Here is a 54,238-nt window from a genome sequence, read left to right as displayed (position 1 = left end):
CCTTCCTCGCCTCGCCCGCCGCCAGCTACATCAACGGCATCAACCTCCCCGTCGACGGCGGCCGCACGCAGTCGCTGTGATGTGGTCTTTGCCACATTGCTTGACAATCCCCCCCCCCTAATCAGACTCCGCCGCCCTTTGGCAATCAGGCCAAAGCAAACAGGAGAAGTGAGAATGAAGAAGAACAATCTCGCCAAGTGGACCGTCGCGATCGCATTGGCCTTGTCAGCCGGTACGGCCTTGGCTGCCCAGGTTTGTGTCGGCCGATTCAACTCCAATCACCAGCTCGTAGGATTCTGGTGTTGCGATACTGTCCGCATCGGCAATTGCGGCTACGTTGAATTTTGAACGATAGCGGGACCTCATGGTCCCGCTTCTTTTCGGAGCCATTCATGAGTCGATCCCACAGTCTGTTTCTAGTTTCATGCATGGCACTCGCCAAGGCCTCCACTGCTGCAGCCGGAACCGACCCCGGCATTTCGCTGAAACCAAAGGTCCTGCGTCAAATGATGCAGGCGACCACCGAACCCAAGGCGACCATCGACGCGCGCACACCCATGGCTGCAGGCATGGAGGGGGCGATCCCTTTTCCAGCCGCAATCGCATTCGCTGCGGATGGCTGCTTCGCTGGCTACTTCAGCCAAGAACGCCTGGAAGAATTGCAGTTTGAGTGCATTCAGGGCACCGATACGCTCGATCTGCGCAAGATCGACGCCGCAACGTTCGCACAGGCAAAAGGCAGGCGCGTGGTGCTCGAACTCATTCCATCCTTTGCAAAGCCTTGCGCGCCGTGCGCGGCCGCGCCCGAGGCCCTTCGCTCGCTTCTGCGCAAGCGCAAGCTCGACGTGAAGATCGCGCTCGCGGATATCGGCTACTGATGCCACGGACTCGTCTGCTGGCGAGTTCTCTGGCAATCCTGTCCGGGGTTGCGCTGGCCGGGGTGCTGGTGGCGTTCGCGCTGGCGCGGCTGGCGGCGCACCCGAGTGTGCCGGGCACGCAGCCGCGCGCGGACTTCGTCACACTGGTTCCGGTCGGCATCGGCTCCGAGTTCAGCGACGGTGGTCACATCAGTTACGACTCGCTCGCACACTGGTTCCCCGCTCCGAGCCAGGCAGTCACCGCAATCGCGACACAGCGACAAGTCGTGCGCGGTGACGGCAGCGGCGAGCGCGTCGCCATGGGCTTCTTCGGCGGCCCGCTGTTCGAGGGCCTCGGGGTTGAGGTGGAAGGGCACATTCCAGCGCAACCGAGCCTGGAAGCTTCGCTCGCCGGACCGCGGCCGGCGCAGCCGGAACTGCTGGTGCGGCGCTCGCTCGCGCTGCGCTGGTTCGGTTCCACACGCGCCGCACTCGGTCAACGGGTCGAAATCGATACCCTGGTCGCGCCGATGACTGGCGAACGCGTCACGTTCGCCATCGCCGGCGTGTTCGACGATGACTTCGCCGGCCCGTCGGCAGCGACCCAAGCCGATGTCTGGATTCCGCTGAGCACCTGGCCGGAAATGATGATGCCGGCACAGCAGCGGCAACTCATGCGCTCGTTGCCCACCGAGTTCATCGGCGCGCTGACCGGGGATGGCGTGGTGGCGATGCAGTCGCGACTACATGCGGCCATGCAAGCCAGTGGCAGCGCACGCGATCTGCGCCTGCTGGCGATGCCCGGACTCGGACTGGAGGGCAGCACCCGCCTCGTGTACGCACGTTGGGCCCGCACCCTGCAGCTGTTTGCCGGTGGTCTCGGCGCGATGTTGCTCGCGTTCGCGTTCGCGATGCGCTGGCTGGATCTGGCGAACCGGGAATCTGAGGACCGCACCCGCGCCGCACTCGGCGAGCGCGCTAGCCACTGGTGGCGGCGCAACCTGCGCATTTCCGCGCAGCAAGTGGCCGGCACGCTGGTATCGACCGCGACCGCGCTGCTGTTCGTGCACTTCGCATCCGGGTCCGCCGGCGAGGGGCCGCTCGCGACCGCCATCGACGGCATTGCCGGTGCGCCCATTTCCTGGTTCGTCGTCGGCGTGTTTGTACTGCTGCTCGCGCTGGCGCCCCTGGCGGCGCAGCGATTGCAGCGGCGACTGGGCCAAGGCGGCGCGTACGCGCATCCGCCATTGGCTGTCGCGCGCATGCTGATCGTGCTCGCGATTTCCGCGGTGGCGGCACTGGCGGCCGCCTCTGCGCTCGGAGTGCTGCAACTGGAGCACTTGCGCGAGCGCGATCTCGGCTTCGACGCCAAGCGGCTCTCGATCACAGAGCGCTCCTCCGCCTTATCCGACAGCGCTCTCTCGCGCATGACCGACGGCCGCGCGGCGACACCGCTGCTCGCCGATCTGGCGCAACTCGGCATTGCCGCTGCCAACGCCGGCCCAGTGCAACATCCGTCTCTGATCCAGGGTAGCCTGGCCCGCGACGGCGGCACGGGCGAAGTGCAGCTCCTCACGGTGAACTTCGTCTCCGCGAACTACTTCGATGTGATCGGCCTGCGCGCCGAAAGCCACTGCGGTGCCTTTGCCGCATTCGCGCCGACGCAAGCCATCGCCAACCGCGCCTTCCTGCGCAAGTTCGACCTGCACCCGGGGCAACCCATGCCGACGCTGACGCTGTCGCTGCCCGGCGGCGAGTCGGCGATCACCCTGTGCGGCAGCGTCGCCGACGGTCAGTTCGATGATGTCCGTGCCGATCCGCGACCGACCCTCTACATGCCGCTGCAACGCCTGGGTGACCTGGGGGTGTTGATCGCATCCACCCGATCGTCCGGCAACGGCGGTGATGCGCTCGCGTCGGTGCTCGATCGCCATGCACACGACATCGAGTGGCAGCCCTGGCAAACGCTCACCGCCCGGATCGAGACGCAGCTTCAGGACGAACGCATGCTCAGCCAATCCGGGTTGCTGGCGCTCACACTCGCGCTGGCACTCGGCATCGCTGTCTGCGCCGCAACGGTGATGACCGCCGCCGCCATGCACGCGCGCCAGCTCGCCATCCGCGCCGCCCTCGGCGCGTCGCGTCGGCGCCTGCTGCTGCATCTGTTTGTCCCATCGAGCACCACGACCCAAGGCATATTTGCCGCCGTGGCTGCGGGTTCGGCATGGCTCGCGCTGCGGCAACTGGACGCATCCGGCAGCGACGCCTGGCTCTCGCTCGCGGGCGCGGCAGCGGCGGCGATGACCGCCGTCCTCGCCGCCATGATCTTCGTCGCCCGCGCGGTCCGAGAAGAACGACTGCGCGACTGGCTGGCCGATCGCCAATGACTTCGAGGCTGGCGGAGGTGCGACAATCCGCACCCCGTGCCCGCCTCCAGGGACCGGCCACGACCAAGCGCGCTGCGGAGCCACGATGGACGAACTCGACGACTTGCTGGAACGCAATCGCCACTGGGCCGAGTCGGTCAAACTGGGCGATCCGGATTTCTTCCGGCAGCTGTCGCAGCAGCAGAATCCGCGCTATCTGTGGATCGGCTGTTCCGACTCACGGGTTCCGGCGAATCAGATTCTGGGCCTGCTGCCGGGCGAGATTTTCGTGCATCGCAATGTCGCCAACGTCGTCGTGCATGCCGATCTGAATTGCCTCTCGGTGCTGCAATTCGCGATCGACGTGCTCCAGGTCGAGCACATCATGCTGGTGGGACACTACGGCTGCGGCGGCGTGCGCGCGGTGCTCGACGGTGTCCGCCTCGGCCTGGTCGACAATTGGTTGCGCCATGTCGGGGCCGTGCTGCAAAAACACCGCGACGTCATCGGGGAGATCGACACTGCTGCAATGCAGCACGCGCGGCTGTGCGAACTCAACGTGATCGAGCAGGTGGTCAACATCTGCCAGACCACGATGGTGCAGGACGCCTGGGAGCGCGGCCAGAAACTGGCCGTGCATGGGCTGGTCTACTCGCTGTTCGATGGTCGCCTGCGCGACCTCGGCATCACCACGGCGCAGCATGGCGCGCTGACCGACGCCTACGTGCGCGCGCTCGCCCAACTCGGCGCCGCCCGCTCCGACTACTGACCCGAACGGCTCAGGTTGCGGCCAGTCCCGCTCGTGACGACTGATCTTCCTGCACGCGGCCGCGCTTGTGCACGATCATCATCGCCAATTCCAGCGACTGCTCGTAGTTCAGGCGCGGATCGACGCTGGATTTGTAGGCGCGTTCCAGATCGATTTCGGTCAGATCGCGCGCGCCGCCCATGCATTCGGTGACATTTTCGCCGGTCAATTCCAGATGCACGCCGCCAAGCCGCGTTCCGGCGGCAGCATGGATATCGAAGCCCTGCTCAAGCTCGTCGCGGATGTTCTCGAAGCGGCGCGTCTTGTAGCCATTCGCCGTGCTCTCGGTGTTGCCGTGCATCGGGTCGGCGCACCACAGCACATTCTTGCCCTCGCGACGCACTGCCTCCAGCAGTGGCGGTAGTGCGGCGGCAATCTTGGCCGCGCCCATGCGGTGGATCAGGGTCAGCTTGCCCGGCTCGTTGAGCGGGTTCAGGAAGTCGATCACCGCCAGCAACTGATCCGCGCTCACGCCTGGCCCCACTTTCAGCCCGACCGGATTCTGGATGCCGCGGCAGTACTGCGCATGCGCGCCATCGAGTGCCGCGGTCCGCATGCCGATCCACGGAAAATGCGTCGACAGGTTGAACCAGCCGGGATTGCGCGGCACCTGGCGCGTCACGGCTTCTTCGTAGTGCAGCAACAATGCCTCGTGCGACGTAAAAAAATCGACGCGAGTGAAGCTGCCGATCGGTTCTCCTGCCAGCGTCTCCATGAAGCGCACCGACTCGCCGATGGCTTCGACCATGCGCCGATATTCGCGCTGCAGCGGCGAGTACTCGACCCAGCCAAGATCCCAGTACTCGGGATGGTGCAGGTCGGCGAAGCCGCCGTCGATCAGCGCGCGCACGAAATTCATCGTCATCGCCGAGTGCGCATGTGCGCGCAGCAAGCGCTCCGGGTCCGGGATGCGCGCCTGCGCGCTGAACTCCGGCGCATTGACGATATCGCCGCGATAGCTCGGTAGCGATACCCCGTTGCGTTCCTCCAGATCGGTGGAACGCGGCTTCGCGTACTGACCGGCGAAGCGGCCGATACGCACTACCGGCAGCTTGAGGCCGTGCACCAAGGCCACACTCATCTGTAGCAGCACCTTGAGGCGATTGGTGATCGTGGTCGAATCACACTCACTGAAACTCTCGGCGCAATCCCCCCCCTGCAGCAGGAAACGCCTGCCTTCGGCGGCCTCTGCCAGGTGTCGCTTCAGGGTCAGGATCTCGAGCGAGGTGACGAGCGGCGGCAAGCGGCGAAGTTGCGCCATGCAACGCTCCAGATGCTCGGCATCCGGATACGTCGGCTGTTGCGCGGCGGGTCGTTCGCGCCACTGCGCGGGGGTCCAGGTGGTCATGCGTCGTGATGTCCTGACAGAGCCGCACTCAACGGACGCGGCGAAAACCGTAGTAGAGCGCCGCAATGAAGAAGGCGATGAAACAGAACAGCACCCAGTTCGGCATGGACAGCCCGAGAAAGGTCCAGTCGATGACGCCACAGTCCTGGTCGCGGATGAAGATGGTCTTCAATACCTTCAACGCATCAAAGTATTCAAGCGCATACTGCAGCGACGGGGCGCAGCCATCGAGCTCTTCTGGCGACAGACTCTGCAGGTACACATGCCGTCCCGCGATGTAGATGCCAAGCGCAGCCCACAGCGCAGTCAGCGCGCCGTACACGCGCCAACCCCAGGCCTTGGGTGCATGCAGGGCGGCGATCAATGCGGTCAGCCCCACGGCGCACACGAAAACGCGTTGCACCATGCACAACATGCACGGCTCAAGGCCCTGCACGTACTGCGCGTAGAAGGCATAGCCCATCAGCCCGGTGCAGATCAGGAAGGCCGCGAGGAATGCGGACCGATTACTCCAGGCGAGCAGATTGAGACTCATGGAATTTCCTCATGTACTGATGCCGAAAGACGAAAAGGCCCCGGTCTTTCGACCGAGGCCTCTGCTCAGAAGTTCACCGCGGCGAGAGCTTACGCTTCGGCGGTGGCTTCGACTTGCGGACGGTCGACCAGTTCCACGTAGGCCATCGGGGCGGCATCTCCAGCGCGGAAGCCGCACTTGAGGATGCGCAGATAGCCACCCTTGCGTTCGCGGTAACGCGGACCAAGCTCGGTGAACAGCACGCCGACCGCAGCCTTGTCGCGCAGGCGATCAAAGGCCAGGCGGCGATTGGCGACGCCGTCGATCTTGGCGAGCGTGATCAGCGGCTCGGCAACACGACGGAGTTCCTTGGCCTTCGGCAGGGTGGTCTTGATCAGGCCATGCACGAACAGCGAGCTGGCCATGTTCTTGAACATGGCTTCGCGGTGCGAACTGGTGCGATTGAACTTGCGACCGGATTTGAGGTGGCGCATAAATAATTTCCTTTGTGCCTCAGCCCAGCATGCCGTGTTGCACGCCGGCCGGGGGCCAGTTTTCGAGCTTCATGCCGAGCGAGAGACCGCGGGCGGCGAGCACTTCCTTGATTTCGGTGAGCGACTTCTTGCCGAGATTCGGCGTCTTCAGCAGCTCGACCTCGGTGCGCTGCACCAGGTCTCCGATGTAGTAGATGCTCTCGGCCTTCAGGCAGTTCGCCGACCGGACGGTGAGTTCGAGGTCGTCGATCGGACGCATCAGCAGCGGATCGATGCCGGTTGCGGCCGGTTTCGCGGCGGCGCTCTCGCGACGCGTGAAGTCGCCGAACACCGACAGTTGATCGGCGAGGATGTCGGCAGCGCGGCGCACTGCTTCTTCCGCTTCGATGGTGCCGTTGGTCTCGATATCGAGCACGAGCTTGTCGAGGTCGGTGCGCTGCTCAACGCGGGCGTTGTCGACTTCGAAGGCGACACGACGAATCGGGCTGAAACTCGCATCGAGTTGCAGGCGGCCGATCGGACGCGACTCCTCGTCTGGGCGACGACGCGACAGCGCCGGCTGGTAGCCGACGCCGCGCGCGATGCGCAGGCGCATGTTGATCTGCGTGTCCTTGGTCAGGTGGCAGATCACGTGATCGGGATTGATGATCTCGACGCTATGGTCCACCTTGATGTCACCGGCAGTGACGACACCCGGGCCCTTCTTGACCAGGGTGAGCAAGGTCTCGTCGTGACCGTGCATGCGCAGGGCCACATCCTTCAGGTTCAACAGGACTTCGATCACGTCCTCCTGCAGCCCTTCCAGAGTGGTGTACTCGTGCAGGACGTTGTCGATCTCGACTTCGGTGATGGCGCAGCCCGGAATCGACGAGAGCAGCACGCGCCGAAGCGCGTTGCCGAGCGTGTGGCCGAACCCGCGCTCGAGCGGTTCGACAGCGACGCGCGCGCGGTTGGGCGCGAGTCGCTCGGCGGTGATGCCGCGGGCGCGCATGACGCTTGTGGCGTTTGCAACCATGGTGATTGGGCTCTCCGGTTACTTCGAGTACAACTCGACAATGAGGTTCTCGTTGATGTCCGACGGCAAGTCCGCGCGGTCAGGCGCAACCTTGAACGTACCGGCCATCTTCTTCGCATCCACTTCGACCCATCCCGGCGTCAGATCCATCTCCTGGGACAGGGTCAGCGCTTCCTGGATACGCAACTGCTTGCGTGCGCCTTCGGCCACGGCGACTTCGTCGCCCGGCTTCACCTGGTAGGAGGCGAGATTGACCTTCTTGCCGTTGACGGTGATCGACTTGTGTGCGACCAGTTGTCGGGCACCGGCACGCGTCACCGCGAAACCCATGCGGAAAACGACGTTGTCGAGGCGGCTTTCGAGCAGGCGCAGCAAGTTTTCGCCGGTTGCACCCTTGAGATTCGAAGCCTTCGCGTAATACAGGCGGAATTGCCGTTCGAGCAGACCGTAGATGCGCTTCACCTTCTGCTTCTCGCGAAGCTGGACGGCGTAGTCGGACATCTTGCCCTTCTTGGCAGCACCGTGCTGGCCGGGCTTCTGTTCGAGCTTGCACTTCGAGTCCAGCGCGCGCGCCGGGCTCTTGAGACTGAGATCGGCGCCTTCACGACGCGCGAGCTTGCAGGTAGGACCGATATAACGAGCCATGGCTATTCTTCCTTAGACGCGACGCTTCTTCGGCGGACGGCAGCCGTTGTGCGGGATCGGCGTGATGTCGATGATGTTCGACACCTTGTAGCCGAGGGCATTGAGAGCACGAACCGCGGACTCGCGGCCCGGGCCGGGGCCCTTGATACGCACTTCGACGGACTTCAGCCCGTAGTCGAGCGCCGCACGACCGGCCTTCTCGGCAGCCACCTGCGCAGCGAAAGGGGTCGACTTGCGCGAACCGCGAAAGCCGGCGCCGCCCGAAGTCGCCCACGACAGGGCGTTGCCCTGCCGATCGGTGATCGTAATGATGGTGTTGTTGAACGAAGCCTGGACATGCGCGATACCGTCGGTAACGACGCGCTTGACCTTCTTCCTGGGCTTGACAGCCCCTTGAGTCTTGGCATTCATGATGAAGGTTTCCCGGCTCGATTACTTCTTGATCGCCCTGCGCGGACCCTTGCGCGTACGCGCATTGGTTCGCGTTCGCTGTCCGCGCACCGGCAGACCACGACGATGGCGCAGGCCACGGTAGCAACCGAGATCCTGCAGGCGCTTGATGCTGATGCCGACCTCCCGGCGCACGCCGCCCCCGCCCGTGAACTTCGTGATCTCCTGACGCAGACGCTCGACTTGGGCGTCCGTCAGATCCTTGACCTTGGTGGCCAGGTCGACACCCGCCGCCACACAAACCTTCTTCGAACGGGATCGTCCGATCCCGAAAATGCTCTGCAACCCGATCCACGCATGCTTGTGGACCGGAATATTCACACCGGCGATACGCGCCATCGCGTCTTCTCCAAAACTGTTAGCGCAGCGAACCAAACATTGTACACACTAAATCGCGCTCCGGCATCACCGTCGCGACCCGCACATCCTGCGCAGTTGCCTCAGCGGACGGATCCACTGCGACCATAATTCTTCAAGTTCGTCTTCTTCAGCAGGCTCTCGTACTGAGACGACACCAGGTGCGCCTGAATCTGCGCGGTGAAATCCATCACCACGACCACCACGATCAGCAGCGAGGTTCCGCCGAAATAGAACGGCACATTCCAGCCGGTCTGCAGGATCGTCGGCAACAGACAAACCGCCACCAGATACAACGCTCCGATCCCGGTGAGTCGCGTCATCACGCCATCGACGTAATCCGCTGTCGACTTGCCGGGACGAATGCCGGGGATCAGCGCGCCGGACTTCTTCAGGTTCTCTGCAGTCTCAGCCGAGTTGAACACCATCGCCGTGTAGAAGAAGGCGAACACGATGATCAGGGTGGCGAAGGTCACCAGATAAAGCGGCTCGCCCGGCATCAGCAAGTTGGAAACCCGCCGCAGGAACGTGGACAACTGGGCCAGCCAGCCTTCGCCACTAATGTTGCCACCCATGGCCGCGATCGTCGCCGGGAACATGATGAAGGACGAGGCAAAGATGGCCGGAATCACGCCCGACATGTTGATCTTGAGCGGCAGATGCGAACTCTGGTTGTTGTAAGCGCGCGAACCGCCCATGCGCCTTGCGTAGTTCACGGTGATGCGCCGTTGACCTCGCTCCATGAACACGACGAACAAGATCGTCGCGACGACCACGACAAGAATGCCGATCCCGATGAACACGTTGATCTCGCCCGAGGCCAGCTTCTGCAAGGAAATGCCCACCGCGCTCGGCAGTCCGGCGACGATGCCCGCGAAAATAATCAGGGATATGCCGTTGCCCACACCGCGCTCGGTGATCTGTTCGCCGAGCCACATCAGGAACATGGTCCCGGCAGTCAGTCCGATGACCGCGCTGATGATGAACGATGGACCCGGGTTCACGACGACGGGGAAGCCTCCTGCCGACGTGGTCTGGCTCTGCAATGCCACCGCCACGCCGAAGGCCTGGAACGCCGCCAAGCCGACCGCGCCGTATCGCGTCAATTGCGAAAGCCGACGACGTCCTGCCTCTCCTTCTTTTCGCCACGCCTGCATCGACGGCACCATCGTCGCCATCAGCTGGATAATGATCGATGCCGAGATGTAGGGGACAACATTCAGCGCGAATACCGACAGGCGCTCAAGCGCACCGCCGGAGAACATGTTGAACATGTCGAGGATGGTGCCACCCTGGCTCTCCATCAGCTGCGTCATCGCCTGCGGATTGACACCCGGCACCGGCACAAAGGTGCCGAGACGAAAAACGATCAACGCCAGCACGACGAAGATCAGGCGATCGCGAAGCTCGGTCATGCGACCAAGATTCGCGAGCGGATTCTGTGCAGGTGCCGAAGGATTCGCCACGCCTTACTCCATCTTGCCGCCGGCCGCTTCGATCGCAGCCTTGGCCCCGGCCGTGGCGAGCAAGCCCCTCAGCGTGTAGGCACGCTTGACCTCGCCCTTGGCGACCACCTTGCAGCGCTTGGCGGCCGAATCGATCAGGTTGGCTGCAACTAACGCTGCCAAGTCCACCATGGTGTCCTTAAGTGCATCGAGTTGATACAGCCGGACTTCCGCGGTGTCGGCCTTCAGCTTGGAGCGGAAACCGACCTTCGGCAAACGGCGCTGCAACGGCATCTGGCCGCCTTCGAAGCCCGGCTTGATCTTGCCCTTGCCGGTGCGCGCGTACGAACCCTTGTGGCCACGACCCGCGGTCTTGCCGAGACCAGAACCGATACCGCGGCCGACGCGAGTGCGCGCCGTACGCGCGCCAGCAGCGGGCTTGATGGTATTGAGACGCATGAGTTTTCTCCTGTGCTTCGCGGCGATCAGTTTTCGACGCGGACGAGGTAGTTGACCTTGTTGATCAGGCCACGCACCTGCGGTGAGTCCTTGAGGGTACGAACGCTGTTGAGCTTGCCAAGACCAAGCGCCTTCACGCTCAGGCGATGGATCGCTGGGCAACTGTTCGGGCTCTTGACGAGACGGACGGTAACCGTCGATTCGGTTGGCTTAGTCATGGTTCGGCACCAGGTCTTCGAGTTTCTTGCCGCGCTTCGCGGCGATATCGGCCGGCGACTGGATCGCCTGAAGGCCCCTGATCGTGGCGCGCACCAGATTGATCGGATTGCGCGAACCGACGGCCTTGGCCAGCACGTTGCGCACGCCGACAACTTCGAACACCGCACGCATTGCACCACCAGCGATTACGCCAGTACCTTCCGATGCCGGCTGCATGAACACGCGCGCCGCACCGTGGTTTGCCTTTACCGCGTACTGCAGCGTGCCATTCTTGAGTGACACCTTGACCATCGCCTTGCGCGCGCGGTCCATCGCCTTCGCGATCGCGGCCGGCACTTCGCGCGCCTTGCCGTACCCGAGACCGACGCGGCCCTCGCCATCACCGACGACGGTCAGCGCGGTAAAACTCATCTGGCGGCCACCCTTGACGGTCTTGGCCACGCGATTGACGGCGATCAGCTTCTCCTGGAGGCCATCGCCCTGTTCACGATCGTTGTTGCTCATATCTCACCTGTGGCTCGCCGCACACGAAGCGCGGCGGCATGATTTGCGGCTGGGCCGCTTGGAGTTGTGGGTAAAACCTCGTGCCTAGAACTTCAGACCGCCCTCGCGGGCAGCATCGGCGAGCGCAGCCACGCGGCCGTGATACAGGAATCCGGAACGATCGAATGCGACCGTCTCGACGCCGGCCGCCTTCGCGCGTTCCGCGATGGCCTTGCCGACGGCAGCTGCAGCCGCCTTGTTCTTGGTGCCCTTGAGTCCGGCGATCACCTCGTCCTGCAACGTATTCGCCGAAGCCAGCACTTCGCCTTGGGCCGAAAAGACCTGGGCGTAGAGATGCTGGCTCGAGCGATGCACGGACAGGCGCGCAACAGCGAGCGTACGGATGTGTGCGCGCGTCTTCTTGGCGCGGCGCAGACGGGAAAGGTTCTTTTCCATGGTGGGTATCCTCAGTCAGCCCGCGATTACGCTTTCTTCGCTTCTTTCAGCGTGATCTTCTCGCCGGCGTAGCGAACGCCCTTGCCCTTGTAGGGCTCCGGCGGACGGAAGGCGCGAATCTTCGCAGCGGCTTGGCCAACGACCTGCTTGTCCGCGCCCTTAATGACGATTTCCGTCTGGGTCGGCGTCTCGATCGTGACCCCGACCGGCGGCGTGAACAACACCGGATGCGAGAACCCGAGCGAAAGGTTCAGATCCTTGCCCTGCATCGCAGCGCGATAGCCGACACCAACCAGCTCAAGCTTTCGCTCGAAGCCATTGGCCACACCGGAAACCATGTTGTTCAGCAATGCACGCAAGGTCCCGGCCATCGCCATTTGCTCGGCGGTGGCACCGAGGGTGACCGTGCCGCCCTCGATCTTGACCTCGATGTCCAGCGGACGCGCTGTCGTCAACGTGCCCTTGGGCCCCTTGACCGTGACCACTTCACCGGAAACATTGCATTCGACGCCCTTGATCAGGGAAATCGGCTTCTTGGCAACTCGTGACATGGGGTTCTCTCCTTAAGCCACGAGGCAGATCACTTCGCCGCCCAAGCCCTTCGCGCGAGCCTGCGCGTCGGTCATGATGCCGGACGACGTGGAAACAATGGACACGCCGAGACCGTTCAGGACCCGCGGCAGACCGTCCTTGCCGCGATACTGGCGCAGACCGGGCTTGCTGACGCGCTGCAGGCGATCAATCGCCGGCTTGCCAAGGTAATAGCGCAGCGCGATCTCGATCTCTTTCTTGTTGCCATCAAGGTCGCGCACGGCGACGTCGTTGATGTAGCCCTCGTCTTTGAGGACTTTGGCGATTGCCAACTTGACCTTTGAAGCCGGCATCTTCACCGACACCTTGCCGATCGCGAGACCGTTGCGGATGCGGGTGAACATGTCGGCGATAGGATCAGTCATGCTCATGGGATGAATCTCCGTGAGTTAGCACCGATATCCGGTACCGATTGTGGATGGGACTTACCAGCTGGCCTTGCGCAAACCCGGAACGTCGCCACGCATGGTGGCTTCGCGCAGCTTGTTGCGACCAAGACCGAACTTGCTGTACACGCCGCGCGAACGCCCGGACAGCTCGCAGCGGTTGCGCTGACGGCACGGACTGGCATCACGCGGCAACTTCTGCAGTTGCTTGATCGCTTCCATGCGATCCTCGAACGAGACCTTGGGGTCAACCGACTGACGCTTCAGCTCGGCTCGCTTCGCAGCGTATTTCTTGACGGTCTTGGCGCGCTTGATGTCGCGATTGACCATGGACGTCTTTGCCATGAAGGACTCTCGGTTCGGTTTAGTTGCGGAACGGGAACTTGAAGCCTTCGAGCAGCGCCTTGGCTTCGGCATCGGACTTCGCGGTCGTGGTGATCGCGATATCCATGCCGCGCAGCGCGTCGATGGCATCGAAGTTGATTTCCGGGAAAATGATCTGTTCCTTGATGCCGAAGTTGTAGTTGCCCCGGCCGTCGAAGGAACGTCCGCTGACGCCACGGAAGTCGCGAACGCGCGGCAACGCGATGGTGATCAGGCGATCGAGGAACTCGAACATGCGCGCGCGGCGCAACGTCACCTTGGCGCCAATCGGCCAGCCGTCGCGGATCTTGAAGGTCGCAACGGAGACGCGAGCCTTGGTCGCCACGGGCTTCTGCCCGGCGATCTTGGTCATGTCGTCGAGCGCGTTGTCGAGTACCTTCTTGTTCGCCGCGGCCTCGCCCACGCCCATGTTCAGCGTGACCTTGACCAGACGCGGCACCTGCATCGGGTTCTTGTAGCCGAAACGCTCCATCAACTGCGGAACGACGACATCTTTGTAATGTTGTTCAAAACGGGTAGCCATGGTGATTCCTTATGCGTCCACCATTTCACCGGACTTGCGAAAAACACGGACCTTGCGCGGCTTGTCGCCTGCAGTGGCCGGTGCCAGCGTCTTGAAGCCGACGCGTTCGCCCTTTCCGGTGACGGTGTTCAGGAGCATCACGTTCGAGACGTGAATCGGTGCTTCGCGTTCCACGATGCCGCCAGGCTGGTTCGCCTGGGGGTTCGGCTTGGTGTGGCGCTTGATCAGGTTCATGTTCTGCACCACGACCTTGTCTTCGACAACGCGCAGCACTTCACCCTTGGAACCCTTGTTCTTGCCGGCGATCACGAGAACTTGGTCGCCCTTCTTGATGCGTTTCATTGGCTAGTCCCTCAGAGCACTTCGGGCGCCAGCGAGACGATCTTCATGAATCGCTCACCGCGCAATTCGCGGGTCACGGGTCCGAAGATGCGCGTGCCGATCGGCTCGAGCTTGTTGTTGAGCAGAACTGCGGCATTGCCATCGAAGCGAATCAGCGAGCCGTCCGGACGGCGCACACCCTTACGGGTACGCACGACCAAGGCGTCATAAACCTCACCCTTCTTGACCTTGCCGCGCGGAATGGCCTCCTTGATCGACACCTTGATGATGTCGCCAATGCCGGCATAACGACGCTTTGAGCCGCCGAGCACCTTGATACACATCAGTTCGCGTGCGCCACTGTTATCGGCGGCCGCGAGATGGGATTGCATCTGAATCATGGTGTCTGGCTCCTCAGCCCGCGCTCTCAACGACTTCGACGACGCGCCAGTTCTTGGTCTTCGACATCGGCGCGCACTCTGCAATTCGCACCTTGTCGCCTTCCTGGCACTTGCCGCTCTCGTCGTGAGCATGCACCTTGGTCGTACGACGCAGTGCCTTCCCGTACAGCGAGTGCGACTGGAGGCGTTCGATCACCACCGTCACGGTCTTCTGCATCTTGTTGCTGACGACGCGACCTTCGATCGTGCGCAGCGCTTTGTTGGTATCAGTCATGACGGTTGTCTCACTTCTTCTCGCCGAGCACGGTCTTGGTGCGCGCGATTTCTCGACGCACGCGCTTGATCTCGTGCGGATGCGCGAGCTGACCGGTACCGCGCTGCATGCGCAGGTTGAACTGTTCCTTGCGCAGCTCACCGACGTGCGCTTGCAGGTCGGCGGCTGACTTGTCGCGAAGCTTCTTGTTATCCATTAGCGCACCGTACGCGTCACGAAGGTGGTCTGAATGGAAAGCTTCGCCGCGGCCAGACGGAACGCTTCGCGCGCCGTTGCCTCGGGTACACCCTCCATCTCGTAAAGGACACGACCGGGTGCGACGACCGCCACCCAGAACTCCACGCTGCCCTTGCCGCTACCCATGCGGACTTCAACCGGCTTGCGCGTGATCGGCTTGTCCGGGAACACTCGGATCCAGAGCTTGCCGCCGCGCTTGACGAAGCGGGAGATTGTACGACGCCCGGCCTCGATTTGGCGAGCGGTAAGGTGACCATGGGTGATCGCCTTCAGACCATATTCACCGAAGCTTACGTTCGCTCCATTGTGTGAGAGCCCGCGATTGCGGCCCTTGAATACCTTGCGGTACTTGGTTCGAGATGGTTGCAGCATGACTTATGCTCCTCGGCCCGGGCGATCGCCACGGTCGCCACGATCCTGACGATCGCCACGCTCACGGCTCGGACGCTCGGAACGATCATTGCGTTCGTTCTTGTCGGCGTTGGCGGCGTCCGCCGTCGCGGCGGCGAGATCGAAGATGTCGCCCTTGTAGATCCAGACCTTGATGCCGATGATGCCGTAGGTGGTCTTGGCCTGGGCGAATCCATAATCGATATCGGCGCGCAGCGTATGCAGCGGCACACGACCCTCGCGGTACCACTCGGTGCGGGCGATTTCCGCACCATTCAAGCGGCCAGCAACATTGACCTTGATGCCCAGAGCACCAAGGCGCATCGCATTACCAACGGAGCGCTTCATTGCGCGGCGGAACATGATGCGACGCTCAAGCTGTTGCGCAATCGACTCGGCCACCAACTGGGCATCAAGTTCGGGCTTGCGGACTTCCGACACGTTGATGTGCGTCGGAACGCCCATCATGTCGGATACATCCTTGCGCAGCTTCTCGATGTCCTCGCCTTTCTTGCCGATCACGACACCCGGACGCGCCGTGTGGATGGTGACGCGGGCGGTCTTGCCGGGCGCTCGATCTGGATGCGCGAGATCCCGGCAGCAGCCAGGCGCTCACGCAGCATTTCGCGTACTTTCAGGTCGGCAGCAAGGTACGAGGCGAAGTCTTTCTTGCCCGAATACCAGGTCGAATTCCAGTCCTTGGAGATTCCAAGGCGGATGCCGGTGGGATGAACTTTGTGACCCATCGTCGTCCTCGCTTACTTGCCGGAACCCACGACCACAGTGATGTGGCTCGTGCGTTTGATAATGCGCGTACCGCGGCCCTTTGCTCGGGCATGCATGCGCTTCATGGTCGGGCCTTCGTCGACGAAGATCTGGGTGACCTTCAGTTCGTCGATATCGGCGCCCTGGTTGTTTTCTGCGTTCGCGATGGCGGACTGCAACACCTTCCTGACGATTTCCGCAGCCTTCTTGGTGCTGAAGGTCAGGATATTGGCGGCGCGGCCAACCGGCAGCCCGCGCACCTGGTCGGCGACCAGGCGTGCCTTCTGCGGCGAGATGCGGGCGGTACGGTGAATGGCTTTGGCTTCCATGGTCATCGCTCCTTATTTGCCCGACTTCTTGTCGCCGCCGTGGCCCTTGAAGGTGCGGGTCACTGCGAACTCGCCGAGCTTGTGCCCGACCATGTTCTCGTTGACCAGCACCGGCACATGCGCCTTGCCGTTGTGCACGGCAATCGTCAGGCCGACCATTTCCGGCAGGATCATCGAGCGGCGCGACCAGGTCTTGATCGGTCGCTTGCTGCTGGTGGCGACAGCGGTATCAACCTTCTTCGCCAGGTGCAGGTCCACGAAGGGACCCTTCTTGAGTGAACGTGGCATAGTCGATTAACCCCTGCGGTCGCGAACGATGGAACCTTGCGTGCGCTTGTTCTTGCGCGTCTTGTAACCCTTGCTCGGCTGGCCCCAGGGCGAAACCGGATGCGGATTGCCCTGGCCAGCACGCGCCTCACCGCCACCGTGCGGGTGGTCAACCGGATTCATCGCCGCGCCACGAACGGTGGGGCGAATGCCGCGCCAGCGCTGCGCACCGGCCTTGCCGATCTTGCGCAGACTGTGCTCGTTGTTGCCGACCTCGCCGATCGTCGCGCGGCAGTCGGACGGGACCTTGCGCATTTCGCCGGAACGCAGACGCAAGGTCGCATAGCCCTGATCGCGCGCAATCAACTGGGCGCCCGCTCCGGCACTACGTGCGATCTGCGCGCCCTTGCCGGGACGCATCTCGATGCAATGCACGGTAGTACCCACCGGAACGTTGATCAACGGCATCGAATTGCCGACCTTGATCGGCGCGTCCTTGCCGGCAATCAGTTGGTCGCCGACCTTCAGCCCCTTGGGCGAAATGATGTAACGGCGTTCACCATCGACGTAGCAGACGAGCGCAATGTGCGCGGTGCGGTTCGGATCATACTCGACGCGTTCGACGCGACAGGCGATGCCTTCCTTGTCACGCTTGAAGTCGATGATGCGGTAGTTCTGCTTGTGTCCACCGCCCTGGTGCCGGGTAGTGATGCGACCGTGGTTGTTGCGGCCGCCGGTTTTGCCCTGCGACTCGGTCAGCGCAGCCAGCGGCCCGCCCTTGTGCAGACCCTGCGTCGAGACACGCACCATCTGGCGGCGTCCGGGCGAAGTCGGCTTGAATGTAATCAGTGCCATGTGTGCTTACCTCAGGCCTTGGCCACGATGTCGATCGTCTGGCCTTCTGCAAGGCTGACGTACGCCTTGCGGAAACCGCCGCGACCGCCGAGTCGACCCTTGAACGCCTTGGCCTTGCCCTTGACGTTCAGGACGTTGACCGCCTTGACATTGACCTTGAACAGTTCCTCTACAGCCATCTTGACGTCGGCCTTGGTTGCGGTGGACGCGACCTCGAAGACGTACTGGTTGGCGCTGTCCTGGATGCGTGCACTCTTCTCGGAGACGAGCGGCGCGCGCAACACCTGCAACAATCGTTCGTTGCTCATGCCAGCCACTCCTCGATCTTCTTGACGGTATCGACGGTCATCACGACGTTGTCGGCGTAGACCAGATCCACCGGGTTCAAACCGGCCACATCCACGACGCCGACATACGGCAGGTTCTGCGAGGCAAGAAATAGATTCTGGCTGCCACTCTCGGTGACGATCAGCGTCTTTCCACCACCGATCGCAACAATCTTGGCGTGCAGCTGCTGGGTTTTGGGCGCTTCGATATCGAAGCTCTCGACCACCTTGAGACGGCCGCTTCGCGCCAGTTCCGAGAGGATCGCGGCCATGGCGCCGCGGTACATCTTGCGGTTCACCTTTTGCTCGAAGCTGCGCGGACGCGCGGCAAAAGTAACGCCACCGCCGACAAAAATCGGAGCGCGGTAGTCGCCGTGACGGGCGCCACCACCTTTCTGCTTCTTGAACTTCTTGGTGGTGCCGGAGAGGTCGGCGCGTGACTTCTGCGCCTTGGTGCCAGATCGACCGGCCGCACGGAACGCGTTCACCACCTGGTGCACCAGGTCTTCGCTGTAGGCACGTCCGAAAATCGCGTCGGACACGCTCAGTGGCTGCTTGCTGTCAATAATGCTCAATTCCATGATCGCGTTCCTCACTTCGCCGCTTTGGCTGCGGGACGCACGATCACGTCGCCGCCCGGTGCACCCGGCACAGCGCCACGGATCGCTATCAGGCCGCGCTCCGCATCGATGCGCACCACTTCGAGATTCATCGAAGTCTGATTGACGGCACCCATGTGACCGGACATCTTCTTGCCTGGAAACACGCGACCAGGCGTCTGGCGCTGACCGATGGAGCCCGGAGAACGATGCGACAACGAGTTACCGTGGGTCGCGTCGCCCATCGTGAAATGGTGGCGCTTGATCGTGCCCTGGAAGCCTTTGCCCTTGGTCACGCCGGCAACATCGACCGCCTGCCCGACCTTAAACAGTTCGTCCGCCTTGAGTTCGCCGCCGACGGCGAAACCGCCGATCTGCGCGTCGTCCACACGGAACTCCCAGAGACCCCGACCGGCCTCAACCTTGGCCTTGGCGTAGTGCCCGGCCAGCGGCCTGGTGACAAGCGCTGCGCGCTTCCTGCCGGCCGTAACCTGGATCGCCGAATAGCCATCCGTTTCCTTGGTCTTCACCTGCGTGATGCGGTTCGGCGATGCCTCGATCAGCGTCACCGGTACCGACACACCGTCTTCAGTGAAGACCCGCGTCATGCCGCATTTGCGGCCTACCAAACCGATACTCATGTTCCTGTCCTAATTGCGGCGCTTTAATACAACTTGATCTGGACATCCACGCCGGCGGCGAGGTCAAGTTTCATCAGCGCGTCTACGGTCTTGTCGTTGGGATCGACAATATCCAGAACGCGTTTGTGGGTACGGGTCTCGTACTGGTCACGCGCGTCCTTGTCCACGTGCGGCGAGACCAGCACGGTGTAACGCTCGATCTTCGTCGGAAGCGGAATCGGACCGTGCACTTGCGCGCCGGTACGCTTCGCGGTTTCGACAATTTCGCTCGCGGACTTGTCGATCAAGCGATGATCGAAAGCCTTAAGACGAATTCGGATTTTCTGGTCTGCCATTGCCGTGTCCTTCTTGTTGACGGGCCGCGGGGCGCGCACACCCCGCGACGCTCGTGATGTTTCAATCGTTGCTCAGACGAGGATCTTCGCCACCACGCCGGCGCCGACGGTGCGGCCACCTTCGCGGATCGCAAAGCGCAGACCTTCTTCCATCGCGATCGGGTGAATCAGCGTCACCACCATCTTGGTGTTGTCGCCCGGCATCACCATCTCGACACCCTCCGGCAACTCGCAGGCGCCAGTCACGTCGGTCGTGCGGAAGTAAAACTGCGGGCGGTAGCCGCGGAAGAACGGCGTGTGACGTCCGCCCTCTTCCTTCGACAGCACGTACACTTCGGCTTCGAACTTGGTGTGCGGCGTAATCGTGCCCGGCTTGCAGATGACCTGACCGCGCTCGATGTCCTCGCGCTTCGTGCCGCGCAGCAACAGACCCGCGTTGTCACCCGCCTGACCCTGATCCAGCAGCTTGCGGAACATCTCGACGCCGGTCACCGTCGTCTTCGTCGTCGGACGGATTCCGACCACTTCGATTTCCTCGCCCACCTTGACCACACCACGCTCGATGCGTCCGGTCACCACCGTGCCGCGACCCGAAATCGAGAACACGTCTTCGACCGGCATCAGGAACGGCTTGTCCACGTCGCGCTTCGGCTCCGGAATGTAGCTGTCCAGCGCTTCCACCAGCTTGATGATCGCCGGCACGCCGATTTCGCTCTGATCACCTTCCAGCGCCTTCAGCGCCGATCCCTTGATGATCGGCGTGTCGTCGCCCGGGAAGTTGTACTTCGAAGCAGGTCGCGCACTTCCATCTCGACCAGTTCCAGCAACTCAGGCGTCGTCCACCATGTCCGCCTTGTTCAGGAACACCACGATGTACGGCACGCCCACCTGGCGCGCCAGCAGAATGTGCTCGCGCGTCTGCGGCATCGGTCCGTCCGCCGCCGAACACACCAGGATCGCACCGTCCATCTGCGCTGCTCCCGTGATCATGTTCTTCACGTAGTCCGCATGCCCAGGGCAGTCCACGTGCGCGTAGTGGCGCTTCGGCGACTCGTATTCCACGTGCGCCGTCGAGATCGTGATCCCGCGCGCCTTCTCTTCCGGCGCCGCGTCGATCTGGTCGTACGCCTTGAACTCGCCACCAAAACGCTCCGCACCGATCTTCGTCAGCGCCGCTGTCAGCGTCGTCTTGCCGTGATCCACGTGACCAATCGTCCCCACGTTCACGTGCGGCTTGGTGCGTTCGAATTTACCCTTTGCCATGACTGCAAACCCTTGAATGAATAGTCGGAAAACTGGAGTGGATCAGGCGTTCTTCTTGATCACCGCTTCAGCGATGTTGTTCGGCGCTTCGGCGTAGTGATCGAACTCCATGGTGAATGTGGCTCGACCCTGCGACATCGAGCGCATCGCGGTTGCGTAACCAAACATCTCGCCCAGCGGCACCATCGCATTGATGACCTTGCCCGATGGCGTGTCGTCCGATCCTTGCAGGATGCCGCGACGGCGACTCAGATCGCCCATCACGTCGCCCATGTAGTCTTCCGGCGTCACCACCTCGACCTTCATGATCGGCTCCAGCAGCGCCGGGTTGGCCTTGTGGAAGGCCTCCTTGAACGCCATCGAACCCGCGACCTTGAATGCCATTTCGTTCGAGTCGACATCGTGATACGAACCGTCGACCGCCTTGATCTTCACGTCGACCACCGGGAAACCGGCGAGAACGCCGTTCTTGATCGCTTCCTGGATGCCCTTGTCCGCGGCAGTGACGTATTCCTTCGGGACGACGCCACCGACGATGGCGTTCTCGAAAAGATAACCACCGCCGCGCTCCATCGGCTCCATCTCGATCACGATGTGACCGTATTGACCGCGGCCACCGGACTGGCGCACGAACTTGCCTTCCTGTCGTACTGCCTTGCGGATTGCTTCACGATACGCAACCTGCGGCTTGCCGACATTGGCCTCGACGTTGAACTCGCGCTTCATGCGGTCAACGAGGATTTCAAGATGCAACTCGCCCATGCCCGAGATGATCGTCTGCGCCGACTCCTCGTCGGTGCGAACGCGGAACGATGGGTCTTCCTGCGCCAATCGACCGAGCGCGATACCCATGCGTTCCTGGTCCGACTTGGTCTTGGGTTCCACCGCCATCGAGATCACCGGCTCCGGGAAGATCATCCGCTCCAGCGTGATCACATGATCCTGAGAACAGAGCGTGTCGCCCGTGGTGACATCCTTGAGACCGACCGCGGCGGCGATATCGCCGGCCAGGACTTCCTTGATCTCGTCGCGCTGATTCGCGTGCATCTGCAAGATGCGACCTATACGTTCTTTCTTGCTCTTGACCGGATTGTAGACATGGTCGCCCGCATTGAGCGTGCCCGAGTAGACGCGGAAAAAGGTCAGCGAGCCTACGTAAGGATCGGTCATGATCTTGAACGCGAGCGCCGAGAACGGCTCCTTGTCGCCGGAAGTGCGGCTCGCTTCCCTGTCATTTTCATCCATCCCCTGGACCGGCGGACGATCCGACGGTGCCGGAAGGAAGTGGATGACCGCATCCAGCATGGCCTGGACGCCCTTGTTCTTGAACGCCGTGCGGCAGAACATCGGAATGATGTCGCAGGTCAGCGTGCGCGCGCGAATGCCGCTCATGATCTCTGCCTCGGAGAGGTCACCCTCTTCGAGATACTTGTTCATCAGCTCTTCGGAGGACTCGGCGGCGGCCTCGACCATAAACTCGCGCGCCTTCTTGGCGTCAGCCACAAGCGCAGCAGGAATCTCCCCGTAGGTGAATGTCGTTCCCTGGTTGGCCATATCCCAGATGATGGCCTTCATTTTCATCAGATCGACCACGCCCTCGAAGCCTTCCTCAGCGCCGATCGGCAACTGCATCGGGACTGGATAGGCATTCAGCCGGGTCTTCAGCTGATCGACGACCTTGTAGAAGTTCGCGCCGGTGCGATCCATCTTGTTGACGAATGCAAGCCGCGGCACGGAGTACTTGTTGGCCTGGCGCCAGACGGTCTCTGACTGCGGCTGCACACCGCCAACCGCACACAACACGAACACAGCGCCGTCGAGCACGCGCAGCGAGCGCTCCACCTCGATGGTGAAGTCGACGTGTCCAGGTGTGTCGATGATATTGAAGCGATGCTCCTGGAAAGACTTGTCCATGCCCTTCCAGAAGCAGGTCGTGGCCGCGGACGTGATGGTGATGCCGCGCTCCTGTTCCTGCTCCATCCAGTCCATCGTCGCGGCGCCGTCATGGACTTCGCCGATCTTGTGGTTGACGCCGGTGTAGAACAGGATGCGCTCGGTCGTGGTGGTCTTGCCGGCATCGATGTGGGCCATGATGCCGAAATTGCGGTAACGCTCGATGGGCGTGATGCGCGCCATGATCAGATTCCTGTCCGGTTACCAGCGGTAATGCGCGAAAGCCTTGTTGGCTTCGGCCATGCGATGCGTTTCTTCACGCTTCTTGACGGCACCACCACGGCTCTCGGCGGCGTCGACGAGCTCGCCGGCGAGCTTGCGTGGCATCGATGTCTCGCCACGCTTGCGCGCCGCATCGATGGTCCAGCGCATGGCCAGCGCCAGACGGCGCGACGGACGTACTTCGACCGGCACCTGATAGGTGGCACCGCCGACACGACGCGACTTCACTTCGACCGCGGGAGCGACGTTGCTCAGCGCCTTGTCGACGAGCGCGATGGCGTCCGCGTTCTTTTCACCAATCACGTCGAGCGCGCCGTACACGATGCCTTCGGCCGTCGACTTCTTGCCGCTCTTCATGATCATGTTGATGAAACGCGCGATCGTCTCGCTCCCGTGCTTTGGATCGGGGAGCAAGCTGCGCTGCGGAGTGGAGCCTTTACGCGACATAGGAATTCAACCCAGACTGGAAATTAGGATTTCGGGCGCTTGGCGCCGTACTTCGAACGACTCTGGCGACGCTTGGCGACGCCGGCGGCATCGAGCGAACCGCGTACCGTGTGGTAGCGAACGCCCGGCAGGTCCTTGACTCGACCACCGCGGATCAGAACGACCGAGTGCTCCTGCAGGTTGTGACCTTCGCCACCGATGTAGCTGATGACTTCAAAGCCGTTGGTCAGTCGCACCTTGGCGACTTTGCGCAGCGCCGAGTTCGGCTTCTTCGGGGTCGTGGTGTACACGCGGGTGCAGACGCCGCGGCGTTGCGGGCAGCTGGCCAGGGCCGGCGATGCGCTCTTGTAGGTCTTCGGACGGCGCGCAGTGCGCACCAACTGGTTGATCGTCGCCATGTGAAAGAGTCCTGAGAAACGAAAGACAGGCCGGCACCAGCCGACCTGTCAGCTTTGAGACTTTAACAGCCGGTTCACCCGACTGTCAACGACACAACAACCTTCCCTGGCCGCGAACACGAGGCGCTTCATGCGCCTCATTTCGTATGTAGAACGAGCCTTCAGGCCTCGTCTGAACCGCCATCTTCCGCGAGAGGCTCCGCGAACGTCACGCTGGACGCACCTCGGAACGAATCCAGCTCAGCCTGGGTAAGCCCGGAGTTCGCCGCACGTCGCTTCGCGTGGTAGGCCAACCCGGTACCGGCGGGAATCAAGCGGCCAACGATAACGTTTTCCTTCAGGCCACGCAAGGTGTCACGCGTCCCGCGCACTGCTGCCTCGGTCAGAACGCGGGTTGTCTCCTGGAAGGAGGCGGCCGAGATGAACGACTCGGTTGCCAGCGAAGCCTTGGTGATGCCGAGCAGGACCGGGTCGTAGCTCGCGACTCGTTCATTGCGTACACGCACCCGCGCGTTCTCGTCGAGCACGCGCACGCGATCAGTCTGCTCACCGCGCATGTATCGAGTATCGCCGCCGTCCGAAATCTCGACCTTTCGCAGCATTTGACGAATGATCGTTTCGATGTGCTTGTCGTTGATCTTCACGCCCTGCAGACGGTACACGTCCTGAATTTCTCGGGTCAGGTATTCGGCCAACGGCTCCACGCCCTTCAGCCGCAGAATGTCCTGCGGATTCGGTTCGCCGTCGACAACAGTCTCACCCTTCTCGATGTGCTCGCCCTCGAAAACGATCACCTGGCGCCACTTCGGGATCAATTCCTCGTGGGTGTCGCCATCCTTGTCGGTAATGATCAGCCGCTGCTTGCCTTTGGTGTCCTTGCCGAAACTGATGATGCCAGTGCGCTCGGCGAGAATCGCCGGCTCCTTCGGCTTGCGCGCCTCGAACAAGTCTGCCACGCGCGGCAAACCGCCGGTGATGTCGCGGGTCTTCGATGTTTCCTGCGGGATTCGGGCAACCACGTCACCCACGCCGACCTGGGCACCATCCTGCAACGACACGATCGCACCTGGCGGCAGGAAGTACTGCGCCGGGATATCGGTACCAGGCAGTTTGAGCTCCTTGCCCTTCTTGTCTTCGAGGCGAACCATCGGCCGCAGGTCCTTCGCCGCCGAGCCACGACGCTTCGGATCAGTCACGACTGCAGACTGCAGTCCGGTCAGCTCGTCGATCTGCTCCTGAACGGTGATGCCGTCCACGAAGTCGCTGAAGCGCAGGGTGCCGGCAACTTCCGAAACAATTGGATGGGTATGCGGATCCCAGTTCGCAACGGTCTGGCCAGCCTTGACCGGAGCGCCGTCTTTGACCGAGATGGTCGCGCCGTACGGCACTCGATAGCGCTCACGCTCGCGACCGTGAGCATCCATCACCGACAGCTCGCCAGAACGCGACACCGCCACCAGGTGACCGGCGGCATGTTGCACGGTCTTGACGTTGTTGAACTTGAGCGAGCCATTGGTCTTCACCTGCACGCTATCCACCGCGGCCGCACGCGACGCAGCCCCACCGATATGGAAGGTACGCATGGTCAGCTGCGTGCCGGGCTCACCGATGGACTGCGCGGCGATGACGCCAACCGCTTCGCCGATGTTCACCAGATGACCGCGGGCAAGATCGCGCCCGTAGCAACTCGAGCAGACGCCATGTCGCGACTCGCAGGTGATCGTCGAGCGCACCTTGACCGACTGGACTCCCGCAGTTTCGAGCTGCTCGACAGCCCTCTCGTCCAACAGCGCATTGCGCTCGACGATCGGTTTGTCTTCGTTGCCCGGCGCGTAGACATCCTCGGCGACGACGCGACCGAGCACGCGATCGCGCAGTGGTTCGACCACATCGCCACCTTCGACGATGGCGGTCATGGTGAAGCCGGCGTAGGTGCCGCAATCGGGCTCGGTGATGACCACATCCTGTGCAACATCGACGAGGCGCCGCGTCAGATAACCCGAGTTGGCGGTCTTCAACGCGGTATCCGCCAGTCCTTTGCGAGCACCATGGGTCGAGATGAAGTACTGCAACACGTCCAGGCCTTCGCGAAAGTTGGCCTTGATCGGCGTCTCGATGATCGAGCCGTCCGGTCGCGCCATCAGTCCACGCATGCCTGCGAGCTGACGAATCTGTGCGGCGCTGCCGCGCGCACCGGAGTCGGCCATGATGAAGATCGAGTTCATCGACTTCTGCTCGACCATATCGCCCTTGGCATTCTTCACCTTGTCGGTGCCGATACCCTTCATCATCGCTTGCGCGACGCGCTCGTTGGTACGCGACCAGATGTCGACTACCTTGTTGTAGCGCTCGCCTGCTGTCACCAGGCCAGAAGCGAATTGCTCCTGGATGTCCTTCACTTCCTTATCGGCCTCGCCCACGATCTGCGCCTTCTCCGGCGGGATCGTCATGTCGTCGATGCCGATCGACACTCCGGCGCGGGTCGCATAAGCGAATCCCGTGTACATCAGCTGGTCAGCAAAAACGACTGTTTCCTTGAGCCCGAGGGTACGGTAGGAGGCATTGATCAGCCGCGAGATCGCCTTCTTGGTCAGGTCCTGATTAATCACTGCGAACGGCATGCCCTGCGGCAATATTTCGGCCAGCAAGGCGCGACCCACCGTGGTCTCGACAATCGAGTGCTTGCCGGAGCGATCGCCTTCGGGATCGGGCAGACGCACCTTGATCTTGGCGTGCAGCGCGGCCGCGCGGTTGTCGTAAGCGCGTTTAACTTCGCTGATATTCGCGAAGATCATGCCCTCGCCCTTCGCATTCACGAGTTCACGGGTCATGTAGTACAGACCGAGAACGACGTCCTGGGTCGGAACGATGATTGGCTCACCGTTGGCCGGGCTGAGGATGTTGTTGGAAGACATCATCAGCGCACGCGCTTCCAACTGGGCTTCGATCGACAGCGGCACGTGCACCGCCATCTGGTCACCGTCGAAGTCGGCGTTGAATGCCGTACAGACCAGCGGGTGCAACTGGATCGCCTTGCCTTCGATCAGCACCGGCTCGAACGCCTGGATGCCGAGACGGTGCAGAGTCGGTGCGCGGTTCAGCATCACCGGATGCTCGCGGATCACCTCTTCAAGGATGTCCCACACCTCTGCAGACTCTCGCTCGACCAACTTCTTGGCCGCCTTGATCGTCGTCGCCAGACCGCGCAACTGCAGCTTCGAGAAAATGAACGGTTTGAACAGTTCCAGCGCCATCTTCTTCGGCAGGCCGCACTCGTGCAGCTTGAGCTTGGGACCAACCACGATGACCGAACGCCCCGAATAATCAACGCGCTTGCCGAGCAGGTTCTGGCGGAACCGTCCCTGCTTGCCCTTGATCATGTCGGCCAGCGACTTGAGCGGACGCTTGTTGGTTCCGGTGATGGCGCGACCGCGACGGCCGTTGTCCATCAGCGCATCCACCGATTCCTGCAACATGCGCTTTTCGTTGCGCACGATGATGTCCGGCGCATTGAGTTCGAGCAGTCGCTTCAGGCGGTTGTTGCGGTTGATGACGCGACGATAAAGGTCATTGAGATCCGATGTCGCGAAACGACCACCGTCGAGGGGCACCAGCGGACGCAGGTCCGGCGGCAGCACCGGCAACACCGTCATCACCATCCACTCTGGGCGGTTACCAGAATCGATGAAGCTCTCCATCAGCTTGATGCGCTTGGAATAACGCTTGAGCTTGGTCTCGGACGAGGTGCTGCCCATTTCCTCGCGCAGACGCACAAGCTCGGCGTTCAGGTCGATCGTCTTCAGCAACTCGTGCACGGCTTCGGCGCCCATGCGGGCGTCGAACTCGTCGCCGTGTTCCTCGACCGACTGCAGGAACTGTTCTTCCGACAGGATCTGACCACGATCAAGCGGGGTCAGACCCGGGTCGACCACGACATAGGCTTCGAAGTACAGGATGCGTTCGATGTCACGCAAGGTCATGTCCAGCATCAGGCCGATGCGCGACGGCAACGACTTGAGGAACCAGATGTGCGCGGTTGGCGAGGCCAACTCGATGTGGCCCATGCGCTCGCGACGCACCTTGGCCAAAGTCACTTCGGTGCCGCACTTCTCGCAGACCACGCCACGGTGCTTCATGCGCTTGTACTTGCCGCAGAGGCATTCGTAATCTTTGATCGGTCCGAAGATCGCGGCGCAGAACAGGCCGTCGCGCTCGGGCTTGAACGTGCGGTAGTTGATGGTCTCCGGCTTCTTCACCTCGCCGAACGACCAGGATCGGATCAGGTCGGGCGAAGACAGCCCGATGCGGATCGAGTCGAAGTCGAGCGACTGGCGCTGCTGGTTGAACAAGTTGAGCAAATCTTTCATGGCATCAATCTCCTAAAGCTCACTGGCCTTCCAGCTCGATATTGATCGCAAGCGAACGGATTTCCTTCACCAACACATTGAAGGACTCCGGCATGCCCGCGGTCATCTCGTGATTGCCGTCGACAATGTTCTTGTACATCTGGTTGCGGCCGCCGACGTCGTCGGATTTGACCGTGAGCATCTCCTGCAGCGTGTAGGCTGCACCGTAGGCTTCCAGCGCCCAGACTTCCATTTCGCCGAAGCGCTGACCGCCGAACTGGGCCTTGCCGCCCAGCGGCTGCTGGGTGACGAGCGAGTACGGACCGGTCGAACGCGCGTGGATTTTGTCGTCGACGAGATGGTTGAGCTTGAGCATGTACATGTAGCCGACGGTAACCTGACGATCGAAGGCCTCACCGGTACGCCCGTCGAACAGCGTCGTCTGGCCCGACTCGGGCAGCTCCGCCAGCCGCAGCATCGCCTTGATTTCGGACTCCGCTGCCCCGTCGAACACCGGGGTCGCCATCGGCACGCCTTCGGTCAACTTGCGCGACAGCGAAAGAATCTCGGCATCGCTCAGTGAGGAGAGTTTTTCGCGCTCGCCATGCGTCTTCTTATCGTGGTTGTAGATGGTGTCGAGGAACTTGCGGAGTTCCGCAGCCTTCTCGTTCGCCTCGATCATGCGGCGGATCTTTTCGCCCAGTCCCTTGGCCGCCCAACCCAGATGCGTCTCTAGGATCTGGCCGATATTCATGCGCGAAGGCACGCCAAGCGGATTGAGCACGATGTCGACCGGACGGCCGTCGGCCATGAACGGCATGTCCTCGACCGGCACGATGGTCGAGACCACACCCTTGTTGCCGTGGCGGCCGGCCATCTTGTCGCCAGGCTGGATGCGACGCTTCACCGCCAGGTAGACCTTGACCATCTTGAGCACGCCGGGGGCGAGGTCGTCGCCGGCAGTGATCTTGCCCTTCTTCTCGGTGAAGCGCTTGTCGAACTCGGCTCGATGCCGAGCGATCTGCTCCTGCGCCTTTTCGATGTACTCGGCAGCGTCCTCGTCCTTCATGCGGATCTGGAACCACTCGTCCTTCTTCAGTCCGTCGAGGAAGTCGTTCGTGAGTTCCGCACCCTTCTTCAAGCCCTGCGGTCCACCGTTGGCGACGCGCCCCACGATCTGCATCCGCAGTCGGGCGTAAATGGCTCCTTCCAGGATGCGGAACTGGTCATCAAAGTCCTTCTTGACGCGCTTGATCTCCATTTCCTCGATCTGGCGCGCGCGCTTGTCCTTTTCGATGCCGTCACGGGTGAACACCTGGACGTCGATGACGGTGCCGTCCATGCCCGGCGGCACGCGCAGCGAGCTGTCCTTCACGTCGGAGGCCTTCTCACCAAAGATCGCGCGCAGCAGCTTTTCTTCCGGCGTCAGCTGGCTCTCGCCCTTGGGCGTGACCTTGCCGACCAGGATATCGCCGGCCTTGACCTCGGCGCCGATGTAGACGATGCCGCTCTGATCGAGACGCGTCAGCGCCTGCTCCGAGACGTTCGGAATGTCGGCGGTGATCTCTTCCGGACCGAGCTTGGTGTCGCGCGCGACGCAGGCCAGTTCCTCGATGTGGATCGTGGTGTAGCGGTCCTCTTGGACGACGCGCTCCGACAGCAGGATCGAGTCTTCGAAGTTGTAGCCATTCCACGGCATGAACGCGACCAGCATGTTCTGGCCGAGCGCAAGCTCGCCGATGTCGGTGGACGGACCATCCGCCAGTGCATCGCCCTTGGCGACGACATCGCCCACTTTCACGAGCGGCGTCTGGTTCAGACAGGTGTTCTGGTTGGAACGCGTGTACTTCACCAACGAGTAGATGTCGACACCGGCATCGTTGTCGCCGATCTCGGCTTCATGCACGCGCACCACGATGCGCGCTGCGTCGACCTGCTCGATCTGACCGCCGCGCAGGGCATTGACGACCACGCCCGAGTCGCGCGCAACCACGCGCTCGATTCCGGTACCAACCATCGGCGTCTGCGCCTTCAGCGTCGGCACCGCCTGGCGCTGCATGTTCGCGCCCATCAGCGCACGGTTGGCATCGTCGTGCTCCAGGAACGGCACCAGCGCCGCAGCGACCGACACCGGTTGCATGGGCGACACATCCATGTACTGGATGTCCTTGCGCTGCCGCAATTCCGACTCGCCGCGGTAGCGGGCCGAGACCAGGTCCTCGGTGAGGTTGCCCTTGTCGTCGATGTCCGAGTTCGCCTGCGCGATCACGATCTCGGCCTCCTCGATCGCCGAGAAGTACTCGCACTCGTTGGTGACCTTGCAGTTCACTACCTTGCGGAACGGAGTCTCCAGGAAGCCATAGCTGTTGGTGCGCGCATAAACTGCGAGCGAATTGATCAGGCCGATGTTCGGACCTTCCGGGGTTTCGATGGTGCAGACGCGTCCGTAGTGGGTGTTGTGCACGTCGCGCACTTCGAAGCCGGCGCGTTCACGCGTCAGGCCGCCCGGGCCCAGCGCCGAAACGCGGCGCTTGTGCGTCACCTCCGACAGCGGGTTGTTCTGGTCCATGAACTGGCTCAGCTGCGAGGAACCGAAGAACTCCTTGATCGCGGCCGCCACCGGCTTGGCGTTGATCAAATCCTGCGGCGACAGGTCGTCCGACTCGGCCAGCGACAGGCGTTCCTTGACCGCACGTTCGACACGGACCAGGCCGACGCGGAACGTATTCTCGGCCATCTCTCCGACCGACCGAACGCGGCGATTGCCGAGATGGTCGATGTCGTCAACGATGCCCTGTCCATTGCGGATGCCGATCAGCACCTTCAGCGCATCGATGATGTCCGAGAAGTCCGGGCCATTCGCCTTGAACATGCGTTTGGCGTCTTCGTCGTTGCGGGTCGAGAAGAACTTGCCGTCGTAGAGCACGCCGGTGCCGGTGACTTCCTTTCGTCCGACACGGCGGTTGAACTTCATGCGACCGACGGCCGAGAGGTCGTAGCGCTCGAAGGTGAAGAACAGGTTCTGGAACAGGTTCTGTGCAGCTTCCTTGGTCGGCGGTTCACCGGGACGCATCATGCGGTAGATCTCGACCAGCGCCTCGAGCGGCGTGCGCGTCGGGTCGATGCGCAAGGTCTGCGAGATGTACGGGCCGCGATCGAGGTCGTTCACGAACAACGTGCCGATCGTCTCGATTCCGGCCTTGCGGAACTTTGCGAGATGGTCGTCGTTGAGCTCCTCGTTCGCTGCGGCGAGCAGTTCACCGGTCTTCTTGTCGATAACGTCGTGCGCGAGGATGCGGCCCAACAGGTATTCGTCCGGCACTTCCAGCGCGCCGATCTGGGCCTGTTGCAGGTCGCGCACGTGGCGCGCGGTGATGCGCTTGCCGGCCTCGACCACGAGCTTGTCGCCGATGCGAATGTCGAACGCGGCGGTTTCGCCACGCAGGCGCTCCGGGATCAACTGCAGCTCCGCGCCACCCTGCTTGTTCAGGGTGAACTCGTTGCGCTCGAAGAACATGTTCAGCATTTCTTCGTTGTTGTAGCCGAGCGCGCGCAGCAGGATCGTCACCGGCAGCTTGCGCCGGCGATCGATGCGGGTAAACAGGCAGTCCTTCGGGTCGAACTCGAAGTCGAGCCAGGAACCGCGGTAGGGAATGACGCGCGCCGAGTACAGCAGCTTGCCCGAACTGTGCGTCTTGCCGCGGTCGTGGTCGAAGAACACTCCGGGCGATCGATGCAGCTGTGAGACGATGACGCGCTCGGTGCCGTTGATGATGAAGGTGCCGTTGTCGGTCATGAGCGGCAATTCGCCCATGTAGACCTCCTGCTCCTTGACCTTCTTCACGACCTTCTGGCTGGCCGGGCTCTCACGGTCGTAGATCACCAAACGCACGTTGACGCGCAGCGGCGCGCCGAAGGTCATGCCGCGCGAGCGACACTCCTTCTCGTCGAACGCCGGATCGCCGAGGCGATAGTTGACGTACTCGACCGCGGCATTGCCGGAATAGCTGGTGATCGGGAATACCGACTTCAGGGCGGCGTGCAGGCCTTTGTCCTCACGCTTGTTGATGGGGGCGTTTTCCTGCAGGAATTCCTTGTAGGAGTCGGTCTGGATCGCCAACAAGTACGGCACTTCGAGTACCGCCTTGCGCTTGCCGAAGTCCTTGCGGATCCGCTTTTTCGCAGTGAACGAGTAGGTCATGGTCGCGCTACCACCCTGGTTGTGCGGGCCAAGATCGGCCCGGAGTAAAGAAACGGGAATCGGAAAATGCGTTGCTTCTCAAACGCACTTTCCGATGACCACTTCGGACAAGCGCAAAAGGCCGGGGACTTTCGTCCCCAGCCTTGCGTGCTCGGAAACTGCTCCGAGCGCCAAGCGAGCCTTACTTCAGCTCGACCGCGGCGCCAGCAGCTTCCAGTTCCTTCTTGAACTTCTCGGCGTCGGCCTTGCTGACCGCATCCTTGACGGTCTGCGGGGCGCCCTCGACGAGATCCTTCGCTTCCTTCAGGCCGAGACCCGTAATGGCGCGGACGGCCTTGATGACTTCGACCTTCTTCTCGCCGGCGGCCTTCAGCACGACGGTGAACTCGGTCTTCTCTTCGACCGGGGCGGCGGCGGCGGGACCGGCTGCCGCGGCGACCGGAGCAGCGGCGGAAACGCCGAACTTCTCTTCGATGGCGCGGACCAGTTCCATCACTTCCATCAGCGACTTGCTGGCGATCGCGTCGACAATCTGTTCGTTGGAAAGGGACATTGTGATTACCTCTGAGAGTTTTCTGGATGATGTAGTTCGAAATGCAGAATCGTTCGATCAGGCTGCTGCAGCTTCTTCGCCGCCACCTTGCTTGTCGGCGACTGCCTTGACCGCACGGGCGAACATCGCCGCCGGTTCGGACAGCACGCGCGCCAGCATGGCGAGGGCCTGGTCGCGGGTCGGCAGTGCCGCGAGCACTTCGACGTGCGAGGCCGGATACAGCTTGTCGCCGACGGCGACGACTTTGGCCTTGAGCTTGTCGTTGCCCTTCGAGAATTCCTTGATCAGGCGACCGGCGGCGCCGGGCTCTTCCATGGAAAACGCGTAGAGCAGCGGACCGGTCAGCGCGTCCTTGACGACCTCGTAGTCGGTTCCGACCACCGCGCGCGAGGCGAGGGTGTTCTTCACGACCTTGAGAAAGACGCCGGATTCGCGGGCCTTCTTGCGCATCGCCGTCATGCTGCTGACATTGACGCCGGCGTATTCGGCGGCAATCAGGGAATGCGCCTTGGCAGCCACCCCAGCCAGTTCAGCAACGACTTCCTGCTTTTGAGACAGATTGAGAGCCATTTCACTCCTCCTGTTAATATCCGTACGCGGCTCCTGCCACGAACGGTCCGAAGCGGCGCTGATCCTTCAGCACCGGGGATGCGCGAGCATCCCGGTGGTGGCCTTTCCAGAAGATTGGACAGGGGCACCATCTACGCAGGTCGGCATCCTTCCGATTAAGGCGGCTTCACGTGGCCATCTTGCGATGGGCGACTCGAGTCGCGCGTGGGCACACCACCTGCGGTCTTTGACGGACACCGCGCGATGTGGGTCGCGCAGAGCCCTCAAATGAAGCGCCAGCCGGAACACCGGCCGGCGTTGAATCGATTACTTGGTGGACAGCGTGCCCTGGTCGACGATGACGCCGACACCGTGCGTGCTGGTCAGCGACACCTTGACCAGGTACTGCCCCTTCGCGGTCGAGGGCTTGGCCTTGAGGATGTCGCCGAGCAACGCGTTCAGATTGCTCTTGAGCGCATCCGACTCGAAGCTGGCCTTGCCGATCGTGCAGTGGATGATGCCAGCCTTGTCATTGCGGAAGCGGACCTGGCCCGCTTTCGCGTTGCGTACCGCACCGGCGACATCGGGTGTAACCGTGCCGACCTTGGGGTTGGGCATTAGGCCGCGCGGGCCGAGCACCTGGCCGAGCTTGCCGACAACGCGCATGGCGTCCGGCGAAGCGATCACGACACCGTAGCTGAGATCACCGGCCTGCATCTTCTCGGCCAGATCATCCATGCCGACGACATCGGCACCGGCGGCCTTGGCCGCTTCCGCCTTCTCGCCCGGCGGGCAGAACACGGCGACCTTGACGGTCTTGCCGGTGCCGTTCGGCAGCACTGTGGAACCGCGCACGCCCTGGTCCGACTTCTTGGCGTCGATGCCGAGGCGAATCGCGACGTCCACCGACTCGTTGAACTTCGAGGTCGCATTCTTCTTGACGATGGCCAGAGCCTCGTCGATGCCATAGGCCTTGCCCGGCGCGACGGTCGGGGTCATTTGCTGGATACGCTTGCTGATCTTTGCCATGTCTTAGCCCTCCGTCACCAGACCCATACTGCGCGCGCTGCCGGCGATCGTGCGCACCGCAGCGTCCATATCGGCTGCCGTCAGGTCCGGCATCTTCTGGGTCGCGATCGCTTCCAACTGCGCACGCGTGACCTTGCCGACCTTTTCGGTATTCGGACGCTTCGAGCCCGACTGGATACCGACCGCCTTCTTGAGCAAAATCGTCGCCGGCGGGGTCTTGGTGATGAACGTGAAGCTGCGGTCCGAGTACGCGGTGATGATCACCGGAATCGGAATGCCCGGCTCCATCTTCTGCGTGGCGGCATTGAACGCCTTGCAGAACTCCATGATGTTCAGGCCGCGCTGACCGAGCGCGGGACCGACCGGCGGCGAGGGATTGGCCTGACCGGCCTTCACCTGCAGCTTGATGTAGCCAACTACCTTCTTTGCCATTGCCTTCTCTCCGGGTACCAGCGCCTGAAATCAGGCTCCCCATCGGACCAGGGAATCAGCGTGCCCTGGCTTCACGCACAACCACGATGGATCAGGCCTTCTCGACCTGACCGAATTCGAGTTCCACCGGTGTCGAGCGGCCAAAGATCAACACCGCGACGCGCAATCGGCTCTTTTCGTAATTCACTTCCTCGACCGTGCCGTTGAAGTCGTTGAACGGACCTTCGGTGACGCGCACCAGTTCGCCCGGCTCGAACAACACCTTGGGTCGCGGCTTCTCGACGCCGTCCTGAACGCGCTGCAGGATTACCTCTGCTTCGCTGTCCTTGATCGGCAGGGGCCGATCTGCGGTGCCGCCGATGAAACCCATGACCTTTGCGGTTTCCTTGATCAAGTGCCAGCTCTCGTCGTCGATCCGCGTGGACTTGGCGTCCTGGTGGGTCTCGATCTGCACCAGCACGTAGCCCGGAAAGAACTTGCGCTCCGACTTGCGCTTTTGGCCGCCGCGCATTTCCACGACCTCTTCGGTCGGGACCAGCACGTCACCGAACTTGTCCTCCATGCCGGCGCGCAAGATGCGCTCGCGCAAGGACTTCGCGACCTGATGCTCGAAGCCGGAGTAGGCATGGACCACGTACCAACGTTTGCTCATTTGTGCGTCCCTGCTCAACTACCCGATCCGAACAGCATGCCGAAGATCCACACCAGGATGCTGTCGAACAGGAACAGCAACAGACTGATGATGGCGACCACGACGAAGATGACCAGGGTCGTCTGCGTCGTTTCCTGACGGGTCGGCCACACCACCTTGCGCAACTCGAAGTGCGACTCAGTCACGAACTCGCGCACGAAGCGGCCGAAGCTGCTGGTATAGCTCACGGCAACCGCTGCGGCGAAGGCTCCCAGAACCCCGATCACGCGCAGCGCTGCAGAGGTGCGGGTGAAGTAGTAGTAGGCCGCGAGGCCGCCGATGATCAGCAGGATCGACAGGGCGAGGCGGCCCTTGTCGGTTGCGCCATGACCGGATGATTCGGTATTCGTACTCATTCAGATCCCGGGCCGCGACTGGGTTTCGTCGCCGCAATGTCGTAGGTGGCACGCCAGGAGGGACTCGAACCCCCAACCTGCGGTTTTGGAGACCGCTGCTCTGCCAATTGAGCTACTGGCGTATGGTGAACGCACTGAAGCGACGGACCTTGCGATCCGCCGCTTCGGGTACAGCGCCACCGGGTTTGACCGGTGGCAGGAATTGCTCAGACGAGGATCTTCGCCACCACGCCGGCGCCGACGGTGCGGCCACCTTCGCGGATCGCAAAGCGCAGACCTTCTTCCATCGCGATCGGGTGAATCAGCGTCACCACCATCTTGGTGTTGTCGCCCGGCATCACCATCTCGACACCCTCCGGCAACTCGCAGGCGCCAGTCACGTCGGTCGTGCGGAAGTAAAACTGCGGGCGGTAGCCGCGGAAGAACGGCGTATGACGTCCGCCCTCTTCCTTCGACAGCACATACACCTCGGCTTCGAACTTGGTATGCGGCGTGATCGTGCCCGGCTTGCAGATGACCTGACCGCGCTCGATGTCCTCGCGCTTCGTGCCGCGCAGCAACAGACCCGCGTTGTCACCCGCCTGACCCTGATCCAGCAGCTTGCGGAACATCTCGACGCCGGTCACCGTCGTCTTCGTCGTCGGACGGATTCCGACCACTTCGATTTCCTCGCCCACCTTGACCACACCACGCTCGATGCGTCCGGTCACCACCGTGCCGCGACCCGAGATCGAGAACACGTCTTCGACCGGCATCAGGAACGGCTTGTCCACGTCGCGCTTCGGCTCCGGAATGTAGCTGTCCAGCGCTTCCACCAGCTTGATGATCGCCGGCACGCCGATTTCGCTCTGATCACCTTCCAGCGCCTTCAGCGCCGATCCCTTGATGATCGGCGTGTCGTCGCCCGGGAAGTTGTACTTCGAAAGCAGGTCGCGCACTTCCATCTCGACCAGTTCCAGCAACTCGGCGTCGTCCACCATGTCCGCCTTGTTCAGGAACACCACGATGTACGGCACGCCCACCTGGCGCGCCAGCAGAATGTGCTCGCGCGTCTGCGGCATCGGTCCGTCCGCCGCCGAACACACCAGGATCGCACCGTCCATCTGCGCTGCTCCCGTGATCATGTTCTTCACGTAGTCCGCATGCCCAGGGCAGTCCACGTGCGCGTAGTGGCGCTTCGGCGACTCGTATTCCACGTGCGCCGTCGAGATCGTGATCCCGCGCGCCTTCTCTTCCGGCGCCGCGTCGATCTGGTCGTACGCCTTGAACTCGCCACCAAAACGCTCCGCACCGATCTTCGTCAGCGCCGCTGTCAGCGTCGTCTTGCCGTGATCCACGTGACCAATCGTCCCCACGTTCACGTGCGGCTTGGTGCGTTCGAATTTACCCTTTGCCATTGCGGACTCCGGTCAATCAGTTTTGGTGGTTGGGAACTGCGTGGTGCTCACGACGGGAATCGAACCCATGACCTCTTCCTTACCAAGGAAGTGCTCTACCGGCTGAGCTACGTGAGCAAAGCAAATTGTGTTCGTGCGAAAGCCGCCAATGGAGCGGGAGACGGGAATCGAACCCGCGCTAGTAGCTTGGAAGGCTACAGTTCTACCATTGAACTACTCCCGCTTCGGTGCAGCGTTTCCGCTGCCCCAGCCGGCCCGCCGGTCGCGGTTCGACTGGTGGAGGAAGGTGGATTCGAACCACCGAAGGCATGAGCCAACTGATTTACAGTCAGTCCCCTTTGGCCGCTTGGGTATTCCTCCAGCGAACGAGCCCGGCATTCTGACGACGAGCCCGGCGTCCGTCAACGGTCGGGAGGAGAAATGTTGCGTGCAGACCCAGATCGGTTCAGACATTGAACCGGAAATGCAGGATATCACCCTCCTTGACGACGTAGTCCTTGCCTTCCAGGCGCAGTCTTCCTGCCTGCTTTGCACCAGCCTCGCCCCGGTATTCGATGTAGTCGCCATAGGCGATGGTCTCGGCGCGGATGAAGCCCTTCTCGAAATCGGTGTGGATCACGCCCGCAGCCTGCGGCGCGGTGAATCCCGCCTTGATGGTCCAGGCCCGCACTTCCTTTTCGCCGGCGGTGAAGTAGGTCTGCAGGCCAAGCAGCCGGTAGCCAGCGCGGATGACCCGGTTCAACCCCGGCTCGTCCAGCCCCATGTCCGCAAGGAAGGCCAGCTTGTCGCCATCCTCAAGCTGCGACAACTCCTCCTCGATCGCCGCACAGACCGGAACCACTTCGGCCCCTTCAGTGGCGGCGCGGGCGCGAACGGCATCCAGGAACGGATTATTGACGAAACCGTCTTCCTTGACGTTGGCGATGTACATGGCCGGCTTCAGCGTCAGCAGGAAGAGATCCCGGATCGCCGCCTTGTCCTCGGGACTCAGGCCGGCACTGCGCGCCGACCTGCCGGTATTCAGATGATCGCGCACGCGAGTCAGCACTTCTTTCTTGACGATCGCTTCCTTGTCGTTGGCTTTCGCCATCTTTTCGGCGCGATTCAGTGCCTTTTCGACCGAATCAAGATCGGCGAGCGCCAATTCGGTATCGATGGTGTCGATGTCGTCCAGCGGGTCGATCTTGCCCGCCACATGCACGATATCGGTGTGCTCGAAGCACCGCACCACGTGCGCAATCGCATCGACCTCGCGGATGTGCGAGAGGAACTTGTTGCCCAGCCCCTCGCCCGCAGCTGCGCCCTTGACCAGGCCGGCGATATCCACGAACTCGATCAGCGTCGGGATGATCTTGAGCGGCTTGGCGATGGACGACAGCATCTGCAGGCGCTCGTCCGGCACCGCAACCACCCCGACGTTGGGGTCGATGGTGCAGAATGGGAAGTTCGCGGCGGGAATGCCGGCCTTGGTCAACGCATTGAAAAGAGTAGATTTTCCGACGTTCGGCAAGCCGACGATGCCGCACTTGATACCCATGCTGTTTCCTTTTTCGAATTCGTTACAGAACCGGACGAGTGCCGGTCGAAGGCCGCGCTGCCCCGGGCGGCGTATGCAGCGATTTCATCGCGCCACCAAGGTCGCCGGAGACTGCCTGCGGCAGGACTTGCAGGCCGCGCGCGACCGCGTCGCGGATCGCGCTCTCATCGTCGCGACCCGGGCGGCCCAGCACCCAGTTCGTGACTTCGTGCTTGTCTCCGGGATGGCCGATACCCAGGCGCAGGCGGTGAAAGCGGCCATGCCCGAGTGCCACGATGGTGTCGCGCAGTCCATTCTGGCCGCCGTGGCCGCCGTCGAACTTGAGCCGCGCCACGCCTGGCTGCAGATCCAGTTCATCGTGCGCGACCAGCATCTCGTCCGGCTCGATCTTGTAGTAGCGCAGCGCCGCCAAGACCGACTGCCCGCTGCGATTCATGAAGGTGGTCGGTTTCAGCAACCAGACCGGATGACCGTCGATCTCTGCCTTGGCGGTTTCGGCGTGCAACTTGCCGTCCACCCCGAAGCGCGCACCCAGCGACTCGCCGAGCGCGTCCAAAAACCAGAACCCGGCATTGTGCCGGGTTCTGGCGTAGTCGGCGCCGGGGTTGCCGAAGCCGACGATGAGGCGCAATGCAGCCATGAAAGCACCCATTGCGCGACTTGCGGGCAAATGTCCCACAACCCGCGCGAGGATTACTTCTTCTTCGCCGGTGCAGCTTTGGCCGGTGCTGCGCCCTTGGCCGGTGCGGCGCCCTTGGCCGGTGCTGCGCCCTTGGCCGGTGCGGCGCCCTTGGCGGGAGCAGCACCCTTGGCTGGCGCCGCGACCTTGGCCGCGGGCACGTCGCCCGTCGCAGCTTCGGCTTCGCCTTCGACCTCGGCCTTCTGCATCTTGGCGATGACGATGGCAAGATCGTGTTCCTTGCCCAGCTTGAGCGCCGGAATCTCGACTTCCGCGCCGAGCTTCAGGCTCGACATGTGGATGATGTCCCCCACTTCGAGCGCGGAAAGATCGACCTCGATGAACTCGGGGAGGTGCTTGGGCAGGCAGTAGACCTCGACTTCGTTCAGTTCGTGGGTGATGACCACGCCCGCTTTCTTGCCCGCCGGCGACTTTTCCTGATTCAGGAAGTGCAGCGGCACCGCGAGACGCAGCTTCTCGGTTTCCGACACGCGCTGAAAGTCGAGGTGCATGATGATCGGCTTGAACGGATGACGCTGGATGTCGCGCATCAGCACCTTCTGCGCCTTGCCATCCAGGTTCAGCTGCAGCACCGACGAGTAGAACCACTCCTGCTGGGCGAGGATCTGCGTGCTCAGCTGCTCAAGCTGGATGTTCTGCGGATCCTGCTTGGCGCCATACAGCACTGCCGGGATCATGCCCGCGTGACGCAGGCGGCGGCTCGCACCCTTGCCCTCGACACCACGCGATTCGGCCTTGATTTCCTGTTTCTTTGCCATGTTGCTTTCTCACAGTTGTTTCGACATGCCCACCTCACGGTGGAAGGTGCTCCGCCGCGACCAGCGGAGCGGTGTGGCGCGTTCGCTCAATCGATGTAGAGCGAACTGACCGACTCGCCGAAACTGATGCGTCGCATCGTTTCGGCAAGCAATTCTGCGACCGAGAGCTGGCGGATCCGCCCGCATCCCTTCGCCGCCTCGGACAACGGGATCGTGTCGGTCACGACCAGCTCGTCCATGGCGGAATTACCAATATTCGCAATCGCCGGACCGGACAGCACCGGATGAGTGCAATAGGCGACCACCTTGGCGGCACCGCGCTGTTTGAGCGCAGCGGCCGCGGCACACAGCGTCCCGGCGGTATCGACGATGTCGTCGACCAGGACGCAGGTCTTGCCTTCGACCTCGCCGATGATGTTCATCACCGTCGCCTCGTTCGGGCGCGGCCGGCGCTTGTCGATGATCGCCAGGTCGGCGTCGTCGAGCCGCTTCGCGATGGCGCGGGCGCGCACCACACCACCGACGTCCGGCGACACCACGATGATGTTCTTGGTGCCGTGGTTGCGCCAGACATCCGCCAACAGCACTGGTGACGAGTAGACGTTGTCGAGCGGAATGTCGAAAAAGCCCTGAATCTGGTCGGCGTGCACGTCGACCGTGAGCACGCGGTCGCACCCTGCCGCCTGGATCATCTTGGCCGCAACCTTGGCCGTGATCGGCACGCGCGCCGAGCGCGGGCGCCGGTCCTGGCGGGCGTAGCCGAAATACGGCACGACCGCAGTCACCGAGGCGACCGAGGCGCGTTTCAGCGCGTCCACCAACACCAGCAGTTCCATGAAGTTCTCCGCGGTCGGCGCGCAGGTCGACTGGATCACGAACACTTCCTGGCGGCGCACGTTCTCCTCGATCTCGACTTGCACCTCGCCATCGGAGAACTTGCCGACCAGCGCCTTGCCGAGCGGCATGCCGAGCTGCTTGCACACAGCATTGGCCAGCGGCCGGTTGGCGTTGCCGGAAAAAACCAGGATTCCATCGGTCTTCATCGTTCACCCGCCGCGGTTGCCCGCGCGTCATGATCAGGAAGCAATATTCCCGGCTGGCGCCATGTTGCCCCCGCTACGGGACGATATGGCTGGGACGGAAGGACTCGAACCTTCGAATGCGGGAATCAAAATCCCGTGCCTTACCGACTTGGCGACGTCCCAGTGCGAAACCGAAATCCTTCAGCCGACTCGGCGCGCCCGATACGCTGCGACAGCATCTCGCAGCGGCGACTGCGCCAACCCGCGCACCACGAAGGCGCGCCACGGCTCCGGACAGACCGAGGCGATGCGCCGTGCCTGCGCTTCGTCGGCCAAGGCCGCGAATACGCTGGAACCGCTACCGCTCATCCGGCTCGGCGCATGACCCGAAAGCCAGCGCAGCGCCGAATCCACCTCACGGTGGCGCGCACGCACGACCGGTTCCAGGTCATTGCGTGTCGGACAACCCGAAACGAAGCGCGTGATTGTGGTGAGTGGCGTGTCCCTTGTCAATTCGGCGGCTGCGAACACCTGCGGCGTCGCCACCGCCACGTACGGCGCCAACACCAGGAACCATCTCGCTTTCAGGTCAATGGGTTGCAGGATTTCTCCGATCCCTTCCGCCCAGGCGCTGTGGCCGCGTATGAACACCGAAACATCGGCGCCCAGGCGTGCTCCGATCGCCGCCAGGTCGTCGGTCGTCAGCCCGGTTTCCCAGATCTCGTTGAGTGCCACCAGCACCGTCGCCGCATCCGAACTGCCGCCGCCCAAGCCGCCACCGATCGGAATGCGCTTTTCAAGTCGGATCGCCGCCCCGGCGCGTGCACCGGCTTCACGTTGCAAGGCCAGTGCGGCACGCACGCAGAGGTCGTCCGCGGCAGCGAGTCCGGGCAGCGGATCGATGCGTTCGATGCGACCGTCCGCTCGCGGCGCCAGCGTCAGCGTGTCGCACAAATCGATGAGCTGAAATACCGTTTGCAGCAGGTGGTAACCATCCGCGCGGCGACCGACGACATGCAGGAACAGGTTCAGCTTGGCCGGAGCCGGCCAAACGCTGGACATCGCTTCGATCACGGCAACGCAACCCAGGACTTGATCGCGAGACGCACCTGATAGGGTGACTTGCGCGCGCTGATGCGCAGCGGCCGGCCGTCGCGAAAGTCGCGGTAGCTGACGATCCAGCCGTCTTCGGTGAAACCGCTGACCTGCCCTGCGGCGTCGTGATCGAGCGCCACGGCGTCCGACAGCGGTCTGCCGCGCAGCCAGGAACGCAGCTGCGCCACCGGCAGATGCCAGCCCAACTCGCGTTGCAGCAGTTCTTCCGGCGAATTCGCGGTCAGCGGATAGGAGCGCACGCCTTCCAGCGTGCACAAGCGATCGTCACCGGAGAGGCGCCAACTTTGACCGCTGATCGGCGCGCGCAGGTCGACCATGAAATAGGCGCCCTCCTGCTCCCAAGTCAGCGTACCGCTGCCGCCATCGCGCCCATCGGAGACCGCGAGCCGCCCCACCAGTCGCCAGTGGCGGTCGTCGTCGCCCACTTCCATCCGGGCGGCCTGCCTGCCGCAGCCGGCAAGCAGCAAGAGCAGCGCCAACAGCACCCAACTACCGCCCTGCCGGCTCACGGCAGAAACCTGCGCAGGGTCTCGCGCAGCGCGCGGTGTTCGGGCTCGCGCTTGCGTGCCGCCTCCCACACCGACCGCGCTTCCTCGCGCTCGCCCATCTGCCACAGCACTTCGCCCAGATGCGCCGCCACTTCGGCGTCTTTGAGCAGCGCATGCGCGGCACGCAGTTTGACCAACGCAGTGTCGAGGTCACCTCGGCGGTAGGCGAGCCAGCCGAGACTGTCGAGCAGCGCCGGGCTGTCGGCCGAAATCTGCTGCGCCCGTGCCAGCAGTTGCGCCGCTTCGTCGAGGCGGAGATTGCGATCCACCAGGGTGTAGCCGAGCGCATTCAGCGCGTCGGCGTCGCTCGGATCGAGATCGATCATGCGCCGCAGGTCACGCTCCATCTCATCGAAACGCCCGGCCTCGGCCAACAGCAGGGCGCGCGAGTACATCAGCTCGCCATCGTCGGGCAGCATGTGCAGGCCGGCGTCGTGCACGCGCACGGCAGCACCCACGCCTTCGACGCGCTGACGGATCTCGGCTTCGAGCAAATAGCTCCGCACCAGGGCGTCACGCCCTGGCAGGCCGCCGTCGCGCAATTCGAGGAGCAAGGCCAAAGCTGCGGCGGCATCTCCTGCCGAGTAGCGCAGTGCAGCCAGGCGCAACTGCGCCGCGGGATATTGCGGACCGGACGGCACGCGCCGATACCAGCGCTCGGCCTCGGCGGTGAGCGCGACCATCTCGGCGACGTTTCCGAGCAACATCAGCCGCTGCGGCAAACGCGGCGCGGGTAGCGCCTCGAGTTGGCGATAGCCGTCCAGCAGGAGTTTCGGAGCGGACGCGCGCGCCGCGTAGGCGATCGCGGCGGTCACGCTTTCGTCGCTGGCCGGACGGATGCCCGCCACCACCACCGACGCCCGCGCGGCGTTGCCGGTGGCATCCAGCGCGTGCGCCAGCGACATACGCACCAGGATCGACGCTGGATCGAGATCGAGTGCGCGTTCGAGGTCGATCACGGCGCCGGCCGGATTGCGTTCGCGGAGCAGTGCGGCACGGAAGGTGAATACGCGGGCGTCTGCGGGAAAGCGTTGCACCGCCAGATCCGCCAGCCGCACCGCGGTTTCCGGCGCGCGGCGGTCGCGGGCGAACGCAGCCCAGTGCATCCAGGCTTCGGGCTCCGCATCGCGTTCGACGCGCGCTTCGACAAACGGCAACACCCGCTCCAGCGAGACGAGCCAGCGCAAGGCTTCGGCCAGCCGACGGCGCGCATCGCCATCGGTTCCGAGTGCATCAGCGGCCAGGTGCGCTCCGGCGCTGTCGCCACTGGCCAGCGCCAACGCCGCGACATAGGCGTTCCGAGCAACTGCCTCCGGCTCCAGCTGGCGCCAACGCGCCAGTAGCGCCTGCGCCGCAGTGATACGGTTGGCACCCAGCGCTGCACGCAGCGCGCTCAGACTCAGCTTGGGATCGTCGCTGAGCATCGCAGCCTTGGCCAGACGTTCCGCGGCCTCGTCGCGGCGGCCGCCCTGCGCGGCAAATTCGGCCTGGACGCGCTCGAACAGGGCCAGATCGTCTGCTGCCAGCGCCGGCGCCGGTTCATGTTCGCGCACCGCTCGCGGTCCGACCGCACAGGCCGAAAGCAGGCCGCAGATGACCACAATCAACCCGTGGAACCACGCCACCGGGTAGGCTTGTGCCCTTGGATTCTTGCCCATCACGGGCGTCGCACCGACAATTCGCATCGTTTTATTTTCGCACGACATGACCCTTCTCGCGCTCGGACTCAATCATCAGTCGGCCCCGATCGCGCTGCGCGAGCAGATCGCGTTGGCACCGGAACGCACTGCCGCTGCGCTGCGCGAGCTGCGCGCCGAGCCCGGCGTGTGCGAGGCGGCGGTCATTTCCACGTGCAATCGCACCGAACTGTACTGCCGCGTCGCGGCCGGTGCGGAAGCCACACCCGGCCTCTGGCTGCATCGTCATTTCCAGCTGGCACCGGGGCGTCTGGAAGGTTTCCTCTACCAGCACGAGGGCGAGGCTGCGGTGCGCCACCTGTTCCGGGTGGCGACCGGTCTCGACTCGATGGTGCTCGGCGAGCCGCAGATTCTCGGGCAGGTGAAGACTGCCTATCACCTGGCGCGTGATGCCGGCTCCCTGGATTCGGCGATGGAGCGCTTGTTCCAGCAGAGCTTCAGCGTGGCCAAGAGGGCGCGCACCGAAACCCGCATCGGCGCCAGCCCGGTTTCGGTGGCCTTCGCCGCGGTACGCCTGGCGCAGCAGATCTTCGCCGACTTCGCCGGTGCGGGCGTGTTGTTGATCGGTGCCGGCGACACCATCGAATTGTGCGCACGCCATCTCCACGAGGCTGGCGCCAAGCGCATCGTGGTCGCCAACCGCACCTTGGCGAATGCTCGCGGTCTGGCCGAGCGCTTCCACGGCCAGTCGATCGCGCTTGCCGACCTGCCCGACGCGCTGGTGCAGGCCGATATCGTGATCGCCTCCACCGCCGCGCGCGAACCGGTGATCTCCAAGACGATGGCGGCGACGGCACTGAAGGCCCGACGGCACCGGCCTCAATTCATGCTCGACCTTGCGGTGCCGCGCGATATTGCCGCCGATGTCGCCGATCTCGAAGACGTCTATCTGTACACGGTCGACGACATCGGCCGCTCGATCGACGAGGCGCTGCGCTCGCGTCGCGAGGCAGCGAATGAAGCAGAAGAAATCGTTACGCTCGCCGCCGAGCACTTCATGGCATGGCTGCGCGCGGTCGATGGCCAGGGACCGATCCAGAAGCTCCGTGCCGAAGCCGAGCGTAACCGCGATGAACTACTTGAGCGCGCGCGCCAGATGCTGCAAAACGGGCGCGACCCGACCGAAGCGCTCGGCTTCCTCGCCAATACGCTGACCAACAAGCTGCTGCACGCGCCATCCAGCAACCTGCGCGCGGCCGCCCTGCGCGGCGACAGCGACCTGTTGCGTGCCGCAGAGCAGTTGTTCAGCGCCGACGAGCGCAAGCGATGACGCCATCGCTGCTGCGCAAGCTCGAAATTCTGGCGGAACGCAAGGTCGAAGTGGAGCGCCTGCTCGCCGAGCCCGACGTGCACGCGGACCAGAAGCGCTTCCGCGATCTGTCGCGCGAGTACGCCCAGCTCGAGCCGATCGCCACCGGACTCGCCGCGCTCGATGCGAACGCTCGGGCGATCACCGCGGCACGGCTGATGCAGGGCGACACCGATGCCGATCTGCGCACCATGGCGACCGAAGAACTGCAGGCGCTGGAGCGCGAGCGCGCCGCACTCGATGACTCCCTGGGACTGCTGCTGGTGCCACGCGATCCGCGCGACGACGCGCCGGTGTTCCTCGAAGTTCGCGCCGGCGCCGGCGGCGACGAGGCCGCCATCTTTGCCGGCGACCTCTTCCGCATGTACACCCGCTACGCCGAGTCGAAGCGCTGGCGAGTCGAGCTGATCTCGGCCAGCGTCGGTGAGCACGGTGGCTTCAAGGAAGTCGTCGCGCGCGTCGAAGGCAGTGGCGTGTTTGCCCGGCTCAAGTTTGAAAGCGGCACCCACCGCGTGCAGCGGGTGCCCGAGACCGAGGCCCAGGGACGCATCCATACCTCTGCAGCCACGGTCGCGGTGCTGCCCGAGGTGGACGAGATCGAGGACGTCGAGATCAACCCGGCCGACCTCAAGGTCGACACTTTTCGTGCCTCGGGCGCGGGCGGCCAGCACGTCAACAAGACCGACTCTGCGATCCGCATGACGCATCTGCCGAGCGGCATCGTCGTCGAATGCCAGGACGAGCGCTCGCAGCACAAGAACCGGGCGCGCGCGCTTAGCCTGCTGAAGGCGCGCCTGCTCGATGAGCAGCAGCGCAAGCAGAATGCGGCTCAAGCCGAGCTGCGCCGCGTACAGGTTGGCTCGGGCGATCGTTCGCAGCGCATCCGCACCTACAACTTCCCGCAGGGGCGCTTGACCGACCATCGCATCGGACTCACCCTTTATTCGCTGGACCGCATCGTCGAGGGCGAACTCGACGCGGTCATCGATGCGCTGGCGCGCGAGCACCAGACCGACGAACTCAAGCTGATCACCGAGGCCGCCGCATGAGCGCACTAGAGAACTTCATTCCGCTGCAGCTGGCAGTGCTCACCGTGTCCGACACGCGCACGCGCGCCAACGACAGCTCCGGCGACTACCTCGAGCGGGCGCTTTGCACGGCTGGACACCGGCTCGCCGCGCGCGAACTGGTTCGCGACGACATCTATCGCATGCGCGCCATCGTGGCGCAGTGGATTGCCGATGACGGAGTCGATGGGGTGCTGGTCACCGGCGGCACCGGCTTCACTGGTCGTGACTCGACGCCGGAGGCACTGCGCCCGCTGCTGGACAAGGAAATGCCCGGCTTCGGCGAAATGTTCCGCGCCGTGTCGGTCGCCGAAATCGGCACTGCTTCACTGCAGTCGCGTGCCTTTGCCGGGCTCGCCAACGGCACCTTCTTGTTCGCGCTGCCAGGCTCGACCTCGGCCTGCCGCACCGCCTGGGAGCAGATTCTGTCGAGCCAGCTCGACTCCCGCACCATGCCCTGCAACCTCGCCGGATTGAAACCAAGACTGCGCGAACATTGAGGAGACGCCCATGGCCCGGATGAAGAAGAAGGAATACCTGGAACTGCTGCAGCCGCTCCAGGTACACCTGTGCGAGATGCAGCGTTGGGTGCAAGGCACCGGGCAGCGCGTGGTCGTGGTGTTCGAGGGCCGCGATACCGCCGGCAAGGGTGGCGCCATCAGCGCCATCGCGCAGGTGCTGAACCCGCGCGGCTGCCGCATCGTCGCACTGCCCAAGCCAAGCGAGCGCGAACGCAGCCAGTGGTACTTCCAGCGCTATGTCGAGCACCTGCCTGCTGCCGGAGAAATCGTGCTGTTCGATCGCAGCTGGTACAACCGCGGCGGCGTCGAGCGCGTCATGGGCTTCTGCAACGATGCCGAATACAAGCGCTGGCTGGCGCAGGCGCCGGTGTTCGAGAAGATGCTGGTCGACGATGGCATCCTGCTGTTCAAGTACTGGTTCGCTGTGGACCAGGAAGAACAGGAGCAACGCTTCGCGGAACGCGTCGAGGATCCGGTCAAGCGCTGGAAGATTTCGCCGATCGACCTCGCCGCGCGCGACAAGTACGACGACTACACCGCCGCCCGCGATGCCTTCTTCAAGCCCACCCACACTCGCCACACGCCGTGGTTCGTGGTCGATGCCAACGACCAGAAGCGCGCGCGCCTGAACATGATCGGACACCTGCTCGAGCAGCTGCCGGACCAGAAAGTCGCGCCGGAGCCGCTGCAACTGCCCCCACTGAAGCGCAAGCGCCTGGGCAAGGACATCATCGGCGCCAAGGCCAGCATGGTGCGGGCGAAGTTCTGATCAGTCGCAGCGCGACTGCGAAAGTCGCTGCAAGGGCATGTCCTGGCGCTGGAAGGCAAGCGACGCATCGGCACCACCCAGTTCGAAGCTGGCGCGCAATTCGGGCGCTCCGCACCAGCCCCCGATACGCAGGCGCAGTTCGCCCAGCGCCTGCGCCCGCGGCGACGCATCCGCGCAATCGCGGCAAGCGAGCGAGTAATCGTGCATGGTCAGGGTGGCGCCACCGATGCCGTTGGCTCCTGCGCCCATGGCCCAGCGCGGCCAGCCTGCGTCGTCGTGGAAGTAGAGCATCGCCGAGATCAGCCCGCGTCCGCTGGCGCCGGAACTGAGCACGCTCAGGCCCCAACCGGAATCGCCACTGCCCCCGTACCAGACGCCGTTCACGTCCTGATCCGGCACGCCCGCGGGCAGCGCCACCGGCTCAATGCACCAACGCTCCGCGCGTCCCGCATGCTGCACCGACAAAAGCGCGAGCTGGGCCGCAGCGGCTTGGCGTGCGCGGCAAACCGGGTGACTGGCGTCGACCGAGAAATCGACGCGGATGCTGCCGGCGTGGGCACGGTCGGCCTTGGGTGCCGACAGCGCCGGATCGCGCCGCATCAGCTGCAGTCCATCGATGGTGGTGGCGAATTGCCCGCGCTCGATGCGCCCGCTCGCGAGATACCAGCGCGACGCGCCGGCTGCGTCGTAGGTTGCGAACACGGCACTGTGGCCACCCGCCACCGGCTGCAGGTCGAGCGCGTGACCGGGATGGCTCGGATCCCACCACAGGCCGCGGCGCGGATGCACCGGCTGCAACTCGATGCGCAGCAGACGGCTGCCGCGCGCATCCGCCTCCGCCATCCGCGCCCACCATGCGTGCCCGTGGTCGCGTGCATCCGGCGACGCCATGAGCGCCTCGACCGCACGCGTGTCGCCCAGATCAAGCAATCCGTAGTTGCCATCGCCATGGCGCAGCAGCAGCACGCTGTGCGCGCCCGACACCGCGGACCGATGCGCCGGAATCGCCAGCACTTCGCCCCCGGTCTCGGGATGCAGCAACGGCACGGCCGCGGCGACATCGACGTCAAGTAAAGATCCGGCGTCGCCGTAGATCGCATTGAGCGCGGCGTTCGCGTCGAATTCGAGCTCCGCACTCAAGCCGTGACGACGCAGCAGCCGCGCCTGCGCGTCGACGAGCAACTCAGTCACGCTGCCATCGAGATCGAAAACCTGCGCCCCGGCGCTGCCCGCCGATGCACGCTTCGCCCGCAACTGCTGCGCGCGCTCCGACAATGCCGATTCGAGCGCGGCACTGTGTGGCCCGGCGTAGGCGCGCACCAAGGCGTCCTCGAAACGGCGCGCACGCACGATCTCGAGCGTCGCCAACCAGTCGGGCAGCAACGCCTCGTTGGCCAGGTCGGCGCTCTCTGCCAGCGGCAACAGCCAGACCGCAGCACCCGCGGCGCGCGCGCGGCCCGCCAGTGCAAAGGCCGACTGACGCGAAAGCGCATCGCCGGCTTCGTAACCGAGCAGCAGTGCCGGCCATTCTGCCGAGACCGGCAACTGCGGCCACTCGATCTCGCCATCGATTCGCAGGACCAGACCGCGCAACCGTACTGCGGTCGCCGGCGCCTGCTCCAACTGCAGCGCCAGCACGACTGCGGCACGCGCCTTGGCACCGGCGGCCATCAACACCAGATGGGAACGGTCAACCTGAGCGTTGCCAGCCAGCACGCGCTCCAGCGCACCCTGGCTCGGCGTCTGCTCGCGCCAGTTCAGGTACCACCAGCCTCGCGCACGCAACTGCGTCGACCCCACTGCCGTTGCGTCCTCGCTGGCGTCGATCCGGATCACGCCCGGACGCATGCCGGGCAGATCCGGCACCAGCCACTGGGCCTCGGCACGCACCGCAATCGGTACGACCGCCGTCAGCAGCAAAATCCAGGCGATGTGCGCGCGGCGCAACATGCGCTCAGCCAGTCACGAATTCGCGGAAACTCGACGCGCCGTTCAGTTCCTCGCGCCGGACCTCGGCGACGCTCGCGGCGGGCGGGCCTTGCCAGAGCCAACGCTCCAGTTCCGCGAGCGCGTTGCCGGTGCCCACCGCGGTCACTTCGACCGAGCCGTCGTCGAGGTTGCGCGCGCTGCCGACCAGCCCGAGCGCGATCGCGTGGTCGCGCGTCGAGGCGCGGTAGTAGACGCCCTGCACGCGCCCGCGAACGATGAAACGCGCTGCGGCCATCAGCGTTTCTCCTGCGCGATTCGGCGCGCCAGGTCGGCACTGGTGATGGGGCCGAGGTATTTCTCCGCGACCAAGCCATCGGGAGCGATCAACCAACTCGTCGGCAGTCCACGCGGCACCTCGAATCCTGCGGGTGGCGCGAAGACATCCACCAGCGCAATCGGATATGCGGCCGGATGTTCCTTGAGGAATGCGCGCAGGTCGGCGACCTCGATTTCCTCGAACGCAAGCCCGATCACGACCACGTCGTCGCGCTGCACATCGAACTCGGAAAAATCCGGGATCTCCTTCAGGCAGGGCGCGCACCAGGTCGCCCAGAAGTTGACCAGCACCCACTTGCCGCGTTGCTTGGCAAGATCGAACTCGCCGTGATCGAGCGTGGTCACTACCAGCGACGGCGCCTTCTCCGCGACGGCGGATTCGGCGCCGTTCACCGCGGCGGCGAACAACAACGCCAGGACCAGAATCCAGGATTTCATGGGCACTCCCTGCGCAAACCGCTACGATGCGACGAAATCTACCGACAGCCGCGTGAACCGATGGTTCCGCCACCGCAAGTCGCGTTGTTTTCGCGCAACAGGCCATGACCGAACTCGCCAATTCCCAACCTCGGCCCCAGTCAATGCGCCGCACCGCCGGGGGCGACACACTGCCTCTGCTGGCGCTGTGCGCGCAGGCGCTGCTGCAGATTTTCTGGCATGGGCTGCTGCATCCACCGCGGCCCCTCCCGGTAGCACTGGTACTCGGGGTCGCATTGCTGCCGCTGCTGGCGTTGCTCCCGGCCGCATGGCACAGCCGCCGCCGCGCGCTGCTGGTGGGCGGCATCGTGTCGCTGCTTTATTTCAGTCATGGCGTGATGGAGTACTGGTCGAACCCGCCGCTGCGCGCCCTCGCGAGCGCCGAAATCGTGTTCGCCCTGCTCGCGATTTTCGGACTGCGCAAGACTCGCCGGCCGGGCTGATGCTGCGCGCCCTCGCTTGTCGATCCCGCGGCCAGCGGCTAAGTTCACGGCGCTGCACGGGAAGCAGTGGCGCCTGAGCGTCCGGGAGAAACATGGGTTTCATACAGACCGCGCCGATGCTGGCCAACACCTATCTCGACGACCGCGTGCTGCGCTCGTGGCTGCGCCGCGTATTGCCACCACAGGTGCTCGCCGAGCACGAGGCACGACTCGGCGAGTTCGGCGAACTGGTGGCGCACGAGTGGTATCCACGCCAACTCGCGGAACGTCATCTCGAGCCGCGACACGTTCCTTTCGATGCGTTCGGCCAACGTGTCGACCAGATCGAACTCAGCCCGTTCTGGCGGGAGGCGCCAGCGATCGCTGCACAGTGGGGCCTGGTCGCGCTCGGCCACGACGAATGGCTCGCCGAGCACGGCCGGCCGCTGCAGTTCGCGTTCAATTACCTGTTCCATCCGTCGAGCGAACTATTCACCTGCCCGCTGGCGATGAGCGATGGCGCCCTGCGTGCACTCGCCGACAGCGACAACAAGGCGCTGATCGAGCGCGCCACGCCGCACCTGCTGAGCCGCGATCCGAAGCAGTTCTGGATCAGTGGGCAGTGGATGACCGAAACCAGCGGCGGCTCCGACGTCAGCGGCACCGAGACCATCGCGCGCCAGGACGAACGCGGGCGCTGGCGCCTGTCCGGACGCAAGTGGTTTGCCTCGGCAATCCACAGCGACATGGCGCTGCTGCTGGCCCGACCCGAGAAGAATCCGATCGGAGCCGACGGCCTGGCGCTGTTCTACATCGAGCCGCGCAAGTCCGACGGGCGCCTGCGCAACATCAGCATCGACCGCCTCAAGGACAAGCTCGGCACACGCAAGCTGCCGACCGCGGAGATCCAGCTCGAGAACACGCCTGCGGAACTGGTCGGCGACAGCCGCCACGGCGTGCGTGCGATCGCGCCGATGCTGAATGTCACGCGCCTGTGGAACTCGGTGTGCGCAGTCGCTGCGATGCGCCGCGGCCTGACCCTGGCGCGCGACTATGCAACCCGGCGCGTGGTGTTCGGGCAGCCGCTGATCGACCAACCGCTGCACCAGGAAACCCTGGCCGACCTGCAGACCGAGTTCGAGGCGCACTTCCACCTCACCTTCTACGCCGTCGAACTCACCGGCCGCGTCGAGAACGGCCAGCACGACGACGCCAGCGTGCACCTGCTGCGGCTGCTCACGCCGATCATCAAGCTCGCCACCGGCAAGGCCGCAGTGGCCGCGCTCAGCGAGATCATCGAAGCTTTCGGTGGCGCCGGCTATTGCGAAGACACCGGCCTCCCGGGCCTGCTGCGCGACACCCAAGTGCTGCCGATCTGGGAAGGCACGACCAATGTGCTCGCGCTGGATGTGGTCAAGGCGCTGAAACAGATCGGCGGCCTGCAGCACTGGCTGACCGCGATCCGCGCACTGACCGCGCAGGTCTCGCAACCGGAACTGGAGGGCGTGGTGAAACAGGTGCGCGAGACCGCCACCGCAGTCGCCGAATGGATCCAGAAGCGCTCGCGCAGCAAGGACGAACTGCCCGCCGGCGCGCGCGGACTGGCGCTGACCATGGGCCGCACGCTCGCTCTGGCCCTGCTGGCGCAGCATGCGGAATGGAGCTTCCGCAACGAACACGATCCGCGCACGCTGCATGCGGCGCGACGCTTCGCGCGCCTCGGCTGCAACCGGCTCGCCGATACCGTCGCGATCGAGGCGCGCACGCTGTCCAGCGACATCTACGCCTGAAGGACCCGATCCCATGGATTACCTGACCATCGTCACCACCGGTGGCACGATCGACAAGATCTACTTCGACGACAAGTCCGACTTCCAGATTGGCGCGCCGCAGATCGGCGACATCCTGAGCGCGCTCGGGGTCGGCTTCCGTTTCCTGGTGATCCCGCTGCTGCGCAAGGACAGCCTGCACATCAGCGACGACGACCGCGACCTGGTCGCGCGCACGATCGAAGCACAACCCGGTCGGCACGTACTGGTGACTCATGGCACCGACACCATGGTCGAGACCGCACGCGTGCTGACGCGCATCACGGGCAAGGTGATCGTCATGACCGGTGCGCTGAATCCAGCGCGTTTCCAGGGTTCGGACGCGGTGTTCAACATCGGTTGCGCGGTCGGCGCGGTGCAGACGCTCGGCGATGGCGTCTATGTCGCCATGAACGGCCGCATCTGGGACCCGCTCAAGGTCCGCAAGAACCGCGACGCCAACCGCTTCGAGTCGGTGTGACCGCGGCGGGCGGGCGATCATGCTGCCCCGCATCAGGGGTCTTCGACTAGAACATTGAAGATTCGAGCAACCGCTCAAGTTGCACTGCAACATTGTCGGGGCGCCCCCAGCGGAGAAGCGCCATGCCCCGAATGCTCTCGGTCCCCCTGCTGTTTGCCTTGCTCGGCCTGCCCACCCTGACCGCTGCCGCACCGCCGACGCTGAATTCCGGCGACACCGCCTGGATGATCGTGGCCACTGCGCTGGTGCTGTTGATGACCATTCCCGGGCTGGCGCTGTTCTATGCCGGCATGGTGCGCGCCAAGAATGTGCTCTCGGTGCTGATGCAGTGCTTCGCGATCACCGGACTGATCACCGTGCTGTG

At 63.5% G+C, this 54,238-nt stretch carries 63 protein-coding genes, 5 tRNA genes and 2 pseudogenes (2 of these 70 only partly in view); 13 read left to right on the top strand and 57 right to left on the bottom strand.

The window, feature by feature from the left end:
- From IPG63_12390 to can, 5 genes are all read left to right on the top strand, one after another.
- Positions 1-80: the 3' end of an SDR family oxidoreductase gene (locus tag IPG63_12390; protein MBK6728040.1), read on the top strand. Its footprint begins 709 nt before the window's first position; 80 of the gene's 789 nt are visible here — the last part of the coding sequence; its start codon lies off the left edge, out of view; it ends in the stop codon at positions 78-80.
- Between the two features lie 94 nt (positions 81-174).
- Positions 175-348: a hypothetical protein gene (locus IPG63_12385; protein ID MBK6728039.1), complete on the top strand. Its 174-nt coding sequence runs from the start codon at positions 175-177 to the stop codon at positions 346-348.
- A 44-nt stretch (positions 349-392) separates the two neighbouring features.
- A complete protein-coding gene (locus tag IPG63_12380; GenBank protein MBK6728038.1) occupies positions 393-878 on the top strand; it encodes a hypothetical protein in 486 nt (161 codons plus the stop codon).
- Positions 878-3,244 carry an ABC transporter permease gene (locus tag IPG63_12375; GenBank protein ID MBK6728037.1) on the top strand — a complete coding sequence of 789 codons (2,367 nt, stop codon included), beginning with the start codon at positions 878-880 and terminating at the stop codon, positions 3,242-3,244. The genes IPG63_12380 and IPG63_12375 overlap by 1 nt, the downstream gene beginning before the upstream one ends.
- Positions 3,245-3,329: 85 nt before the next feature.
- Entirely contained in the window at positions 3,330-3,992 is a 663-nt protein-coding gene (can, locus tag IPG63_12370) for a carbonate dehydratase (GenBank protein ID MBK6728036.1), read from the top strand.
- Positions 3,993-4,002: 10 nt separating this feature from the next.
- On the opposite strand, the gene IPG63_12365 is transcribed toward can, so the two are convergent.
- The 54 genes and pseudogenes from IPG63_12365 to IPG63_12100 all read right to left on the bottom strand — a co-directional run bounded on the left by IPG63_12365 (position 4,003) and on the right by IPG63_12100 (position 44,716).
- The gene (locus IPG63_12365; protein ID MBK6728035.1) at positions 4,003-5,379 is read right to left on the bottom strand and encodes a 3-deoxy-7-phosphoheptulonate synthase class II; all 1,377 of its coding nucleotides are present in this window, start codon (positions 5,377-5,379) and stop codon (positions 4,003-4,005) included.
- A gap of 28 nt (positions 5,380-5,407) precedes the next feature.
- On the bottom strand, positions 5,408-5,914 hold the full coding sequence (locus IPG63_12360) for a disulfide bond formation protein B (GenBank protein MBK6728034.1): 507 nt from the start codon (positions 5,912-5,914) through the stop codon (positions 5,408-5,410).
- A gap of 89 nt (positions 5,915-6,003) precedes the next feature.
- Entirely contained in the window at positions 6,004-6,387 is a 384-nt protein-coding gene (gene rplQ, locus IPG63_12355) for a 50S ribosomal protein L17 (GenBank protein ID MBK6728033.1), read from the bottom strand.
- Between the two features lie 19 nt (positions 6,388-6,406).
- Positions 6,407-7,402: a DNA-directed RNA polymerase subunit alpha gene (gene rpoA, locus IPG63_12350; protein ID MBK6728032.1), complete on the bottom strand. Its 996-nt coding sequence runs from the start codon at positions 7,400-7,402 to the stop codon at positions 6,407-6,409.
- A gap of 18 nt (positions 7,403-7,420) precedes the next feature.
- Positions 7,421-8,047, bottom strand: a complete 627-nt coding sequence (rpsD, locus tag IPG63_12345; protein ID MBK6728031.1) for a 30S ribosomal protein S4 — start codon at positions 8,045-8,047, stop codon at positions 7,421-7,423.
- A 12-nt stretch (positions 8,048-8,059) separates the two neighbouring features.
- Positions 8,060-8,458, bottom strand: a complete 399-nt coding sequence (rpsK, locus tag IPG63_12340) for a 30S ribosomal protein S11 (GenBank protein MBK6728030.1) — start codon at positions 8,456-8,458, stop codon at positions 8,060-8,062.
- Positions 8,459-8,479: 21 nt separating this feature from the next.
- A complete protein-coding gene (gene rpsM, locus IPG63_12335; GenBank protein MBK6728029.1) occupies positions 8,480-8,836 on the bottom strand; it encodes a 30S ribosomal protein S13 in 357 nt (118 codons plus the stop codon).
- A gap of 101 nt (positions 8,837-8,937) precedes the next feature.
- Complete coding sequence (secY, locus tag IPG63_12330) at positions 8,938-10,269, bottom strand: preprotein translocase subunit SecY (GenBank protein MBK6728028.1); 1,332 nt, start codon at positions 10,267-10,269, stop codon at positions 8,938-8,940.
- A gap of 54 nt (positions 10,270-10,323) precedes the next feature.
- On the bottom strand, positions 10,324-10,758 hold the full coding sequence (gene rplO / locus IPG63_12325; protein ID MBK6728027.1) for a 50S ribosomal protein L15: 435 nt from the start codon (positions 10,756-10,758) through the stop codon (positions 10,324-10,326).
- 26 nt (positions 10,759-10,784) lie between these two features.
- On the bottom strand, positions 10,785-10,976 hold the full coding sequence (gene rpmD, locus IPG63_12320) for a 50S ribosomal protein L30 (GenBank protein ID MBK6728026.1): 192 nt from the start codon (positions 10,974-10,976) through the stop codon (positions 10,785-10,787).
- Positions 10,969-11,481, bottom strand: coding sequence for a 30S ribosomal protein S5 (gene rpsE, locus IPG63_12315; GenBank protein ID MBK6728025.1), 513 nt, complete (start codon positions 11,479-11,481; stop codon positions 10,969-10,971). Before rpsE ends, rpmD begins: the two co-directional genes overlap by 8 nt.
- 84 nt (positions 11,482-11,565) lie before the next feature.
- Positions 11,566-11,916, bottom strand: a complete 351-nt coding sequence (gene rplR, locus IPG63_12310) for a 50S ribosomal protein L18 (protein MBK6728024.1) — start codon at positions 11,914-11,916, stop codon at positions 11,566-11,568.
- 26 nt (positions 11,917-11,942) lie between these two features.
- Positions 11,943-12,467: a 50S ribosomal protein L6 gene (rplF, locus tag IPG63_12305; protein MBK6728023.1), complete on the bottom strand. Its 525-nt coding sequence runs from the start codon at positions 12,465-12,467 to the stop codon at positions 11,943-11,945.
- Positions 12,468-12,479: 12 nt separating this feature from the next.
- Positions 12,480-12,878 (bottom strand): 30S ribosomal protein S8, encoded by a 399-nt coding sequence (gene rpsH, locus IPG63_12300; protein ID MBK6728022.1) that lies wholly within the window; start codon positions 12,876-12,878, stop codon positions 12,480-12,482.
- A gap of 54 nt (positions 12,879-12,932) precedes the next feature.
- Positions 12,933-13,238 carry a 30S ribosomal protein S14 gene (gene rpsN / locus IPG63_12295; GenBank protein MBK6728021.1) on the bottom strand — a complete coding sequence of 102 codons (306 nt, stop codon included), beginning with the start codon at positions 13,236-13,238 and terminating at the stop codon, positions 12,933-12,935.
- Between the two features lie 19 nt (positions 13,239-13,257).
- Positions 13,258-13,800, bottom strand: a complete 543-nt coding sequence (rplE, locus tag IPG63_12290; GenBank protein ID MBK6728020.1) for a 50S ribosomal protein L5 — start codon at positions 13,798-13,800, stop codon at positions 13,258-13,260.
- Between the two features lie 9 nt (positions 13,801-13,809).
- Complete coding sequence (rplX, locus tag IPG63_12285) at positions 13,810-14,142, bottom strand: 50S ribosomal protein L24 (GenBank protein MBK6728019.1); 333 nt, start codon at positions 14,140-14,142, stop codon at positions 13,810-13,812.
- Positions 14,143-14,153: 11 nt separating this feature from the next.
- On the bottom strand, positions 14,154-14,522 hold the full coding sequence (gene rplN, locus IPG63_12280; GenBank protein ID MBK6728018.1) for a 50S ribosomal protein L14: 369 nt from the start codon (positions 14,520-14,522) through the stop codon (positions 14,154-14,156).
- Positions 14,523-14,535: 13 nt separating this feature from the next.
- Positions 14,536-14,796: a 30S ribosomal protein S17 gene (rpsQ, locus tag IPG63_12275; GenBank protein ID MBK6728017.1), complete on the bottom strand. Its 261-nt coding sequence runs from the start codon at positions 14,794-14,796 to the stop codon at positions 14,536-14,538.
- 10 nt (positions 14,797-14,806) lie between these two features.
- The gene (rpmC, locus tag IPG63_12270) at positions 14,807-14,992 is read right to left on the bottom strand and encodes a 50S ribosomal protein L29 (GenBank protein MBK6728016.1); all 186 of its coding nucleotides are present in this window, start codon (positions 14,990-14,992) and stop codon (positions 14,807-14,809) included.
- The gene (gene rplP / locus IPG63_12265; protein ID MBK6728015.1) at positions 14,992-15,405 is read right to left on the bottom strand and encodes a 50S ribosomal protein L16; all 414 of its coding nucleotides are present in this window, start codon (positions 15,403-15,405) and stop codon (positions 14,992-14,994) included. The genes rpmC and rplP overlap by 1 nt, the downstream gene beginning before the upstream one ends.
- A gap of 3 nt (positions 15,406-15,408) precedes the next feature.
- Positions 15,409-16,169 (bottom strand): annotated as a pseudogene (rpsC, locus tag IPG63_12260) (30S ribosomal protein S3).
- A gap of 12 nt (positions 16,170-16,181) precedes the next feature.
- Complete coding sequence (gene rplV, locus IPG63_12255) at positions 16,182-16,517, bottom strand: 50S ribosomal protein L22 (GenBank protein MBK6728014.1); 336 nt, start codon at positions 16,515-16,517, stop codon at positions 16,182-16,184.
- 12 nt (positions 16,518-16,529) lie between these two features.
- Positions 16,530-16,805 carry a 30S ribosomal protein S19 gene (gene rpsS / locus IPG63_12250; GenBank protein ID MBK6728013.1) on the bottom strand — a complete coding sequence of 92 codons (276 nt, stop codon included), beginning with the start codon at positions 16,803-16,805 and terminating at the stop codon, positions 16,530-16,532.
- 6 nt (positions 16,806-16,811) lie between these two features.
- A complete protein-coding gene (gene rplB, locus IPG63_12245; GenBank protein ID MBK6728012.1) occupies positions 16,812-17,639 on the bottom strand; it encodes a 50S ribosomal protein L2 in 828 nt (275 codons plus the stop codon).
- A gap of 11 nt (positions 17,640-17,650) precedes the next feature.
- A complete protein-coding gene (gene rplW, locus IPG63_12240) occupies positions 17,651-17,947 on the bottom strand; it encodes a 50S ribosomal protein L23 (GenBank protein MBK6728011.1) in 297 nt (98 codons plus the stop codon).
- Positions 17,944-18,546, bottom strand: a complete 603-nt coding sequence (gene rplD / locus IPG63_12235; GenBank protein ID MBK6728010.1) for a 50S ribosomal protein L4 — start codon at positions 18,544-18,546, stop codon at positions 17,944-17,946. The genes rplW and rplD overlap by 4 nt, the downstream gene beginning before the upstream one ends.
- Before the next feature lie 11 nt (positions 18,547-18,557).
- Positions 18,558-19,205, bottom strand: coding sequence for a 50S ribosomal protein L3 (gene rplC, locus IPG63_12230; protein ID MBK6728009.1), 648 nt, complete (start codon positions 19,203-19,205; stop codon positions 18,558-18,560).
- Positions 19,206-19,228: 23 nt separating this feature from the next.
- Positions 19,229-19,540, bottom strand: coding sequence for a 30S ribosomal protein S10 (gene rpsJ, locus IPG63_12225; protein MBK6728008.1), 312 nt, complete (start codon positions 19,538-19,540; stop codon positions 19,229-19,231).
- Between the two features lie 72 nt (positions 19,541-19,612).
- Positions 19,613-20,803: pseudogene (gene tuf / locus IPG63_12220) on the bottom strand (elongation factor Tu).
- Positions 20,804-20,845: 42 nt separating this feature from the next.
- On the bottom strand, positions 20,846-22,939 hold the full coding sequence (gene fusA / locus IPG63_12215; protein MBK6728007.1) for an elongation factor G: 2,094 nt from the start codon (positions 22,937-22,939) through the stop codon (positions 20,846-20,848).
- 18 nt (positions 22,940-22,957) lie between these two features.
- Positions 22,958-23,425, bottom strand: coding sequence for a 30S ribosomal protein S7 (gene rpsG, locus IPG63_12210; GenBank protein MBK6728006.1), 468 nt, complete (start codon positions 23,423-23,425; stop codon positions 22,958-22,960).
- A gap of 23 nt (positions 23,426-23,448) precedes the next feature.
- The gene (gene rpsL, locus IPG63_12205; protein ID MBK6728005.1) at positions 23,449-23,823 is read right to left on the bottom strand and encodes a 30S ribosomal protein S12; all 375 of its coding nucleotides are present in this window, start codon (positions 23,821-23,823) and stop codon (positions 23,449-23,451) included.
- A gap of 161 nt (positions 23,824-23,984) precedes the next feature.
- Positions 23,985-28,190: a DNA-directed RNA polymerase subunit beta' gene (gene rpoC, locus IPG63_12200; protein MBK6728004.1), complete on the bottom strand. Its 4,206-nt coding sequence runs from the start codon at positions 28,188-28,190 to the stop codon at positions 23,985-23,987.
- Between the two features lie 19 nt (positions 28,191-28,209).
- The gene (gene rpoB / locus IPG63_12195) at positions 28,210-32,370 is read right to left on the bottom strand and encodes a DNA-directed RNA polymerase subunit beta (GenBank protein MBK6728003.1); all 4,161 of its coding nucleotides are present in this window, start codon (positions 32,368-32,370) and stop codon (positions 28,210-28,212) included.
- Positions 32,371-32,551: 181 nt separating this feature from the next.
- On the bottom strand, positions 32,552-32,923 hold the full coding sequence (gene rplL, locus IPG63_12190; protein MBK6728002.1) for a 50S ribosomal protein L7/L12: 372 nt from the start codon (positions 32,921-32,923) through the stop codon (positions 32,552-32,554).
- A gap of 57 nt (positions 32,924-32,980) precedes the next feature.
- Entirely contained in the window at positions 32,981-33,493 is a 513-nt protein-coding gene (rplJ, locus tag IPG63_12185; GenBank protein MBK6728001.1) for a 50S ribosomal protein L10, read from the bottom strand.
- Positions 33,494-33,799: 306 nt separating this feature from the next.
- Positions 33,800-34,501 carry a 50S ribosomal protein L1 gene (gene rplA / locus IPG63_12180; protein ID MBK6728000.1) on the bottom strand — a complete coding sequence of 234 codons (702 nt, stop codon included), beginning with the start codon at positions 34,499-34,501 and terminating at the stop codon, positions 33,800-33,802.
- Positions 34,502-34,504: 3 nt separating this feature from the next.
- Positions 34,505-34,933: a 50S ribosomal protein L11 gene (gene rplK / locus IPG63_12175; protein MBK6727999.1), complete on the bottom strand. Its 429-nt coding sequence runs from the start codon at positions 34,931-34,933 to the stop codon at positions 34,505-34,507.
- A gap of 91 nt (positions 34,934-35,024) precedes the next feature.
- Positions 35,025-35,585, bottom strand: coding sequence for a transcription termination/antitermination protein NusG (gene nusG / locus IPG63_12170; GenBank protein ID MBK6727998.1), 561 nt, complete (start codon positions 35,583-35,585; stop codon positions 35,025-35,027).
- 14 nt (positions 35,586-35,599) lie between these two features.
- On the bottom strand, positions 35,600-35,980 hold the full coding sequence (gene secE, locus IPG63_12165) for a preprotein translocase subunit SecE (GenBank protein ID MBK6727997.1): 381 nt from the start codon (positions 35,978-35,980) through the stop codon (positions 35,600-35,602).
- A 46-nt stretch (positions 35,981-36,026) separates the two neighbouring features.
- A tRNA-Trp gene (locus IPG63_12160) sits at positions 36,027-36,102 on the bottom strand.
- A gap of 84 nt (positions 36,103-36,186) precedes the next feature.
- Positions 36,187-37,377, bottom strand: a complete 1,191-nt coding sequence (gene tuf / locus IPG63_12155) for an elongation factor Tu (GenBank protein MBK6727996.1) — start codon at positions 37,375-37,377, stop codon at positions 36,187-36,189.
- A gap of 41 nt (positions 37,378-37,418) precedes the next feature.
- Positions 37,419-37,494 (bottom strand) — tRNA-Thr (locus IPG63_12150).
- 32 nt (positions 37,495-37,526) lie between these two features.
- Positions 37,527-37,600: transfer RNA gene (locus IPG63_12145), tRNA-Gly, on the bottom strand.
- 51 nt (positions 37,601-37,651) lie between these two features.
- Positions 37,652-37,737, bottom strand: a tRNA-Tyr gene (locus IPG63_12140).
- An 85-nt stretch (positions 37,738-37,822) separates the two neighbouring features.
- Positions 37,823-38,914 carry a redox-regulated ATPase YchF gene (gene ychF / locus IPG63_12135; GenBank protein ID MBK6727995.1) on the bottom strand — a complete coding sequence of 364 codons (1,092 nt, stop codon included), beginning with the start codon at positions 38,912-38,914 and terminating at the stop codon, positions 37,823-37,825.
- A 22-nt stretch (positions 38,915-38,936) separates the two neighbouring features.
- A complete protein-coding gene (pth, locus tag IPG63_12130; protein MBK6727994.1) occupies positions 38,937-39,554 on the bottom strand; it encodes an aminoacyl-tRNA hydrolase in 618 nt (205 codons plus the stop codon).
- Positions 39,555-39,607: 53 nt separating this feature from the next.
- Positions 39,608-40,372, bottom strand: coding sequence for a 50S ribosomal protein L25/general stress protein Ctc (locus IPG63_12125; protein MBK6727993.1), 765 nt, complete (start codon positions 40,370-40,372; stop codon positions 39,608-39,610).
- 86 nt (positions 40,373-40,458) lie between these two features.
- On the bottom strand, positions 40,459-41,415 hold the full coding sequence (locus tag IPG63_12120) for a ribose-phosphate diphosphokinase (protein ID MBK6727992.1): 957 nt from the start codon (positions 41,413-41,415) through the stop codon (positions 40,459-40,461).
- 86 nt (positions 41,416-41,501) lie between these two features.
- Positions 41,502-41,577: transfer RNA gene (locus tag IPG63_12115), tRNA-Gln, on the bottom strand.
- 18 nt (positions 41,578-41,595) lie between these two features.
- Positions 41,596-42,456 (bottom strand): 4-(cytidine 5'-diphospho)-2-C-methyl-D-erythritol kinase, encoded by an 861-nt coding sequence (gene ispE, locus IPG63_12110; protein MBK6727991.1) that lies wholly within the window; start codon positions 42,454-42,456, stop codon positions 41,596-41,598.
- 8 nt (positions 42,457-42,464) lie between these two features.
- Positions 42,465-43,019, bottom strand: a complete 555-nt coding sequence (gene lolB, locus IPG63_12105) for an outer membrane lipoprotein LolB (protein ID MBK6727990.1) — start codon at positions 43,017-43,019, stop codon at positions 42,465-42,467.
- Complete coding sequence (locus IPG63_12100; GenBank protein MBK6727989.1) at positions 43,016-44,716, bottom strand: hypothetical protein; 1,701 nt, start codon at positions 44,714-44,716, stop codon at positions 43,016-43,018. Before IPG63_12100 ends, lolB begins: the two co-directional genes overlap by 4 nt.
- A 46-nt stretch (positions 44,717-44,762) precedes the next feature.
- Here IPG63_12100 and IPG63_12095 point away from each other — a divergent pair, with 46 nt between their 5' ends.
- Genes IPG63_12095 through ppk2 form a run of 4 tightly spaced genes read left to right on the top strand, consistent with a single transcriptional unit; the run spans position 44,763 to position 48,421 of the window.
- Positions 44,763-46,025, top strand: a complete 1,263-nt coding sequence (locus tag IPG63_12095) for a glutamyl-tRNA reductase (GenBank protein ID MBK6727988.1) — start codon at positions 44,763-44,765, stop codon at positions 46,023-46,025.
- Entirely contained in the window at positions 46,022-47,113 is a 1,092-nt protein-coding gene (gene prfA, locus IPG63_12090; GenBank protein ID MBK6727987.1) for a peptide chain release factor 1, read from the top strand. The genes IPG63_12095 and prfA overlap by 4 nt, the downstream gene beginning before the upstream one ends.
- Complete coding sequence (gene moaB / locus IPG63_12085) at positions 47,110-47,631, top strand: molybdenum cofactor biosynthesis protein B (GenBank protein ID MBK6727986.1); 522 nt, start codon at positions 47,110-47,112, stop codon at positions 47,629-47,631. Before prfA ends, moaB begins: the two co-directional genes overlap by 4 nt.
- Positions 47,632-47,641: 10 nt before the next feature.
- Positions 47,642-48,421, top strand: a complete 780-nt coding sequence (gene ppk2, locus IPG63_12080) for a polyphosphate kinase 2 (GenBank protein ID MBK6727985.1) — start codon at positions 47,642-47,644, stop codon at positions 48,419-48,421.
- Here the strand turns inward: ppk2 and IPG63_12075 are convergent, their stop codons facing one another.
- Genes IPG63_12075 through IPG63_12065 form a run of 3 tightly spaced genes read right to left on the bottom strand, consistent with a single transcriptional unit; the run spans position 48,422 to position 51,124 of the window.
- A complete protein-coding gene (locus tag IPG63_12075; GenBank protein MBK6727984.1) occupies positions 48,422-50,371 on the bottom strand; it encodes a hypothetical protein in 1,950 nt (649 codons plus the stop codon).
- 4 nt (positions 50,372-50,375) lie between these two features.
- Positions 50,376-50,645, bottom strand: a complete 270-nt coding sequence (locus IPG63_12070) for an acylphosphatase (protein ID MBK6727983.1) — start codon at positions 50,643-50,645, stop codon at positions 50,376-50,378.
- Entirely contained in the window at positions 50,645-51,124 is a 480-nt protein-coding gene (locus IPG63_12065; protein ID MBK6727982.1) for a TlpA family protein disulfide reductase, read from the bottom strand. The genes IPG63_12070 and IPG63_12065 overlap by 1 nt, the downstream gene beginning before the upstream one ends.
- A 143-nt stretch (positions 51,125-51,267) precedes the next feature.
- Here IPG63_12065 and IPG63_12060 point away from each other — a divergent pair, with 143 nt between their 5' ends.
- From IPG63_12060 to IPG63_12045, 4 genes are all read left to right on the top strand, one after another.
- The gene (locus IPG63_12060; GenBank protein MBK6727981.1) at positions 51,268-51,606 is read left to right on the top strand and encodes a DUF2069 domain-containing protein; all 339 of its coding nucleotides are present in this window, start codon (positions 51,268-51,270) and stop codon (positions 51,604-51,606) included.
- Between the two features lie 92 nt (positions 51,607-51,698).
- Complete coding sequence (locus IPG63_12055; GenBank protein ID MBK6727980.1) at positions 51,699-53,375, top strand: acyl-CoA dehydrogenase family protein; 1,677 nt, start codon at positions 51,699-51,701, stop codon at positions 53,373-53,375.
- 13 nt (positions 53,376-53,388) lie between these two features.
- Positions 53,389-53,874 (top strand): asparaginase, encoded by a 486-nt coding sequence (locus tag IPG63_12050; GenBank protein ID MBK6727979.1) that lies wholly within the window; start codon positions 53,389-53,391, stop codon positions 53,872-53,874.
- A 122-nt stretch (positions 53,875-53,996) separates the two neighbouring features.
- Positions 53,997-54,238, top strand: the start of a protein-coding gene (locus tag IPG63_12045) for an ammonium transporter (GenBank protein ID MBK6727978.1). 1,072 nt of this gene lie beyond the right edge of the window; 242 of the gene's 1,314 nt are visible here — the first part of the coding sequence; the start codon lies at positions 53,997-53,999; its stop codon lies beyond the right edge, outside the window.

The organism is Lysobacterales bacterium, from assembly GCA_016703225.1.
In the GTDB taxonomy this organism is placed as follows: Bacteria; Pseudomonadota; Gammaproteobacteria; order Xanthomonadales; family Ahniellaceae; genus JADKHK01.
This window is presented reverse-complemented; position numbering and strand designations above follow the sequence as displayed.

What these genes read in the sequence shown, in the direction of transcription:
- ispE (MBK6727991.1), bottom strand. Translation starts at nt 42,456, where the DNA reads ATGTCCAGCGTTTGGCCGGCTCCGGCCAAGCTGAACCTGTTCCTGCAT.
- rpsD (MBK6728031.1), bottom strand. Translation starts at nt 8,047, where the DNA reads ATGGCTCGTTATATCGGTCCTACCTGCAAGCTCGCGCGTCGTGAAGGC.
- IPG63_12065 (MBK6727982.1), bottom strand. Translation starts at nt 51,124, where the DNA reads ATGAAATCCTGGATTCTGGTCCTGGCGTTGTTGTTCGCCGCCGCGGTG.
- IPG63_12375 (MBK6728037.1), top strand. Translation starts at nt 878, where the DNA reads ATGCCACGGACTCGTCTGCTGGCGAGTTCTCTGGCAATCCTGTCCGGG.
- prfA (MBK6727987.1), top strand. Translation starts at nt 46,022, where the DNA reads ATGACGCCATCGCTGCTGCGCAAGCTCGAAATTCTGGCGGAACGCAAG.
- rpoB (MBK6728003.1), bottom strand. Translation starts at nt 32,370, where the DNA reads ATGACCTACTCGTTCACTGCGAAAAAGCGGATCCGCAAGGACTTCGGC.
- IPG63_12120 (MBK6727992.1), bottom strand. Translation starts at nt 41,415, where the DNA reads ATGAAGACCGATGGAATCCTGGTTTTTTCCGGCAACGCCAACCGGCCG.
- rplN (MBK6728018.1), bottom strand. Translation starts at nt 14,522, where the DNA reads ATGATTCAGATGCAATCCCATCTCGCGGCCGCCGATAACAGTGGCGCA.
- rplW (MBK6728011.1), bottom strand. Translation starts at nt 17,947, where the DNA reads ATGAGCAACGAACGATTGTTGCAGGTGTTGCGCGCGCCGCTCGTCTCC.
- ppk2 (MBK6727985.1), top strand. Translation starts at nt 47,642, where the DNA reads ATGGCCCGGATGAAGAAGAAGGAATACCTGGAACTGCTGCAGCCGCTC.
- IPG63_12070 (MBK6727983.1), bottom strand. Translation starts at nt 50,645, where the DNA reads ATGGCCGCAGCGCGTTTCATCGTTCGCGGGCGCGTGCAGGGCGTCTAC.
- IPG63_12050 (MBK6727979.1), top strand. Translation starts at nt 53,389, where the DNA reads ATGGATTACCTGACCATCGTCACCACCGGTGGCACGATCGACAAGATC.
- nusG (MBK6727998.1), bottom strand. Translation starts at nt 35,585, where the DNA reads ATGAGCAAACGTTGGTACGTGGTCCATGCCTACTCCGGCTTCGAGCAT.
- IPG63_12075 (MBK6727984.1), bottom strand. Translation starts at nt 50,371, where the DNA reads ATGTTGCGCCGCGCGCACATCGCCTGGATTTTGCTGCTGACGGCGGTC.
- rpsN (MBK6728021.1), bottom strand. Translation starts at nt 13,238, where the DNA reads ATGGCAAAGACGTCCATGGTCAATCGCGACATCAAGCGCGCCAAGACC.
- rplF (MBK6728023.1), bottom strand. Translation starts at nt 12,467, where the DNA reads ATGTCACGAGTTGCCAAGAAGCCGATTTCCCTGATCAAGGGCGTCGAA.
- rplC (MBK6728009.1), bottom strand. Translation starts at nt 19,205, where the DNA reads ATGAGTATCGGTTTGGTAGGCCGCAAATGCGGCATGACGCGGGTCTTC.
- rpmD (MBK6728026.1), bottom strand. Translation starts at nt 10,976, where the DNA reads ATGACTAAGCCAACCGAATCGACGGTTACCGTCCGTCTCGTCAAGAGC.
- secE (MBK6727997.1), bottom strand. Translation starts at nt 35,980, where the DNA reads ATGAGTACGAATACCGAATCATCCGGTCATGGCGCAACCGACAAGGGC.
- rplV (MBK6728014.1), bottom strand. Translation starts at nt 16,517, where the DNA reads ATGGAAGCCAAAGCCATTCACCGTACCGCCCGCATCTCGCCGCAGAAG.
- rplL (MBK6728002.1), bottom strand. Translation starts at nt 32,923, where the DNA reads ATGTCCCTTTCCAACGAACAGATTGTCGACGCGATCGCCAGCAAGTCG.
- rpsS (MBK6728013.1), bottom strand. Translation starts at nt 16,805, where the DNA reads ATGCCACGTTCACTCAAGAAGGGTCCCTTCGTGGACCTGCACCTGGCG.
- rpsQ (MBK6728017.1), bottom strand. Translation starts at nt 14,796, where the DNA reads ATGACTGATACCAACAAAGCGCTGCGCACGATCGAAGGTCGCGTCGTC.
- fusA (MBK6728007.1), bottom strand. Translation starts at nt 22,939, where the DNA reads ATGGCGCGCATCACGCCCATCGAGCGTTACCGCAATTTCGGCATCATG.
- rpsK (MBK6728030.1), bottom strand. Translation starts at nt 8,458, where the DNA reads ATGAATGCCAAGACTCAAGGGGCTGTCAAGCCCAGGAAGAAGGTCAAG.
- rplE (MBK6728020.1), bottom strand. Translation starts at nt 13,800, where the DNA reads ATGGCTACCCGTTTTGAACAACATTACAAAGATGTCGTCGTTCCGCAG.
- IPG63_12385 (MBK6728039.1), top strand. Translation starts at nt 175, where the DNA reads ATGAAGAAGAACAATCTCGCCAAGTGGACCGTCGCGATCGCATTGGCC.
- rplB (MBK6728012.1), bottom strand. Translation starts at nt 17,639, where the DNA reads ATGGCACTGATTACATTCAAGCCGACTTCGCCCGGACGCCGCCAGATG.
- rplD (MBK6728010.1), bottom strand. Translation starts at nt 18,546, where the DNA reads ATGGAATTGAGCATTATTGACAGCAAGCAGCCACTGAGCGTGTCCGAC.
- can (MBK6728036.1), top strand. Translation starts at nt 3,330, where the DNA reads ATGGACGAACTCGACGACTTGCTGGAACGCAATCGCCACTGGGCCGAG.
- rplO (MBK6728027.1), bottom strand. Translation starts at nt 10,758, where the DNA reads ATGCGTCTCAATACCATCAAGCCCGCTGCTGGCGCGCGTACGGCGCGC.
- rplJ (MBK6728001.1), bottom strand. Translation starts at nt 33,493, where the DNA reads ATGGCTCTCAATCTGTCTCAAAAGCAGGAAGTCGTTGCTGAACTGGCT.
- IPG63_12100 (MBK6727989.1), bottom strand. Translation starts at nt 44,716, where the DNA reads ATGGGCAAGAATCCAAGGGCACAAGCCTACCCGGTGGCGTGGTTCCAC.
- IPG63_12380 (MBK6728038.1), top strand. Translation starts at nt 393, where the DNA reads ATGAGTCGATCCCACAGTCTGTTTCTAGTTTCATGCATGGCACTCGCC.
- rpsM (MBK6728029.1), bottom strand. Translation starts at nt 8,836, where the DNA reads ATGGCGCGTATCGCCGGTGTGAATATTCCGGTCCACAAGCATGCGTGG.
- ychF (MBK6727995.1), bottom strand. Translation starts at nt 38,914, where the DNA reads ATGGGTATCAAGTGCGGCATCGTCGGCTTGCCGAACGTCGGAAAATCT.
- rpsL (MBK6728005.1), bottom strand. Translation starts at nt 23,823, where the DNA reads ATGGCGACGATCAACCAGTTGGTGCGCACTGCGCGCCGTCCGAAGACC.
- rplQ (MBK6728033.1), bottom strand. Translation starts at nt 6,387, where the DNA reads ATGCGCCACCTCAAATCCGGTCGCAAGTTCAATCGCACCAGTTCGCAC.
- rplP (MBK6728015.1), bottom strand. Translation starts at nt 15,405, where the DNA reads ATGCTGCAACCATCTCGAACCAAGTACCGCAAGGTATTCAAGGGCCGC.
- IPG63_12095 (MBK6727988.1), top strand. Translation starts at nt 44,763, where the DNA reads ATGACCCTTCTCGCGCTCGGACTCAATCATCAGTCGGCCCCGATCGCG.
- rpoA (MBK6728032.1), bottom strand. Translation starts at nt 7,402, where the DNA reads ATGGTTGCAAACGCCACAAGCGTCATGCGCGCCCGCGGCATCACCGCC.
- IPG63_12360 (MBK6728034.1), bottom strand. Translation starts at nt 5,914, where the DNA reads ATGAGTCTCAATCTGCTCGCCTGGAGTAATCGGTCCGCATTCCTCGCG.
- rpsG (MBK6728006.1), bottom strand. Translation starts at nt 23,425, where the DNA reads ATGTCGCGTAAAGGCTCCACTCCGCAGCGCAGCTTGCTCCCCGATCCA.
- moaB (MBK6727986.1), top strand. Translation starts at nt 47,110, where the DNA reads ATGAGCGCACTAGAGAACTTCATTCCGCTGCAGCTGGCAGTGCTCACC.
- rpsE (MBK6728025.1), bottom strand. Translation starts at nt 11,481, where the DNA reads ATGAGCAACAACGATCGTGAACAGGGCGATGGCCTCCAGGAGAAGCTG.
- rplR (MBK6728024.1), bottom strand. Translation starts at nt 11,916, where the DNA reads ATGGAAAAGAACCTTTCCCGTCTGCGCCGCGCCAAGAAGACGCGCGCA.
- rpoC (MBK6728004.1), bottom strand. Translation starts at nt 28,190, where the DNA reads ATGAAAGATTTGCTCAACTTGTTCAACCAGCAGCGCCAGTCGCTCGAC.
- IPG63_12365 (MBK6728035.1), bottom strand. Translation starts at nt 5,379, where the DNA reads ATGACCACCTGGACCCCCGCGCAGTGGCGCGAACGACCCGCCGCGCAA.
- rpmC (MBK6728016.1), bottom strand. Translation starts at nt 14,992, where the DNA reads ATGGATAACAAGAAGCTTCGCGACAAGTCAGCCGCCGACCTGCAAGCG.
- rplK (MBK6727999.1), bottom strand. Translation starts at nt 34,933, where the DNA reads ATGGCAAAGAAGGTAGTTGGCTACATCAAGCTGCAGGTGAAGGCCGGT.
- rplX (MBK6728019.1), bottom strand. Translation starts at nt 14,142, where the DNA reads ATGAAACGCATCAAGAAGGGCGACCAAGTTCTCGTGATCGCCGGCAAG.
- IPG63_12125 (MBK6727993.1), bottom strand. Translation starts at nt 40,372, where the DNA reads ATGGCAAAGAAACAGGAAATCAAGGCCGAATCGCGTGGTGTCGAGGGC.
- rplA (MBK6728000.1), bottom strand. Translation starts at nt 34,501, where the DNA reads ATGGCAAAGATCAGCAAGCGTATCCAGCAAATGACCCCGACCGTCGCG.
- IPG63_12060 (MBK6727981.1), top strand. Translation starts at nt 51,268, where the DNA reads ATGCGCCGCACCGCCGGGGGCGACACACTGCCTCTGCTGGCGCTGTGC.
- pth (MBK6727994.1), bottom strand. Translation starts at nt 39,554, where the DNA reads ATGGCTGCATTGCGCCTCATCGTCGGCTTCGGCAACCCCGGCGCCGAC.
- rpsH (MBK6728022.1), bottom strand. Translation starts at nt 12,878, where the DNA reads ATGAGCATGACTGATCCTATCGCCGACATGTTCACCCGCATCCGCAAC.
- tuf (MBK6727996.1), bottom strand. Translation starts at nt 37,377, where the DNA reads ATGGCAAAGGGTAAATTCGAACGCACCAAGCCGCACGTGAACGTGGGG.
- secY (MBK6728028.1), bottom strand. Translation starts at nt 10,269, where the DNA reads ATGACCGAGCTTCGCGATCGCCTGATCTTCGTCGTGCTGGCGTTGATC.
- rpsJ (MBK6728008.1), bottom strand. Translation starts at nt 19,540, where the DNA reads ATGGCAGACCAGAAAATCCGAATTCGTCTTAAGGCTTTCGATCATCGC.
- IPG63_12055 (MBK6727980.1), top strand. Translation starts at nt 51,699, where the DNA reads ATGGGTTTCATACAGACCGCGCCGATGCTGGCCAACACCTATCTCGAC.